Annotated in this window: 44 protein-coding genes and 2 pseudogenes (1 of these 46 running past the window's edge); 24 read left to right on the top strand and 22 right to left on the bottom strand. The window is 73.6% G+C overall.

Annotation, left to right across the window (positions count from 1 at the left end; all coding sequences use genetic code 11):
* Nucleotides 1-319 precede the first annotated feature (319 nt).
* The 3 genes from ACGFZP_RS14785 to ACGFZP_RS14795 form a co-directional block, all read right to left on the bottom strand.
* Entirely contained in the window at nucleotides 320-3,049 is a 2,730-nt protein-coding gene (locus ACGFZP_RS14785; RefSeq protein WP_392932269.1) for a SpoIIE family protein phosphatase, read from the bottom strand.
* A 148-nt stretch (nucleotides 3,050-3,197) separates the two neighbouring features.
* On the bottom strand, nucleotides 3,198-3,920 hold the full coding sequence (locus tag ACGFZP_RS14790) for a rhomboid-like protein (protein WP_392932271.1): 723 nt from the start codon (nucleotides 3,918-3,920) through the stop codon (nucleotides 3,198-3,200).
* 84 nt (nucleotides 3,921-4,004) lie between these two features.
* Nucleotides 4,005-4,706, bottom strand: a complete 702-nt coding sequence (locus tag ACGFZP_RS14795; protein ID WP_392932273.1) for a DUF998 domain-containing protein — start codon at nucleotides 4,704-4,706, stop codon at nucleotides 4,005-4,007.
* A gap of 293 nt (nucleotides 4,707-4,999) precedes the next feature.
* Here ACGFZP_RS14795 and ACGFZP_RS14800 point away from each other — a divergent pair.
* The 5 genes and pseudogenes from ACGFZP_RS14800 to ACGFZP_RS14820 all read left to right on the top strand — a co-directional run.
* A pseudogene (locus ACGFZP_RS14800) lies at nucleotides 5,000-5,506 on the top strand (glutaminase); the annotation flags it as partial.
* A 53-nt stretch (nucleotides 5,507-5,559) separates the two neighbouring features.
* Nucleotides 5,560-5,748 (top strand): hypothetical protein, encoded by a 189-nt coding sequence (locus ACGFZP_RS14805; protein ID WP_392932275.1) that lies wholly within the window; start codon nucleotides 5,560-5,562, stop codon nucleotides 5,746-5,748.
* A gap of 240 nt (nucleotides 5,749-5,988) precedes the next feature.
* Nucleotides 5,989-8,655 (top strand): GH92 family glycosyl hydrolase, encoded by a 2,667-nt coding sequence (locus ACGFZP_RS14810; RefSeq protein WP_392933448.1) that lies wholly within the window; start codon nucleotides 5,989-5,991, stop codon nucleotides 8,653-8,655.
* A gap of 363 nt (nucleotides 8,656-9,018) precedes the next feature.
* Nucleotides 9,019-11,103 carry a SpoIIE family protein phosphatase gene (locus ACGFZP_RS14815; protein ID WP_392932277.1) on the top strand — a complete coding sequence of 695 codons (2,085 nt, stop codon included), beginning with the start codon at nucleotides 9,019-9,021 and terminating at the stop codon, nucleotides 11,101-11,103.
* A 159-nt stretch (nucleotides 11,104-11,262) separates the two neighbouring features.
* Nucleotides 11,263-12,120, top strand: a complete 858-nt coding sequence (locus ACGFZP_RS14820) for an S-methyl-5'-thioadenosine phosphorylase (RefSeq protein ID WP_392932279.1) — start codon at nucleotides 11,263-11,265, stop codon at nucleotides 12,118-12,120.
* On the opposite strand, the gene ACGFZP_RS14825 is transcribed toward ACGFZP_RS14820, so the two are convergent.
* Nucleotides 12,086-12,520, bottom strand: a complete 435-nt coding sequence (locus ACGFZP_RS14825; RefSeq protein ID WP_392932281.1) for a hypothetical protein — start codon at nucleotides 12,518-12,520, stop codon at nucleotides 12,086-12,088. The genes ACGFZP_RS14820 and ACGFZP_RS14825 overlap by 35 nt on opposite strands.
* A complete protein-coding gene (locus ACGFZP_RS14830; RefSeq protein WP_392933451.1) occupies nucleotides 12,517-13,653 on the bottom strand; it encodes a molybdopterin-dependent oxidoreductase in 1,137 nt (378 codons plus the stop codon). The genes ACGFZP_RS14825 and ACGFZP_RS14830 overlap by 4 nt, the downstream gene beginning before the upstream one ends.
* A gap of 174 nt (nucleotides 13,654-13,827) precedes the next feature.
* On the opposite strand from ACGFZP_RS14830, the gene ACGFZP_RS14835 reads away from it, so the two are divergent.
* From ACGFZP_RS14835 to ACGFZP_RS14845, 3 genes are all read left to right on the top strand, one after another.
* On the top strand, nucleotides 13,828-15,177 hold the full coding sequence (locus ACGFZP_RS14835; protein ID WP_392932283.1) for a glycosyltransferase 87 family protein: 1,350 nt from the start codon (nucleotides 13,828-13,830) through the stop codon (nucleotides 15,175-15,177).
* Nucleotides 15,178-15,241: 64 nt separating this feature from the next.
* On the top strand, nucleotides 15,242-15,979 hold the full coding sequence (locus ACGFZP_RS14840; RefSeq protein WP_392932285.1) for a molybdopterin-dependent oxidoreductase: 738 nt from the start codon (nucleotides 15,242-15,244) through the stop codon (nucleotides 15,977-15,979).
* On the top strand, nucleotides 15,963-16,583 hold the full coding sequence (locus tag ACGFZP_RS14845) for a cytochrome b/b6 domain-containing protein (RefSeq protein ID WP_392932287.1): 621 nt from the start codon (nucleotides 15,963-15,965) through the stop codon (nucleotides 16,581-16,583). Before ACGFZP_RS14840 ends, ACGFZP_RS14845 begins: the two co-directional genes overlap by 17 nt.
* A 27-nt stretch (nucleotides 16,584-16,610) precedes the next feature.
* Here the strand turns inward: ACGFZP_RS14845 and ACGFZP_RS14850 are convergent, their stop codons facing one another.
* The 3 genes and pseudogenes from ACGFZP_RS14850 to ACGFZP_RS14860 all read right to left on the bottom strand — a co-directional run.
* Nucleotides 16,611-17,279, bottom strand: a complete 669-nt coding sequence (locus ACGFZP_RS14850) for an SAM-dependent methyltransferase (protein ID WP_392932289.1) — start codon at nucleotides 17,277-17,279, stop codon at nucleotides 16,611-16,613.
* Entirely contained in the window at nucleotides 17,276-17,926 is a 651-nt protein-coding gene (locus ACGFZP_RS14855) for a DUF2064 domain-containing protein (protein WP_392933454.1), read from the bottom strand. Before ACGFZP_RS14855 ends, ACGFZP_RS14850 begins: the two co-directional genes overlap by 4 nt.
* Nucleotides 17,900-18,625: pseudogene (locus ACGFZP_RS14860) on the bottom strand (glycosyltransferase family 2 protein); the annotation flags it as partial. The gene ACGFZP_RS14855 and the pseudogene ACGFZP_RS14860, both read right to left, overlap by 27 nt.
* 219 nt (nucleotides 18,626-18,844) lie before the next feature.
* Here ACGFZP_RS14860 and ACGFZP_RS14865 point away from each other — a divergent pair.
* Complete coding sequence (locus ACGFZP_RS14865; protein WP_392932291.1) at nucleotides 18,845-19,600, top strand: response regulator transcription factor; 756 nt, start codon at nucleotides 18,845-18,847, stop codon at nucleotides 19,598-19,600.
* Nucleotides 19,597-20,733 (top strand): sensor histidine kinase, encoded by a 1,137-nt coding sequence (locus ACGFZP_RS14870; RefSeq protein ID WP_392932293.1) that lies wholly within the window; start codon nucleotides 19,597-19,599, stop codon nucleotides 20,731-20,733. The genes ACGFZP_RS14865 and ACGFZP_RS14870 overlap by 4 nt, the downstream gene beginning before the upstream one ends.
* Nucleotides 20,734-20,750: 17 nt before the next feature.
* On the opposite strand, the gene ACGFZP_RS14875 is transcribed toward ACGFZP_RS14870, so the two are convergent.
* Together ACGFZP_RS14875 and ACGFZP_RS14880 are read right to left on the bottom strand one after the other, a co-directional pair.
* Entirely contained in the window at nucleotides 20,751-21,806 is a 1,056-nt protein-coding gene (locus ACGFZP_RS14875; RefSeq protein ID WP_392932295.1) for an NAD-dependent epimerase/dehydratase family protein, read from the bottom strand.
* A 151-nt stretch (nucleotides 21,807-21,957) separates the two neighbouring features.
* Nucleotides 21,958-22,497, bottom strand: coding sequence for a carboxymuconolactone decarboxylase family protein (locus ACGFZP_RS14880; protein WP_392932297.1), 540 nt, complete (start codon nucleotides 22,495-22,497; stop codon nucleotides 21,958-21,960).
* Between the two features lie 349 nt (nucleotides 22,498-22,846).
* Here ACGFZP_RS14880 and ACGFZP_RS14885 point away from each other — a divergent pair, with 349 nt between their 5' ends.
* The gene (locus ACGFZP_RS14885; RefSeq protein WP_392932299.1) at nucleotides 22,847-24,730 is read left to right on the top strand and encodes an FAD/NAD(P)-binding protein; all 1,884 of its coding nucleotides are present in this window, start codon (nucleotides 22,847-22,849) and stop codon (nucleotides 24,728-24,730) included.
* Between the two features lie 51 nt (nucleotides 24,731-24,781).
* Nucleotides 24,782-25,948, top strand: a complete 1,167-nt coding sequence (locus ACGFZP_RS14890) for a putative PEP-binding protein (RefSeq protein ID WP_392932301.1) — start codon at nucleotides 24,782-24,784, stop codon at nucleotides 25,946-25,948.
* Between the two features lie 217 nt (nucleotides 25,949-26,165).
* On the opposite strand, the gene ACGFZP_RS14895 is transcribed toward ACGFZP_RS14890, so the two are convergent.
* The 5 genes from ACGFZP_RS14895 to ACGFZP_RS14915 form a co-directional block, all read right to left on the bottom strand.
* Nucleotides 26,166-27,164 carry an enediyne biosynthesis protein gene (locus ACGFZP_RS14895; RefSeq protein WP_392932303.1) on the bottom strand — a complete coding sequence of 333 codons (999 nt, stop codon included), beginning with the start codon at nucleotides 27,162-27,164 and terminating at the stop codon, nucleotides 26,166-26,168.
* Nucleotides 27,161-29,086: an ASPIC/UnbV domain-containing protein gene (locus tag ACGFZP_RS14900; RefSeq protein WP_392932305.1), complete on the bottom strand. Its 1,926-nt coding sequence runs from the start codon at nucleotides 29,084-29,086 to the stop codon at nucleotides 27,161-27,163. The genes ACGFZP_RS14895 and ACGFZP_RS14900 overlap by 4 nt, the downstream gene beginning before the upstream one ends.
* 191 nt (nucleotides 29,087-29,277) lie before the next feature.
* The gene (locus ACGFZP_RS14905) at nucleotides 29,278-30,285 is read right to left on the bottom strand and encodes a carboxymuconolactone decarboxylase family protein (protein WP_392932307.1); all 1,008 of its coding nucleotides are present in this window, start codon (nucleotides 30,283-30,285) and stop codon (nucleotides 29,278-29,280) included.
* A gap of 48 nt (nucleotides 30,286-30,333) precedes the next feature.
* Nucleotides 30,334-31,989 (bottom strand): GMC family oxidoreductase N-terminal domain-containing protein, encoded by a 1,656-nt coding sequence (locus tag ACGFZP_RS14910; RefSeq protein ID WP_392932309.1) that lies wholly within the window; start codon nucleotides 31,987-31,989, stop codon nucleotides 30,334-30,336.
* On the bottom strand, nucleotides 31,986-32,555 hold the full coding sequence (locus ACGFZP_RS14915; RefSeq protein WP_392932311.1) for a DUF5987 family protein: 570 nt from the start codon (nucleotides 32,553-32,555) through the stop codon (nucleotides 31,986-31,988). The genes ACGFZP_RS14910 and ACGFZP_RS14915 overlap by 4 nt, the downstream gene beginning before the upstream one ends.
* 469 nt (nucleotides 32,556-33,024) lie before the next feature.
* Between ACGFZP_RS14915 and ACGFZP_RS14920 the strand changes: the two genes are divergently transcribed.
* Nucleotides 33,025-33,825, top strand: a complete 801-nt coding sequence (locus ACGFZP_RS14920) for a helix-turn-helix domain-containing protein (RefSeq protein WP_392932313.1) — start codon at nucleotides 33,025-33,027, stop codon at nucleotides 33,823-33,825.
* Nucleotides 33,826-33,930: 105 nt separating this feature from the next.
* Here ACGFZP_RS14920 and ACGFZP_RS14925 read toward each other — a convergent pair whose 3' ends face one another.
* Genes ACGFZP_RS14925 through ACGFZP_RS14935 form a run of 3 tightly spaced genes read right to left on the bottom strand, consistent with a single transcriptional unit; the run spans nucleotide 33,931 to nucleotide 37,290 of the window.
* On the bottom strand, nucleotides 33,931-35,295 hold the full coding sequence (locus tag ACGFZP_RS14925; protein WP_392932315.1) for a cytochrome P450: 1,365 nt from the start codon (nucleotides 35,293-35,295) through the stop codon (nucleotides 33,931-33,933).
* On the bottom strand, nucleotides 35,292-36,275 hold the full coding sequence (locus ACGFZP_RS14930) for a DUF1702 family protein (RefSeq protein ID WP_392932317.1): 984 nt from the start codon (nucleotides 36,273-36,275) through the stop codon (nucleotides 35,292-35,294). The genes ACGFZP_RS14925 and ACGFZP_RS14930 overlap by 4 nt, the downstream gene beginning before the upstream one ends.
* A gap of 43 nt (nucleotides 36,276-36,318) precedes the next feature.
* Nucleotides 36,319-37,290, bottom strand: a complete 972-nt coding sequence (locus ACGFZP_RS14935; RefSeq protein WP_392932319.1) for a DUF1702 family protein — start codon at nucleotides 37,288-37,290, stop codon at nucleotides 36,319-36,321.
* Between the two features lie 286 nt (nucleotides 37,291-37,576).
* Between ACGFZP_RS14935 and ACGFZP_RS14940 the strand changes: the two genes are divergently transcribed.
* From ACGFZP_RS14940 to ACGFZP_RS14960, 5 genes are read left to right on the top strand one after another with little or no spacing between them, the layout of a single operon-like run.
* On the top strand, nucleotides 37,577-43,381 hold the full coding sequence (locus ACGFZP_RS14940) for an SDR family NAD(P)-dependent oxidoreductase (RefSeq protein WP_392932321.1): 5,805 nt from the start codon (nucleotides 37,577-37,579) through the stop codon (nucleotides 43,379-43,381).
* Complete coding sequence (locus ACGFZP_RS14945; protein ID WP_392932323.1) at nucleotides 43,381-43,833, top strand: acyl-CoA thioesterase; 453 nt, start codon at nucleotides 43,381-43,383, stop codon at nucleotides 43,831-43,833. The genes ACGFZP_RS14940 and ACGFZP_RS14945 overlap by 1 nt, the downstream gene beginning before the upstream one ends.
* Nucleotides 43,830-44,417, top strand: a complete 588-nt coding sequence (locus ACGFZP_RS14950) for a flavin reductase family protein (protein WP_392932325.1) — start codon at nucleotides 43,830-43,832, stop codon at nucleotides 44,415-44,417. Before ACGFZP_RS14945 ends, ACGFZP_RS14950 begins: the two co-directional genes overlap by 4 nt.
* Entirely contained in the window at nucleotides 44,414-44,593 is a 180-nt protein-coding gene (locus ACGFZP_RS14955; protein ID WP_392932326.1) for a hypothetical protein, read from the top strand. Before ACGFZP_RS14950 ends, ACGFZP_RS14955 begins: the two co-directional genes overlap by 4 nt.
* Nucleotides 44,578-45,621, top strand: a complete 1,044-nt coding sequence (locus ACGFZP_RS14960; protein ID WP_392932328.1) for an NAD-dependent epimerase/dehydratase family protein — start codon at nucleotides 44,578-44,580, stop codon at nucleotides 45,619-45,621. The genes ACGFZP_RS14955 and ACGFZP_RS14960 overlap by 16 nt, the downstream gene beginning before the upstream one ends.
* Nucleotides 45,622-45,636: 15 nt before the next feature.
* Here ACGFZP_RS14960 and ACGFZP_RS14965 read toward each other — a convergent pair whose 3' ends face one another.
* Entirely contained in the window at nucleotides 45,637-46,254 is a 618-nt protein-coding gene (locus ACGFZP_RS14965) for a TetR/AcrR family transcriptional regulator (protein ID WP_392932330.1), read from the bottom strand.
* 505 nt (nucleotides 46,255-46,759) lie between these two features.
* Here ACGFZP_RS14965 and ACGFZP_RS14970 point away from each other — a divergent pair.
* Nucleotides 46,760-47,551: a TIGR03084 family metal-binding protein gene (locus ACGFZP_RS14970; RefSeq protein WP_392932332.1), complete on the top strand. Its 792-nt coding sequence runs from the start codon at nucleotides 46,760-46,762 to the stop codon at nucleotides 47,549-47,551.
* A gap of 104 nt (nucleotides 47,552-47,655) precedes the next feature.
* Here ACGFZP_RS14970 and ACGFZP_RS14975 read toward each other — a convergent pair whose 3' ends face one another.
* Nucleotides 47,656-49,041 (bottom strand): FAD-binding oxidoreductase, encoded by a 1,386-nt coding sequence (locus ACGFZP_RS14975; RefSeq protein ID WP_392932334.1) that lies wholly within the window; start codon nucleotides 49,039-49,041, stop codon nucleotides 47,656-47,658.
* A 97-nt stretch (nucleotides 49,042-49,138) separates the two neighbouring features.
* A complete protein-coding gene (locus ACGFZP_RS14980; protein ID WP_392932336.1) occupies nucleotides 49,139-50,380 on the bottom strand; it encodes an acyl-CoA dehydrogenase family protein in 1,242 nt (413 codons plus the stop codon).
* A 171-nt stretch (nucleotides 50,381-50,551) separates the two neighbouring features.
* Here ACGFZP_RS14980 and ACGFZP_RS14985 point away from each other — a divergent pair, with 171 nt between their 5' ends.
* On the top strand, nucleotides 50,552-51,943 hold the full coding sequence (locus ACGFZP_RS14985) for a condensation domain-containing protein (protein WP_392932338.1): 1,392 nt from the start codon (nucleotides 50,552-50,554) through the stop codon (nucleotides 51,941-51,943).
* 112 nt (nucleotides 51,944-52,055) lie between these two features.
* Here the strand turns inward: ACGFZP_RS14985 and ACGFZP_RS14990 are convergent, their stop codons facing one another.
* Nucleotides 52,056-53,393: an extracellular solute-binding protein gene (locus tag ACGFZP_RS14990; RefSeq protein ID WP_392932340.1), complete on the bottom strand. Its 1,338-nt coding sequence runs from the start codon at nucleotides 53,391-53,393 to the stop codon at nucleotides 52,056-52,058.
* Between the two features lie 194 nt (nucleotides 53,394-53,587).
* Between ACGFZP_RS14990 and ACGFZP_RS14995 the strand changes: the two genes are divergently transcribed.
* The 4 genes from ACGFZP_RS14995 to hppD form a co-directional block, all read left to right on the top strand.
* The gene (locus tag ACGFZP_RS14995; RefSeq protein ID WP_392932342.1) at nucleotides 53,588-55,162 is read left to right on the top strand and encodes a 4-hydroxyphenylacetate 3-hydroxylase family protein; all 1,575 of its coding nucleotides are present in this window, start codon (nucleotides 53,588-53,590) and stop codon (nucleotides 55,160-55,162) included.
* Between the two features lie 104 nt (nucleotides 55,163-55,266).
* The gene (locus ACGFZP_RS15000) at nucleotides 55,267-57,027 is read left to right on the top strand and encodes a non-ribosomal peptide synthetase (RefSeq protein ID WP_392932344.1); all 1,761 of its coding nucleotides are present in this window, start codon (nucleotides 55,267-55,269) and stop codon (nucleotides 57,025-57,027) included.
* Complete coding sequence (locus tag ACGFZP_RS15005) at nucleotides 57,024-57,245, top strand: MbtH family protein (protein ID WP_392932346.1); 222 nt, start codon at nucleotides 57,024-57,026, stop codon at nucleotides 57,243-57,245. Before ACGFZP_RS15000 ends, ACGFZP_RS15005 begins: the two co-directional genes overlap by 4 nt.
* Before the next feature lie 26 nt (nucleotides 57,246-57,271).
* Nucleotides 57,272-57,671 carry the 5' end (the start) of a 4-hydroxyphenylpyruvate dioxygenase gene (gene hppD, locus ACGFZP_RS15010; protein ID WP_392932348.1) on the top strand. It continues 671 nt past the right edge of the window, so only the first 400 of its 1,071 coding nucleotides appear in the window; the start codon lies at nucleotides 57,272-57,274; its stop codon lies off the right edge, out of view.

Genomic DNA, 57,671 nt, shown 5'->3' on the forward strand with positions numbered 1-57,671 from the left:
AGGTTTAGGCACGTCAGGGTGCTGTTACCGGTGGTATGGATCAAGTAAATGGCATGATTTGAAGCCAAATGTCCGCTTTTTCAAGATCGAACCGGCTGGGAAAGTGGCCCGGGCCACAGCGGGAGTGCTGTGAGGCCGCGCACATCGTCGACAGCGCGTGACGGCCCCCCTGCCGCGCGTGCCGCAGCCGCCTCACGGCCACCCGCTCCCGGGTGGCCCGCACCACAACCCCCACCCACCGCCTCCATGTCGGCACTCTCCGTGACCTCCAGCGCCCGTGGAGGCCCCCCGGAACGGGCGGTGCGGGGAAGGGAGGGGCTCAGTCGGGAGAGCCGGTGGCTCCGTGGTCGGACCCCTGGTCGGCGGGGAGCGGCTGTTCCGCCCAGATGACCTTGCCCTGGCCGGTATACCGGGTGCCCCAGCGTTCGGTCAGCTGCGCCACCAGGAACAGTCCGCGGCCGCCCTCGTCGGTCGTCGCCGCGTACTTCAGGTGCGGGGAGGTGCTGCTGCCGTCGGCCACCTCGCAGATCAGGCTGCGGTCGCGCAGCAGCCGCACCCGCACCGGCGGGGAGCCGTAGCGGATGGCGTTGGTGACCAGTTCGCTGATCACCAGTTCCGTGCCGAAGGACAGATCCGACAGGCCCCACCCGTCCAGCGTCGCCTGGCTCCACTCGCGCACCTCGGCCACACAGGCCGGATCGGGCTGGACGGTGCGTTCGGCGACGTGCTCGGCACCGAGCACCCGGGTCTTGGCGATCAGCAGCGCCACGTCGTCCTGGGGACGGGCCGGCAGCAGGGCGTCGAGCACGGCCCGGCAGTGCTCCTCGGGCTGCCGCTCGCGGCGCGCGAGCACCTCCCGCAGGAGTTCCATGCCGACGTCGAAGTCCCGGGTGCGCTCCTCGACCAGTCCGTCGGTGTAGAGGACGATCTGGGTCCCCTCGGCGAGCTGCACCTGCGCCGTCTCGTACGGCATCCCGCCCGTTCCCAGCGGCGGGCCGATCGGCAGTTCGGGGAACGCGACGGTGCCGTCGGGTCCGACCAGGGCGGGCGGGGGGTGTCCCGCCCGTGCGATGGTGCAGAGCCGGGAGACCGGGTCGTAGATCGCGTAGAGGCAGGTGGCTCCGGTGACCCCGGCGCCGGGGCCGGGGCCGCCGTCGACCTCCTCCAGGTCGATGCGGTTCACCAACTCGTCCAGGTAGCCGAGCAGTTCGTCCGGTGCGAGGTCGAGGGCGGAGAAGTTGTGCACGGCGGTGCGCAGTCGGCCCATGGTGGCGGCGGCGTGCAGCCCGTGGCCGACGACGTCGCCCACGACCAGGGCGACCCGGCTGCCGGACAGCGGGATCACGTCGAACCAGTCGCCGCTCACTCCGGACTGTGCGGGCAGGTAGCGGTACGCGACGGTGAGGGCGCTCTGCTCGGGCAGGGCACGCGGCAGCAGGCTGCGCTGCAGCGTCACGGCGGTGGTGTGCTCGCGGGTGTAGCGGCGGGCGTTGTCGATGCTGACCGCGGCCCGGGCGACCAGCTCCTCGGCCAGCGACCGGTCCTCGTCGTCGAACGGCTCGGGCTTCTGCGACCGCCAGAAGTTGGCGATGCCCAGGATGATGCCGCGCGCCTTCAGGGGCGTGGTGATCAGCGAGTGGACACCGAAATCGACGATCTCCCTGGTCCGCTCCGGGTCCTGGGCCTGCCAGCCGTGGGCGACGGACAGGTCGGGGACCACCTGCGACCGGCCGCTGTCGAAGCCCCGGGCCTGGGGGGTGGAGGGGATGAAGGCGATCAGCCTGCCGCGCGGGTAGAAGGGGTGGTCGTCGCGGATGCCGTGGACGGCCGCGCGGCGAAGGTCGCCGGTGCCGGTGGGCTCGTCGCCCTGGAGGACGGGGTCGGCGAGGTCGACGGTGACGAAGTCCGCGAAGGCGGGGACGGCGATCCGGGCCAGCTCCTCGGCCGTGCGCATGACGTCGAGCGTCGTGCCGATGCCGATGCCGGCCTCGTAGAGCAGTGCGAGGCGGTTGCCGGCCACCTCGGCCCGGCCGGCCAGCGCCTGCAGCTCGGTGGAGTCGCGGATCGTGGCGACCGTTCCCATCGCGCGGCCGTGCCGGTCCGTCGGCCGCTGGTTCACCGCGAGCAGCCGCCCGCCCGACCGGTGCACCTCGTCCGTGGCCGTCCTCCCCGACAGCAGGAGCTCCGCGGTGTCGGGATCGAGGTCCGGCAGTTCGCTCAGGTGCCGGCCGTCCGCGTCGGGCGGCAGCCTCAACAGCTCCTTCGCCTCGTCGTTGGCGAGGAGCAGCCGACCGTCCGGCGCGACGATGACCACGCCCTCCCGCACCGCGTGCAGGACGGCGTCGTGGTGCTCGTACACGCGGGTCATCTCGGTCGGCCCGAGGCCCCGGGTCTGGCGCTTCAGCCGCCGGAAGACCAGGGCCGTCCCGCCGGTGGCCACCGCGAGCGCGGCGGCGCCGGTCCCCAGGATGACGGGCAGCTGGCGGTCGCCGGCGGTGGCGACGTTCTTCACCTTGAGCCCGGCCGACACCAGGCCCACGACCGATCCGTCGGGGGCGGTGACGGGGACGACCGCCTGGACCTCCCGGCCGAGCGGACCGTGCACGCTCTCGGTGAGGATGTGGCCGGCCAGCGAGGGGCCGATCGTCCCGACGAACGGTTGGCCGATCCGGTCCGGCAGGGGGTGGGTGTACCGGATCCCCTGGGTGTTCATGACCACGATGAAGTCGACGCCGGCCTGTTGTCGCGCGTCCTCCGTCAGCGGCTGGAGCACGGCCGTCGGATCGGGCGACTTCAGCACCTCGGGCAGCCCGGGGGCGTGCGCGAACGCCACCGCGGCGGCGACCGACCTGGTCCGGGCCTCGCTCTCGCTGGAGTGGCGCGACTCCAGGACCAGCGCCAGGATCGCGCCGAGGACGAGCAGCACCACGACCGCGACCTGCAACACGAACACCTGGCCGGCAACGCTCCGAGGGCTTCTGGTGAGACGGCTCTTCGCGATCGGCGACGGCTTCGCTACGGTCCGGGATCGGTCGGCGTGTTCGACCATGCGTCCTTTCTAACACCGCCGCGATGGTGACCACGAAGCGTTGCGTCCCCGTGCCGGGGGCGGCGGGCGCGGCCCCGGGAGGCGCGGCGCCGACGCCGTGACCAGGACCGGGGCCGACGCGGGTCCGAGGGCTTGGTCGATGCCGTGATCAGGGCTTGGTCGGCGCGGGGCGGGCGGGCCGGCGGGCCACCGGCGGCAGGCCGAACCGGTGGGCGACGGCGATGGCCAGGCCCGCGACGAAGGCGAGCACATGGCCGACGGCGGACACCTCGCCGTCCCCGATCCCGGACAGCAGATCGGGGGCGGCCACCGCCAGCACCACCAGCCACACCGCCCGCGACCAGACCGGCCGGGCCCGCCCGATCGCCACCGTCAGCGCGGCCACCACGACGTAGGACGGGCCGGTGTCCAGCACGTGCGCCTCGGCGGCCGGTAGCGAGCCGTGCTCGATGCGCCACCACACCAGGGCCTCCGTCAGCGCGGTCGCGGCCACATGCGCCAGGGCCAGCGCCGCCACCCCGCGGCGCGCGCCGAGCACCGACACCACCGCGACCACGGACAGCGCGAAGACCGGCCACACCCACAGGGTGCTCTGCGGCACGAACACGGACACCGTCAGCGCCTCGACCGGGTGACCGGACGGCCAGGGGCGCAGGTTGTCGAGGTTGGTCGACGCCCACTCCCGCAGCGCCAGCACCCGCTCGGGCGGCAGCAGCCGCAGGACCGGCCACATCACGGCGAGCGCGGCCACGTACCAGGTGCCCGGGTTGCGCAGCAGGCGCCGCAGCCGCAGCCGCAGGCGCGACGAGGACGCTGGGGCCACCGGGCCGGACCGGGCCGTCGATGACGAGAGATCAGTACGCTCCGACACCCGCCGATGGTATGCCGCCGCCTCCGCCCCGCCGTCCGCGCCCCACCAGTACCGGAGGCGGGACGGGGACGACAGGGCGGAGGGTCAGAGCTCGACGGCCGGAGCGGGCCCTGGCCCGCGCCTGGGCGTGAGGCCGGCCGCGACGGCCTCGCTCTTCACCAGCCACGCCACACCGAACGCGAACACGGACACCGACTCGCCGACGTACATCAGGGTCAACGGCGAGTCCCAGGTGAGGTGGAGCAGGGCGCCGACCGCGACCACGACGACGCAGGCCACGATGACCCACCCGCAGACCAGGTACGCCCAGTCGGCGGCCGGCCGGTGCCCGTCCGAAGTCCGGGAGTCCGCGAACAGCCGGAGGCAGAAGTACGCGAGGACCCCGAACAGGCCTGCGGCGAAGCAGAGATGGAGAGTCCCGACGACGGTCTGCGCGGTGGTCGGGTGCGCGGTGACCGAGGCCGGGGGCTCGGTGGGGAAGAGCGCCACCAGGATGGCGAGGACGCCGGCCACCGAACTCAGCCGGTCCTCCCGCCGGTCGTGGCGGTAGCAGATCAGGAAGACCCCGATGGCACAGAGGCCCCCCACGAAGACGTTGCGCATGGGGGTGTAGTACGACGCGCTCATCGAGGCGAGCAGCGTGATCCGGGCGGAGGTGAGGCTGTTGCCGACGGGCAGGACGATCGGCAGCAGGAAGCCCATGGCGCCGACGCCCAGGCGCAGGCGCCGTACGGTCGCCCCGTCCTGGGACTGGTAGTTGGTGACGAAGACCGGTTGCTCGGGCATGATCGGCCCCCTCGGAACGTCCTGAGGATGGGCGGGCGCGGCCGGACGGGCCGTGCACCAGGCGCGCTGGTCATCGTCGGTGTACCCGTGCGGCGGGCCCGGGAACCCCGCTCCCGCCTGGGCGTTGGCGCTTCTGACGGCGCGTCGGAGCACCGGCTGCGCGCCGCCCGCGCCGGATCCGCTATAGCTTTGTCCTGAGTCCTGATTCCTGTATTCCTGGTGGCCCGCTCCCGCCGTGTTCCCCGGGCGGCCCCGGCCCGGCTGCCCCGCCCCGCGGACGGAAGGAGACGGCGATGACCGACGCGGTCACCGAGGCCCTGGCCGACATCCACCGGCGGCTGGGCGCCCTGGACGAGGGCGAGCCGGCGGCCTACATCCCCGAGCTCGCCCGGGCCCGGCGCGAGGGCTTCGGGCTGGCGCTGGTCAGCATGGACGGCCACCGCTACCAGGCCGGCGACGCGGGGGAGCCGTTCACCCTGCAGTCGGTGTCCAAGCCCTTCGTCTACGCCCCCGCGCTGGCGGAGCTGGGCCTGGACGAGGTCGGCCGCTGGGTCGGCGCCGAGCCCAGCGGGGAGGCCTTCAACGCGATCAGCCTGGAGGAGGGCACCGGCCGCCCGTCCAACGCGATGATCAACGCCGGTGCGATCGCGACCACCGCCCTGGTGCCGGGGGCGGGCCCGGCGGAGCGGTTCGAGCGGATCCTCGCCGGCCTGAGCGCCTTCGCGGGGCGGCGCCTGGACGTGGACGAGGCCGTGTACGCCTCGGAGGCCGCGACCGACGACCGCAACCGGGCGCTCGCCTCACCGCCGCCGAGCGGGTGCTGTTCGAGCTGGAGACGGCGACCACCGGCCCGGTGCTGCTCGACCTCGGCCGGGTCACCGGGTTGGACGCCGCCGCCCAGGCGATGATCACCGCCACCCTGGCCCGGCTGGCCGCCGGGGGCCGCCGGGTGGCGTTGACGGGCGCGGCCCTCCCCGCACCGCCGGGTGCGCCCTGGGAGCACTTCGGCGCGGACGGCGCCGGTCCCGGCGGGGCCCCCTGAGGCTGCCCCCGCGCCACCCGCCCGTTCCGCCGTCCGCCTCACCCGGCTCGCGTCGTCGGCGCGCCCCTCCGGTCGACCGCGTCCGCGCCGGTACTCTGCGTACGCGCCACGCGCGACCTGCCGCGCGCCACGAGGCCGCCCCCGCGGCCGATGTGACGGACCATCACCTCATGGCGGCCAACCCTGTTCCGCTCAAGAATCGCCTGCGCGGTCGGCGCCGCGCTGCTGGCCGCCGCAGGCCTGGCCGACGCCGCCGGGGGCCCCGCGCACGCGGCCGCCGCCCCGCCCACCCGGTACGTCGACCCGTTCGTCGGCACCGACGACAGCACCGCCCCCGACCCGGTGCCGGGCGGGGCCGGCGGTAGCACCTACCCGGGCGCGGTCGTCCCCTTCGGCGGGGTGCAGTTCAGCCCGGACACCCCCACCGCCTCGCCGTCCGGCTACCGGTGGTCCGACAGCTCGGTGGAGTCCTTCAGCCTGACCCACTTCGACGGCGCCGGCTGCCCCAACAACGAGGACCTCCCGCTGCTCCCGGTGACCGGCGACCTCACCACCTCCCCGGGCATCGCCTGGACGGACTACGCCTCCGGCCACAGCAAGGCCGAGGAGTCCGCCGCCCCCGGCCGGTACCGGACCAGGCTCGACCGGTACGCCACCGACGTCGAACTGACCGCCACCACCCGCACCGGCATGGGCCGGCTCACCTACCCCGCCACGGACACCGCCCGGCTGCTGATCGGCACCGGCCGCAGCGCGACCGGCGACCGGCCCGGCAGCCTGCGGATCGACGGCCCCGAGGTGACCGGCAGCGTCACCGCCGGCGGCTTCTGCGGCTCCTCGAAGACCTACCGGATCTGGTTCGACCTGCGCTTCGACCGCGAGCCGACCGGCTTCGGCACCTGGTCGGGGGCGGCGCTGTCACCCGGTTCGGCGACCGCCTCGGGTACCGGCGCCGGCGGGTACCTCACCTTCGACACGACCGGCGGGCGCAGCGTCCGGTTCAAGGTCGGGCTCAGCTACGTCAGCGCCGAGGGGGCCCGGCGCAACCTCGACGCCGAGAACCCGGGCTGGGACTTCGACGCCGTCGCCAGGGCCGCGGACACCGCCTGGAACGAGGCGCTCGGCCGGGTGGCGGTGGCCGGTGGCGGGGAGAGCGAGCTGCGGAAGTTCTACACGGCGCTCTACCACGTGTTCCAGAGCCCGAACGTGTCCAGTGACGTCGGCGGTGACTACCGGGGCTTCGACGGGGCCGTGCACCACGCCGACCACCCGGTCTACCAGAACTACTCCGGCTGGGACATCTACCGTTCCTGGGCCGCCCTGGTCGCCCTGCTAGCCCCGGCCGAGGCGAGCGACATCGCCCGGTCGATGGTGCTGGACGGGCAGCAGGGCGGACTGCTGCCCAAGTGGTCGCAGCAGACCGCCGAGGACTTCGTGATGAACGGCGACCCCGGCCCGATCGTGGTCGCCGGCCTGTACGCCTTCGGGGCGAGGGACTTCGACACCGCGGCCGCGCTCGCCCTGATGGAGAGGTCCTCGGCCGGGGGCACCAGCCAGGGCGGACCGGTCCGCGGCCGGCAGTCCGCCTACACCCGGCTCGGGTACATCGCCGGGGATCCCTCCGACTCGTTGGAGTACTCCGCCTCCGACTTCGCGGTGGCGTGGTTCGCCCGGGCCCTGGGGGACGAGGCCTCGTACCGCACCCACCTGGCCCGGGCCGGCTGGTGGCGCAACACCTACGGCCGGGACGCCGGCTACGTGGAGCCCCGGGACGAGTCCGGCGTCTGGGCCTGGCCGCTGGACCCGGCGAGCGGCCGGGGCTTCACCGAGGGCAACGCGGCGCAGTACACCTGGACGGTCCCGTACGACTACGCCGGCCTGATCGACGCGATGGGCGGCCGGCACACCGCCGTGCAGCGGTTGGACCACCACTTCGGCGAGCTGAACGCCGGCCAGAGCCGGCCCTACTACTACATCGGCAACGAGCCGGAGCACGGCGTGCCCTGGGCGTACAACTTCGCGCGCCACCCGGCCGGGGCCGCGGACGCCGTCCGCCGGGTGGCGGCCGAGTCCTTCGGCACCGGCCCGGGCGGCCTGCCGGGCAACGACGACCTCGGCGCCACCTCGGCCTGGTACGTCTGGGCGGCGCTCGGGATGTACCCGGTCACGCCGGGCGCCGACACCCTCGCCCTGCACGGACCGCTCTTCCCGGCGGTGTCGATCAGGCGCCCGGGCGGCGACATCGCCATCAGCGCCACCGGCACCGGCCGCTACGTCCAGGGGCTGTCGGTCGACGGCGCGGCCACCACCCACAGCTACCTGCGCTACCCGGACCTCGCGGGCGGGGCGGCGCTGGAGTACACGATGGGCGGCGCACCCGGCGCCCGCTGGGGCACCGGCGCCGACGACGTGCCGCCCTCCTTCCCCGACGGCGCGGCCGCCCCCACCGCGCCCGAGCGGGGCCCGGACCTCGCGCTCGGCGCCGCGGCCACCGGCTCCGCGCCCTGCCCCGACGGCGGCGCCGCCGAGCGCGCCTTCGACGGTGCGCTCGGCAGCGCCGCCGGCTGGTGCTCGGCGGAGCCGGACCCCCGGCTGCGGGCCGACCTCGGCGCCGTCCGGACCGTCTCCGCCTTCGTGCTCGCCCACGCCGGCCTCGGCGGCGAGAGCACCGGCCGCAACACCGCCGCCTACCGGATCGACACCAGCACCGACGGCGTCGAGTGGACCGCGGCCGTCGCCGCCACCGGCTCCCGGGCCAGCCGGACCGAGCACGCCGTCGCGCCCCGCCCGGCCCGGTACGTACGGCTGCGGGTCGACGCGACCGCCGACGCCCCGGCCGGCGGCGCCCCGGAGCCGGCCCGGATCCAGGAGCTGGAGGTGTACGGCGACGGGCCCGCAGCGCGCTGAGGGACGCCCGGCCCGGGCCGGCGTTGCGGAGGCGGGCCCCTCAGAACCGCCAGACCAGCGGCACCACCGTCAGCGTGACGACCAGGAGCCAGCCCAGCACCGGCAGCCCGTACCGCCAGTAGTCCCCGAACCGGTAGCCGCCCGCGCCCATCACCATCATGTTCGCGGGGTCGCCACCAGCGGCCCTCCGTCGCCGGGACGCACCGCCCGCCCGCGCGGTGCGTGCCCGAGGTCCGAAGACCGACCCCGGGGCCCGGGAGGCGGCGGTGCACCAGGGATTCGTACCGGGCGGCCGTCCCCCCGCTCTGCCATGGTGGGGGGAGGGATCACGACGGATCAGGTACGGCTGCCCGGAGGTTCACGGTGCGGGACTCGGAGCGGGACGAAGGGGAGACCGCCCTCCTGGCGGCGCTGTTCGGCGGCGCGCCGCGCTGCTGGTACGTCCTCGACCGCGAGCTGCGGCTGGTGCACCTCAACCGCGCCGCCCGCGCCGTGGGCTGCCTGCCCGGCGAGGAGGCCATCGGCCGGCGGTTCACCGACCTCGTCCCCGGATTCCCCGCCGCCGAGCTGACCGGACTGGCCGGCGAGGTGCTCGCCACCGGCGTCCACCTGACGGGCCGGCTGCTGCACGGCCACCCCGCGGCCGCCCCCGACCGCGCCCAGGTGCTCTCGCTGACCCTCTACCGCCTGGAGGACGGCATCGCCGACGGGTCCCGCGTACCGCTCGGCGTGGCGGTCGCGGTCGAGGACGTCACCGCCCGGGAGGCCGCCGCCGAACGCCTCGCCGTCCTGCACGAGGCCCACCAGCGCATCGGCTCCACCCTGGACATCGCCACCACCGCCCAGGAGCTCGCCGACGTCACCGTGCCGCGCTTCGCGGACGCGACCACCGTCGACGTCCTCGACGAGGCCTGGCGGGCCGGCCCCGCCCACAGGGGCCCGGTCGCCCCCGACCACCCGCTGCGCCGGGCCGCCTACCGCACCCGCCACGGCGGCGAGGTCGCGGTACGGATCGGCGGCCTCAGCACCTTCCCGTTCCCGACCCCGTTCACCCAGAGCCTCGCCGACGTCCGGCCGCGCCTGGTCAGCCGCCTGGACTACGGCGAGCGGTGGCTGGAGGCCGACCCGGCCGTCACCGAACTCTGGCGGACCGCCGGCGTGCACTCGATGATGGCCGTCCCGTTCGCCGTCCACGACACCGTCCTCGGCCTGGCGGCCTACTACCGCTACGAACGGTCCGAGCCCTTCGACGAGGACGACCTGGAACTCGCCCGGGAGCTCACCGCCCGGGCCGCCCTCAGCCTGGACAAGGCCCGCAGCTACGCGCGCGAACGCACCGTCGCCACCGCCCTGCAGCGCTACCTGCTGCCCCGGCGCGCGCCGTCGGTCTCCGCGGTGGACGCCGCGCACCTCTACATGGCGGGAGGCGCGGGCAGCGACTGGTACGACATCATCCAGCTCTCCGGCGCCAGGGTCGCGCTGGTCGTCGGCGACCTCGCCGGACGCGGCGTCGAGGCCGCGGCCACCATGGGCCAGCTGCGCACCGCCGTCCGCACCCTGGCCGCGCTCGACCTGCCGCCCGACGAACTGCTGGAACGCCTGGACACCACCACCGTCCGGCTCGCGCAGGACGGCGCCCTGGTGCCCGGCGGCGGCGACCCGGACTCCGAGCTGATCGCCTCCTGCCTCGTCCTCACCTACGACCCGGTCTCCCACCTGTGCACCGCCGCCCGGGCCGGCCACCCCCCGCCCCTGGTGCTCGACCCGGCCGGCCGGGTCGTCCCCTTCGAGGTGCCCGCCGGGCCCCACCTGGGGGTCGGCGGCGCGGGCTTCGACAGCGCCACCGTGGAACTGGAGGAGGGCAGCGTCATCGCCCTCTACACCAACGGCCTGGTCTCGGACCGGGGCCGCGACAGCGACGCCTCGCTGGCGGACCTGCGCGAGGTCCTCACCCGGCAGCCCGGTCGCAGCCTCCAGGAGCTCTGCGACTCGGCGGTGTACGGCCTGGTGCCGCAGCGGCCCGACGACGACGCCGTGCTGCTGCTCGCCCGCACCCACCACCTGGCCGAGGAGAACGTCGCCGCCTGGACCTTCCCCGACGACCTCGCGGTCGTCTCCCAGGCCCGCAACGCGGCCCAACGCCAGCTCCTCGCCTGGGGGTTGGACGACCTGGTGTACAGCACCCAGGTCATCGTCAGCGAACTCGTCACCAACGCGATCCGCTACGGCAGGGGCGCCGTCCAGCTGCGCCTGATCCGGGACCGCACCCTGATCTGCGAGGTGTCCGACCAGACCCAGACCGCCCCGCACCTGCGGCAGGCCCGCAACACCGACGAGGGCGGCCGCGGCCTGTTCATCGTGATGCAGCTCAGCGCCCAGTGGGGGACCCGTTACCTCCGCGAGGGCAAGACGATCTGGGCCGAGCAACCGCTCCCGGAGCCGACCTGACGGTGCGGGCCCGCTCTCGGATCCGGCCATGGGGGAGGTCTCCCGGCGGGCGGAGGGGGACGGACGTTCGCGATTCGTAAGGCCCGGTGTCCCGGCTTCGGGCGCGGTCCGTTCCTACAGTGACCGGGAGGTTGTTCCCGAGAAGAGAGGCGGACCGCGATGACGGTCGACCAGGACGTCCTGCCGAGCGCCGAGGTGGGCGTGATCGGCGGCTCCGGGCTCTACGAGCTGCTGGACGAGGTGACCGAGGTACGGGTGGACACCCCGTACGGGCCGCCCAGCGACGCGCTGTTCCTGGGGGAGGTGGCCGGACGGCGGGTGGCCTTCCTGCCCCGGCACGGGCGCGGCCACGGCCTGCCGCCGCACCGGATCAACTACCGGGCCAACCTGTGGGCGCTGCACACCCTGGGGGTGCGGCAGGTGCTGGCGCCCTGTGCGGTGGGCGGGCTGCGCCCCGAGTACGGGCCGGGCACGCTGCTCGTCCCCGACCAGTTCGTGGACCGGACCTCCGGGCGCCCGCAGACCTTCTACGACGGCCTGCCACTGCCGGACGGCACGGTGCCGGAGGTGGTGCACGTGTCGATGGCCGACCCGTATTGCCCGGCGGCGCGGCAGGCGGCGATGGGGGCCGCCCGGGAGGCCGCCTGGGAGCCGGTCGACGGCGGCACGCTGGTGGTGATCGAGGGCCCGCGCTTCTCCACCCGGGCCGAATCCCGCTGGTTCACCGCCAACGGCTGGTCGGTGGTCGGCATGACGGGCCACCCGGAGGCCGTCCTCGCCCGTGAACTCGGGCTCTGCTACGCCCCGTTGGCGCTGGTCACCGATCTCGACGCCGGAGTGGAGAGCGGCGGGGGCATCACCCACGGCGAGGTGCTGAAGGAGTTCGCCCGCAACGTCGACCGGCTGCGCACCGTGCTGTTCAAGGCGCTGGAGCAGTTGCCGGCGGTGCGCGAGTGCCCCTGCCCGCACACCCTGGACGGCCTCACGACCGGTCTCCCGGGGGTGCCGGGCGCCTGACGGTCCGGGCCCGGCGCCGCCACCGACCGGCGAGCGCGACCAGCAGCGCGAGGCCGGCGGTGGCGGCCAGCACCAGCAGCCAGTTGCGCAGATAGGGCAGCGGCAGCACCGACGGGTTGCCGTGGTCGTCACCGGCGCGCAGGACGGCCGGCAGCCCGACGGCGGTGACGGCCGCCGCGACGACCAACCAGCCGCGCAGCACCGGCCCGCGCACCAGGAACGCGCCCAGCAGGCACACCAGCGCCACCCACAGCCCGTCGTGGAGCACCAGCCCCCCGACCGCCCAGACCAGGACGTCCAGCGGGTCGGTGACGTACGGGTCGCCGAGCAGCCCGTACAGGCCGTAGCCGACCAGGGCGAGGCCGGCGGCCAGCAGCAGCGCGCGGACCGCGGCGGTCATCCGAGCACCTCGATGTGCTCGACCCACTTGGTCTGCAGGACACCGGGCCGGTTGGGCGCGATGACGCGGGCCGGGAACCCGTGGTCCGCGGCCAGGACCTCGCCGTTGACCCGCAGGGCGAGCAGGCTGAGCGGGTCGTCGACGTACGGCGCGGGCATCTCCGTCACCCGGTACGGTCCCTCGGCCTCCAGGGAGGTGACCCGCACCGCCGATCCGGGCGGGGCACCGGCGCGTCGCACCAGCTCGGCCACCCGGACCCCGGTCCACCGGGCGCCGGCGCTCCAGCCCTCCACACAGGAGATGGGCAACTCCACTTCGTGCTGGGGCAGTTCGCCGAGTTCGGCGAGGGTGAGCTGGTACGGCCGCGGGCCGTCCACCCGGAGCCGCCAGTCGGCCGGCACGGTGACCGTCCCGGCCTGGGCGGCGGTGCGGTTCACCGGCAGGCCCTGGGGGCCGAGGTCGGGGCGGCGCGGGGCCAGCAGGTCCAGGGGGCGCAGCCAGGGGACGGACTGTCCGGCGGTGACGAGGGTGACGGCGCCGGCGGCGGCGGTGGTGGCCAGGAGGAACGCGCGGCGCTGGGCCAGGGCGGGAGCGGCCCGGCGCCACCAGTACGCGGCGACGAGCGGCGCCTTGACGGCCAGGTGCACCAGCAGGGCGCCGGTCGCCAGCCAGCCCAGCCAGAAGTGGGTCTGCCGGAACGGGAACGGCCACGGGTACCACTGCAGGGTGTTCAGCAGGCCGGTGAACAGCTCCAGCAGGACGGCCGCCACGAGCAGGGCGATGGCCAGCCGCTCCAGGGCGTGCAGCACGCTGCGCGCCGGCGGCCACTCGAACAGCCGCGGGTAGACCGCCCACAGCTTCGCGCCGGTCAGCGGGATCGCCGCCAGACCGGCGATCACGTGCAGGCCCTGGGTGAACCGGTAGCCGTTCACCGGGCGTGCGGGCAGGTGCGGGGCGAGCCAGCCGGGCGGGTCCTGGAGCAGATGACTGGTCAGGCCGGTCAGGAAGCAGACCACGACGGCCGCGCCCAGCCAGCGGCCGAGCACGACCACGGTCCGCGGCTCGTGCAGCGGCGAGGTGAACGCACCCTCGCGGAACGGCCCGCGCCGCAGGAAGGCCGGGGGAGCGGGCAGCGGCGGGTCGTAGCGGCGGCGGGCGGTCGGGGTGCCGGAGTCGGCGGGGTCGGATTCCACCCGCCCATCGAAGCGCCCCGGGGCGTCCGAGCGGTGTTCCGGCGTGCTTACGGAATCCGAACGGCGGGCTCGCCGCCGGGGTCGGGGAGGCGGGCCGGTGGGAGGGTGGGCGACGTGACCTCCCGTACCGTCCCGCCCTGTCTGCTCGCCCTGGCCGCCCTGGCCGCCCTGGTCACCGCCCTGGCGCTGACCGTCGCCCGCGACGGCGCCCTCCCGCTGCCCGGCTGGTACCTCCTCGACGTCGCCCTGTTCGCCGTCGCGGTGGCGCTGCTGCGCAGGGTGCCCGGCCGGCAGGCCGTGCCGCTGGTCCTGGCCGGCGGTGTCGCGGTGGCCGCCGTCGGGCTGCTCGCCCCGCCGCGCAGCAGCGACGACGCCTACCGCTACGTCTGGGACGGCCGGGTCCAGGCGGCCGGGATCTCGCCCTACGCCCACACCCCGGACGATCCGGCGCTGGCCCGGCTGCGCGATCCGGGGCTCTTCCCGGTGGGCGACGGCTGCACGGGCTGGGACGAGCGGCGCACCGCGGCCGGCGACTGCACCCGGATCAACCGGCCGGCCGTGCACACCATCTACCCGCCGGTGGCGCAGGCGTGGTACCTCGCGGTGCACCCGTTCGGCGGCGGGGTCCGCGGGGTGCAGGCCGCGGGGGCGCTGCTGGCGGTGGCGACCACAGCCCTCCTGCTCGGGGTGGGACGGCAGCCGTGGCGGGCCGCGCTGTGGGGGTGGTTCCCGGGCGTGACGGTGTGGGCCGTCAACGACGCGCACGTGGACACCCTCGGCGCCCTGTTGACGGTCGCCGGGCTCGGTTGCGCGGCGCGGGGGCGGGCCGTGCGCGGGGGACTCCTCCTGGGCGGCGCGGTGGCGGCCAAGCTGCTGCCGGCGCTCGCCCTGCCCGGTGCGCTGTCGGGCCTGGCGGCCCGGCGCCCGACCCGCGGCGACGTCCTGCTCGTCGGATCCGCGCTGGGCGCCTTCGCGCTGTCCTACCTCCCGTACGTCCTGGGCTCGGGCACCTCGGTGCTGGGCTACCTGCCGGGCTACCTGCGGGAGGAGGGCTACCAGCAGGGGCACATCGACCGGTTCGGGCTGCTGCGGCTGGTGCTGTCCGACCGCCTCGCACCGTGGGCGGCGGGGCTGGTCCTCGCTGCCGTGCTGGTCCGGGTGCTGCGCCGGGGCGACCGGCACCGGCCCTGGGCGGGCGCGCTGCTGGTGACGGGAACGGCGCTGCTGCTGGTCGCGCCCGCCTACCCGTGGTACGGGCTGCTGCTGGTCGCGCTGGTCGCACTCGACGGGCGCTGGGAGTGGCTGGCCGTCCCGGCCGCGGGGCAGGCGCTCTACCTGACGACCGGAGGCCAGGCGGCGCAGCAGCTCGCCTACGGCACGGCCCTGTGCGTGGTCCTCCTCGTCCCGCTGCTGCGGAAGCGCCGCACGGGACGGGTGGTGGTGGCGGTGGGGGCCGAGAAGTGACGGAATTCTGACGGGTCGGCGCAGACCCTGGCCGTGGCGCCGTCCGGCTGGTCGAATCGGCGGCGTGAGTGAACAGACCGAACGGATCGAACAGGTCGAACGGATCGACGAGGGCCGGGGGACACCCGTGGGCCGGCGGGTGGTGCTGGGGCTGCTCGGGCTCGGCGCGGCGGGGGTCGCGGTCGGCCCGTACCTCCAGCGGGCTCAGGACACCCTGGCCGGCAAGGACCCGACGGGCCTCGCCGGCCTGCTGCCGGGCGGCGGCTTCCGCTACTACTCGGTGGCCTCCTCGGTGCCGACCAGGGGCCCGGACGACTACACCCTGACGGTGGACGGGTTGGTGGAACGCCCCGGCACCTTCCGGCTCGCCGACCTCCAGGCGATGCCGCAGCGCCGGATCGTGCGGGACGTCCAGTGCGTGACCGGCTGGCGGGTGCCGGCCACCCCGTTCGAGGGCGTGCCGCTGGCCCACCTGCTCGACGCCGCCGGCGTCACGGCGGGCGCCGCAGCGGTGCGGTTCAGCTGCTTCGACGGCGAGTACACCGAGAGCCTCAGCCTGGAGCAGGCCCGGCGCGAGGACGTGGTGGTCGCGCTCAGGCTCCAGGACGCCCCGATCTCGCACTCGCACGGTGGCCCGGTGCGCCTGTACGTGGCACCGATGTACTTCTACAAGTCGGCCAAATGGCTGTCCGGGATCACCGTCACCGCCACGGTGGAGCCGGGCTACTGGGAGCGGAACGGCTACGACGTCGACGCCTGGGTCGGCCGCTCGAACGGACGTGACGATGCACCGACCGCCTGAGCTGCTGCTCCGCTTCACCCGCGCCGAGCGCTGGGTGCACCGGGCCACCGCCGCCCTGATGCTGACCTGCCTGGCCACCGCCGCCTGCCTCTACCTGGCGCCGCTGGCCGAACTGGTCGGGCGCCGCAGGCTCGTCGTCACCGTGCACGTGTGGTGCGGCCTGGCGCTGCCGGTACCGCTGCTGCTCGGGCTGGCCTTCCGGGCGGTGCGCGCGGACGTGTCGCGGCTGAGCCGGTTCCACCCCGTGGACCGGGCGTGGCTGCGGGCGGCGTGGGCGCGGGCCGCGCACCGCCCGGCGGGGAAGTTCAACGCCGGGCAGAAGCTCTACGCGCAGTGGACGCTCGGCGCGATGCTGGTGATCCTCGGCACCGGCCTGCTGATGTGGCTCACCCACCTCGCGCCGACGGTCTGGCGGACGGGTGCGACCTTCGTCCACGACTGGCTCGCGGTCGCGATCGCCGTGGTGACCGCCGGGCACATCCGGATGGCCGTGCGCGATCCCGAGGCCCGGCGGGGGATGCGGACGGGGCTGGTCGACCGCCGCTGGGCGGCGCGCGAGCACCCGCAGTGGCCGGACGGGAAGCCCGCGGCGGCGGAGGAGTAGCGGGCGGCGGGCCGCCCTCCGGAGGGATCAGCGGGCGGGGGCCGTCCTCCGGAAGGAGAGGAAGTGGCGGCCGTGGGAGGACCAGCGCTCGGTCTCGACGAGCCCGGCGCGCTCGGCCCGTCGGGCGGTGGCCGCCGCGCCGCAGCGGGCCCAGGCGAACGGCGGTCCGAGCCGTCCGTGCCGCCCCTCGACCCGGACGGTGATCCGTTCGTCGACCTCCCGAGGCTCCACCTCGACCAGCAACACGCCGCCCGGAGCGAGGAGTTCGGCACTTCGGCCGAGCAGCAGCCCCGGGTCGCCGCCGATTCCGAGGTTGCCGTCGGCCAGCAGCGCGCCGCCCCAGCGCCCCTCCGCGGGCAGCCGGTCGAACACCGAGCGGCACAGGGCCGGCCCGCCGAGGCCGCGGGTCCGGGCCACCGCCGCCCGGGTGATGTCGACGCCGAGCGCCGGCACGCCCAGGCCCAGCAGGGCCGCGACCAGTCGGCCGGGGCCGCAGCCGAGGTCCACCACCGGCGCGGTCAGCCGGGTGCAGCGCCGCAGCAGCTCGTGATCCGCGCCGGCGGCGGGCGCGCACCAGCGCTCGACGTCGAGCGGGATCCGGCGGCCGTCCTCGCGGCGCAGCCACAGCGGGCCCCGCCCGGCGCGGACGGCCTCGGCGAACGGGTCGTCCACCCAGGCCTCGGTCGCGACGCTCACTCCGCCACCTCCAGGGCGCCCTCGACCGACTGGAGGCAGGCCGCGAACCTGCCGTCCGGAGCCTGGGCGGCGACGTGACGGGCGTCCCGGATGGTGTCCACGTCGGTGGCCACCGGGAGGTGGTGGACGGTCAGGCGCTCCGCCGCCAGCCGGTCGAGCAGGGCCCGCCCGGTGTCCGGCGTGGACATCGGCAGCCCCACGAGCAGCCGCCGGGCCAGCCCCGCATCGGGCCGGGCCAGCCCGAGCGCCCAGAACCCGCCGTCCTCGGCCGGGCCGTACCAGGCGTCGACGCCCGTACGCCGGGCGGGGGACAGCGGCTCCGCGAGGAGGGCGGCGCCCAGCTGCGGAGTGTCCATGCCGACCAGCAGCGCGGGCGCCCGCGGGGCGATCCCGGCCGCGTGCGCGAAGGCGGCCGCCAGCCGTTCGTCCAGGCCGCCGCCGGACTGCGGCACGACCTGCCAGCCCGGCGGGAGCCAGGCGCCGGCCTCGCCCTCCAGGACGAGCAGCCGCCGTCCGGCCGGGACCAGGTCGAGGGTGGCGAGGGTGTCGGCGAGGGCGGCCTCGGCCAGCGCCGCCGCCTGCTCGGGCGTACAGGGCGGGGTGAGGCGGGTCTTCACCCGGCCGGGGACGGGCGACTTGGCGATCACCAGCAGGGTCGGCGCCGGCGCGGCCAGTACGGCCCGCATGTCGCGGACGGCCTGCCGGGTGCCGCGCACCGTGCCGGTGACCTTGGAGCGGCCCGCACGCGGCAGGTAGTCGACGGGCGTCTCGGTGATCCGCATCCCGGCCGCCGACGCGGCGAGCACCATCTCCAGGGGGTAGCCGGAGCGGCGGTCGCCCAGACCCAGCGCCAGCAGCCGCTCGCGGCGCGCGGCCCGCATCGGCCCGAGATCGTGCAGCGGCGCCCCCGTCCTCGCCCGCAGCCGGTAGGCCAGGGCGGTGTTCGCCAGCCGGGCGTGCAGCGGCCAGGCACCGGCGGTCGCGGGGCGGCGGCGGCCGAGCACCAGGTCCGCCGAGCCCGCGGCGACCGGGGCGGCGACGAGCGGCAGCTGGGCGGGATCCAGGGAGCCGTCGCAGTCCATGAAGCAGACCAGCTCGGCGGTGGCGGCGAGCAGCCCGGCGTGGCACGCGGAGCCGAAACCGCGGCGCGGCTCCTCGACGACCGTCGCGCCCAGCGACCGGGCCAGCTCGGCGGAGCCGTCACGGGAGCCGTTGTCGACGACGACCGCGCGCCAGCCCGGGGGGATGCGCCCGAGCACCCAGGGCAGGGCCTCGGCCTCGTCGAGGCAGGGCAGGATCACATCGGCACACGGCCGCGGGGGAGTCGGAGAGATCACGTCGGCCACGCTAGGTGCGGGCGGGCCCGCGGCGGCCGAACCGCGCCCTTACGAAAGTCCTACGCCGGCCCGGGCGCACGTGGGAGCCGAAGCCTGCCGGGTCGCACCTCGTCGAGTGGCCTTCCGCTCGGCCCGGCTCCCGTCGGCGCCGGCCCGCGATCTTACGGAACGCGAACGTCGACCACGGCGCGGCCCCCGAGCACGGCCGCGGCTCGTATCCTCGGCGAGGTGAACGACAGCCCCGCCACCCCCGGACCCCCGGACCCGGCCCGCATCCTGGTGATCGACGACGACCTCACCGTGGGCGAGGTCGTCGCCGGCTACCTCACCCGGGCCGGCCACCACGTCGACCGGGCCTGCGACGGCGACCAGGGCCTCGACCTGGCCCGCGCCCACCGCCCCGACCTCCTGGTCCTGGACCTCATGCTCCCCGGGATCGACGGCCTGGAGATCCTGCGCAGGCTGCGGGCCACCGAGGACGGCGCCGACCTGCCCGTGGTCATGCTCACCGCCAAGGGGGACGAGGCCGACCGCATCCTCGGTCTGGAGCTCGGCGCGGACGACTACGTCACCAAGCCGTTCAGCCCGAGGGAGCTCGTCCTGCGCGTCCAGTCCGTCCTGCGCCGCTCCCGCGCCGCGGCGCCCGCCGTCCCGGCCTCCGTGCCGCTGGAGTCCGGGGACATCACGCTCGACCCGCAGGCCCGCCGAGCCCACCGCGGCGGGCGCGAACTCCTCCTCACGCTAAGGGAGTTCGACCTGCTGACGTTCCTCCTGCGGCACCCCCGGACGGTCTTCGCCCGACAGGAGCTGATGCAGCGGGTCTGGGGCTGGGACTTCGGCGACCTGTCCACCGTCACCGTCCACGTCCGCCGCCTGCGGGAGAAGATCGAGGACGACCCCGCCGCCCCGACACTGATCACCACGGTCTGGGGCGTCGGCTACCGCTACGACCCGGTCACGGACGACAAGGACGGCCCGGCGTGACGGACCTGCTGCTGATCGCCCTGTTCGCAGGGCTCGGTGCCACCGGCGCCGGCCTGCTCGGCTGGGTGGCCGTGCGCCTGCTGCGCCGCCGCTCGATGGCGCTCTCCCTGTTCTGCGTCGCCGCCGTCACCGTCCTCGCCGTCACCTCCGGGACGGTCGCCGTCGCCCAGGCGATGTTCCTCTCCGGACACGACCTCGGCGTGGTGATGACCGTGCTCGGGATGGCCTCCGTGGTCTCGCTGCTCACGGCCGCCCTGCTCGGACGCCAGGTGGTGGCCGGCAGCCGCGCCCTGACCGCGGCGGCCCGGACCGTCGGAAGCGACACCGGCTTCACCGCACCGGAGCATCCGCTCGGGCTCGAACTGGCCCAGCTCAGCGCGGAACTCGCCGCCACCAGCGCCCGGCTCGCCGAGTCGCGGGCCCGGGCGCAGGCGCTGGACGCCTCGCGGCGTGAGCTGATCGCCTGGATCTCCCACGACCTGCGCACCCCGCTGGCCGGGCTGCGCGCGATGGCCGAGGCGCTGGAGGACGGCGTGGCCGAGCGGCCGGAGCACTACCTCAGGCGGATCCGGGCCGAGGTCGAGCGCCTCACCGGGATGGTCGACGACCTGTTCGAGCTCTCCCGGATCCAGGCCGGCGCGCTCTCCCTCTCGCTCTCCCGGGTGTCCGTCTACGACCTGGTCGACGACGCACTGGCCGGCGCGCACCCGCTGGCCCGGCAGCGCGGCGTCCGCCTGGAGGGCCGCCAGGTCGCCGCCGAGCCGGTCGAGGTGGACAGCCGTGAGATCACCCGGGTGCTCGGCAACCTGCTGGTCAACGCGATCCGCTCGACGCCCGAGGACGGTGTGGTCGCCGTGTCCGCCCGCCGTGAGGTGGACGAGGTGGTGCTCTCGGTCACCGACGGCTGCGGAGGCATCCCGGAACAGGACCTCTCCCGGGTGTTCGAGACCGGCTGGCGCGGCAGCACCGCCCGTACGCCGCGGCGCGATCCCGGCGAGGGCGGGGACAGCGGCGCCGGGCTCGGGCTGGCCATCGTCCGCGGCATCGTCGAGGCGCATGCCGGACGGGCCCGGGTGCACAACGTCACCGGGGGCTGCTGCTTCGAGATCGCGCTCCCGGCGGCGCCCGCGTAGTCGGACCGTAGGCCGTGTCAGACCCGCAGGGGCGCCGCGGCGAACTCGGCCATCCCCGCCCGGAAGGGCACCCGGGCCCGCCAGCCGAGCTCGGCCCGCAGCCGGGAGGAGTCGGCGGTGATGTGCCGGACGTCCCCGAGCCGGTACTGCCCGGTCACCACCGGCTCCGGCCCGCCGTAGGCGTCGGCCAGCGCCCGGGCCATCTCGCCGACCGTGTGCACCTCGCCGCTGCCGACGTTGTACGCCCGGGCGCCGCCCGGCGGCCGGCCGGCGACGTCCTCCAGTGCGGCGAGGTTGGCCGCCGCGACATCGTCGACGTGGACGAAGTCCCGGCGCTGGCCGCCGTCCTCGAACACCCGGGGGGCCGCGCCGCGGGCGAGCGCGGAGCGGAACAGCGAGGCGACCCCGGCGTACGGGGTGTCGCGCGGCATGCCCGGGCCGTAGACGTTGTGGTAGCGCAGCGCCAGGACGGACCCGCCGCAGGCGCGGGCCCAGACGGCGGACAGGTGCTCCTGGGCGAGCTTGGTCGCGGCGTACACGTTGCGCGGGTCGCCCGGCGCGTCCTCCGTGACCATCCCGGGCCGCAGCGCGGCGCCGCAGATGGGGCACGGCGGTTCGAACCGTCCGGCGCCGAGGTCCTCCGGGCGCCGCGGACCGGGCGCCACGCCCCCGTGCTCGGCACACACGTACCGGCCCTCCCCGTAGACCACCATGGACCCGGCCAGCACCAGGCTCCGCACCCCCGTACGCGCCATCGCGGACAGCAGCACCGCCGTGCCGAGGTCGTTGCAGCCGGCGTACTCGGGCGCGTCGTCGAGGTCGAGACCGAGCCCGACCATCGCCGCCTGGTGGCAGACCGCGTCCACCCCGGCCAGGGCCTGCTGCACCGCCGCCGCGTCCCGCACGTCGCCGTGCCGGAACCGGACCCCGTCCGGCAGCGCGGGAGCAACCCCCGACGGGTGGACCGCGGGCAGCAGTGCGTCCAGTACCAGGACCTCGTGGCCCGCTGCGACCAGGGCGCGTACGACCGCCGAACCGATGAACCCGGCGCCGCCGGTGACCAGAATCCTCATGTCCGGCGACGCTACCGGCCGCCCCGCCCGTTCGACCGCCGTGGCGCGGGGGCGTCAGCGATCCGTAAGACGGTCATGCCGCCTCACCGGTGGCCGGCCGGTCGCGCCCCGGCCACCGGCGGCGTCCTCCGGCCGGCGGAGGCCCGGGTGCTCAGGCCCCGTGGCTGTAGCCGGAGTCGACGATGCGCTTGGCCCCCTCGGAGTAGAAGCGGTGGTCCTCGGGGAGGTCGGTGGCCAGGCCGTCGACGTAGCGGTTGTACATGCAGAACGCGGCGGCGATCAGGACGGTGTCGTGGATCTCGGTGTCACCGGCGCCGGCCGCCCGGGCCGCCGCCACCGCCTCCGCGGAGACCGGCCCGACCTGGCCCTGGACCTCCGCCGCGATGCGCAGCAGGGCCTGCATCCGCTCGGTGAGCGGCGCGGACGCGGGATCGGTCAGGACCGCCTTCACGAGGTCCTCGCCACCCTCCAACTGCGCCGCGGCGAAGGCGCTGTGGGAGTTCGCACAGAAGCGGGTGCCGTTGAGGTCGGAGACGTAGGCGGCGACCAGCTCACGCTCGCCCCGGCTCATCGGGGCCGGGGCGCGCAGCAGCGCGTCGGCGAGCATGGACAGCGGGGCACCGGTGTCCGGACGGAGCGTCAGCAGCCCGGTGATTCCCGGCAGTTTGTTGTCAATGGCAATGTGCGGCACGGTGTGCACTTCCTCGTCTCGGAGGGACGGACGGATGGCAGTCCATGCTCACGGGTGCGACTCCGGGCGGTCAACTCCCAGGTTGCCGGGACATCTTGGGGCGATGTCGACGCCGACCGCCACCGGCCGCCCGGGCGGCGCCCTGTCAACCGTCCGTCAACCGCATTGATCGCGATGTTGCGGGTCGGGCATGCTGGTCGGCGTGAGCTCGGGTGGGGCGGCGACCAGTGCCGCAGCGCCCTTGATCGCTTGTCCCTTCGTCGAAGTGACGATCGGTCAACCCATGTTCGTGCCCGGTGTGGGAAGGCGGCGCCGGGTGCCGTGAATCGCTGAGCGGGGAGGCTTCACCGTGAGTCGAACAGGCATGCGTCCACGTGTGCTCATAGTCGGGGCGGGACTGGCCGGTACCGCCACGGCGATCCGGCTGCTGCGCTTCGCGCGCAGACCGCTTGAGATCGTTCTGCTCGAACGGCGTTCGGACTACCGCTCCGCCGGCATCGCCTACCACCGGGACGGCAACCCCTGGGACCACGTGTTCAACATCCAGGCGGGCCGGATGTCCGTCTTCCGGGAGGACGTCCTCGACTTCATCCGCTGGGCCAACCTGGAGGCCGACCGCACCGGCTGGCCGGCGTTCTGGGTCGACTTCGAGTTCGTCGAGCAGGGCCCGGCGCCCCGGCGGATCTTCCAGGACTACCTGAACGACCGGCTGGCCGAGGCCGCACGGGAGGCCTGTCCGGGGGTGGTGCTCGTCGAGGCGGACGGCGAGGCGGTCGACCTGGAGGTGCTGCCTTCTGGGGTCGGGGTGACGGTCCGGCAGCCGGCCCCGAACGGCGCCCCGGCCGACCGGGGCCCGGAACCGGCGGTGCTCCTCGCCGACCACGTGGTCCTCGCGACCGGCCTCGAACTCAGGGAGCCGCCGTTCGCCTCCGAGGTGCTCGACCACGCGCGCTTCATCCGGGACCCGTACTCCGCAGCCGGGATCCGCAAGCTCGAGTCGCTCCCGGCCGAGGCCGACGTCGCGATCGTGGGATCCGTGCTGAGCGCGTACGACTCGGCCGGCCTGTTGCTGCGGCAGGGGCACTCCGGGAGGATCAACCTGATCTCCAGGACCGGGACGATGTTCCGGACCTACCCGGGTGGCCACGAGCACGAGGTCCTGCAACTCCCCTGCCCGAAGGCGCTGCTGGAGCCGTACCGGAACCGTGGGGAGTTCCTGGCCCGGGTGCGGGCCGAATGGGAGAAGGCCTGCTCGGCGGTCGTCCGGGACCACCCCGGAATCGACCGGACGGTGGTCGCCGAGCGGGTGGCCAAGGCGTGGGAGCCGCATCTCCCCGAGGCCATCGAGCGGATCCCCTCCGGGGAACTGCGGTCGCTGCTGGACGAGTTCGGTACGGCGATCGCCGCGCTGCGGGTGGGCGCGGTGGAGTACACGATGGCGGTCATCGAACGGGCCGCGCACCCGGCGGACGGCTCGGTGCGGCTGGTCGTCGGCAAGGTGGAGGGGATCGCTCCGACGGAGTCCGGGCGGCTGCGCGTGTCGATCGGCGCCCCGGGCGAGAAGTGCGCCGTCGAGGCGGACCTGGTGGTGTCCAACGTGGGCAGGGAGTCGGACTACAGCAGGGTCGGCGGGCCGCTCTGGAGGAACCTGCTCCGCAGGGGGATCGCGGTGCCCCACGAGCGCACCGGGCGGGGGCTGGAGGTCGACGGACACGGGGTGCTGCTGCGCGCCGACGGCGAGCCGGCCGGCCCGGTCTCCACGGTCGGTGTGCTGCGCGAGGGCGACGAGATCGTGCGGAACGGCCGAACCGGTGCGTTCACGTTCAATCTCGCCGCCATCAAGAACCAGTCAATCGCCGTGGCCGCCCGCGTGGTCGAGCAACTGGAACTCCCCGACGGGGGATTGGACCGCGACATCACCCAATTCCATGGCCATGTCAGCAACATGGAGGAAGCAGCCCTGGCCGGATTCGAGGAGGCTGTGGTCTTGGAGGTATGGAGGTTGGCTACGCGCGCCCTGAGTGAACGGGAAGTCCTCGATTCCCGGGTGGACGCCCGTATCCGGTCCCTGAGCGGCCTTCCGGCCCCTCTGCTGGACGCCTCCCGCCGTGACCGCCTGATCAGGGCGGTCGTCGGCCGGGCCGCGGTCGAGCGACTCACCGATGTCTCCGTGACACCGCGGCAACTGCGCCGACAACTGGGCTTGGAGAACGCTGACGCTCTGGAGGATTAGTTGAACGGGCGACGGATTCAGGGATCCCTTTTGACCGGTGGAAGGCAGGGCGTGTTGCGAGGTGTCTGTAACCGCACAAGAAATCCGCTCAACGGATCCATCCTCGTCGCCCCCTCCCTCGAAGCGAGTCTGTACGAAGCGATCGTGGCGGCGCGGGCCATCGTCTGCAGTTCCGGCGGGCTGACCGGCCACATGCAGTCGATCTGCCGCGGCCGGGGAATTCCGGTGCTCCGCGTCGACCGGGCGGAACTCGCCGACCTGGTCGGCGAAGTGACGCTGCACCTGGAGAGCCAGTCGATCGTCCTCGGGTCCGACACCGGCGCCGGCGCCCACGGCCAGGCAGGCGGGAGCTCCTCGCTGGACGACCTCGGCTCGGCCTGTGCGGTCATCGCCGACCTGCAGGACATCCGGACGATCAACTCGTGCGGCCCGAAGGCCGCACAGGTCGACTCCTTCTTCATCCGGGAGGAGTTCCTCTGCCTGGCGGCCGGCCTGCGTCCGCTCGACTGCCTGGAGGGCGGCCCGGCCGCGATCGAGGTCTACGGGCGGGCGCTCGCGGACCGGCTCTGCACCTTCGTCGAGGCGCTGCTGCCCGGCCAGCGGTTGATCCTGCGGCTCCTCGACCTGCGCTCCGACCACGCCGCCGGGGTGACGGAGGTCGCCCCGGTCGCGGTCGAACCCAACCCCGAGCTGGGTCTGCACGGCGCGCGCTGGCTGCTCGGCTCGGCCGCCTACCGGGACGCCTTGCACGTCGTGCTCGGGACCCTGCGGGAGCGGCTCGGCGAGGAGGCGCGCCGCATCCACCTCTCGGTGCCGTTCCTCAACGACGCCGTGGAGTTCGCCCAGCTCAGGGCGCACCTCGACCTGCCGCCCGAGGTGCCGGTGTCCGCGTTCATCGAGACGCCGGCGGCGGTGCACGCCGCCGCCGCCATCTGCGCCGCGGGCGCCACCGAACTGTTCGTCGGGACGAAGGACCTGGTGCAGTTCTATCTCGCCGCGGACCGGAGCAACCACCTGGTGGCCGACTCCTACCAGACCCGGCACCCGGCCGTCCTGGACGGGGTGCGCAGGGTCGTGGAGTCCGCGCGTGCCGCGGGCATCCCGGTCCGGGTGTTCGCGCTCGGCGCGGACCTCACCCACTACCTGGAGGGGCTGCCGACCCCGGACGGGTACATGATGTGCACCGCCGAACTCCAGCAGGTGGTCCTGCAGTCGTAGTCCCGACCGGTCCGACAGGACGGGGCGCAGCCGGTATCCGACCGGCTGCGCCCCGTCTGTCGTGCCGCCCGGAGCCGCCCGGAGCCGCCCGGAGCCCTCCCGGAGTCCGCCCGGAGCCGCCGTCAGCCGCCCACGAGCCGCCCGGCACGGCGAAGGGCCGTACGCGCGCCCTGGCGGGCGCACGTACGGCCTTGGGAGGCGCGGGGGACCGGCGGTGTCAGGCCGCCATCGCCCGCGGGCCCTGGGAGCCGCCGACCTCGGCCGGCGGGGCGGTCGCCGGCGCACCGGCTCCGCTCCGCTCCTTCTGCCGCTGGATCAGATGGGCGGCCCACCAGCCGAGACCGCGCAGGAGGCAGACCAGGCTGGTGGCGAAGAACAGCGTGTAGACGACGTTGAACAGCATCAGGACGCCGTAGGTCATGGCCACCGAAGCACCGAACATGAACTGGTTGCGCGCCTTGAACGGCGTGGTCCCCGGGTCCGTGATCATGTAGTTGGTGAACAGCACGAACGCGACACCGCTCATCGGGCCGAGGGCCGAGAAGATGGCGACGTCCCACACCCAGTGCCTGATCAGCGCCTGGATCACGAACCCGCCGAGCCAGCCGACGATCAGCGCGACCTTCTTGGTGAGCATGGAGTTGATCACGGTGCCGGCGGTCGCGATGATCAGCGGGATGGCGACCCGGAAGAAGGTGTTCGCGTTCTCGGTGAACTGGTACGGCGGGGCGATGCTCGCCCAGGAGCCGAAGCAGAGCAGCGAGGCGGTGATGCCGAAGTTGGACGGGTTCATGAAGTGCCGCATCCGGCCGGCGATGGGCGCCTGGAGCGCGTGCTTGCCGGCCACGCCGACGAACACGCCGAACAGCACCGGGAGCACCTGGTTGTTGGCGTAGAACAGCATGTTCATGGCAATGCCGGTGATGTGCGAGGGCAGCAGGAACTCGTACATGCCGCGCATGCCGTTGCCGAGGAAGCGCGGGGCGCGCCGCTGGGCCCAGGCGCTGATCACCTCGAAGACGATCTCGACGGCGTAGGCGAAGAGCACCGACATGATCGGCCACAGCCAGGGCTGCTCGAAGCCCAGCAGGGTGTAGCCGAAGATGTTGAAGACGGTGATGGACGCCGCGAAGTTCCGCAGGGCCAGGTAGCGCGGGTCGGCGGCCTTGGCCGGTGCCGGTGCCGGGGGTGCGGCGGTCGTCGGGGCTGCGCTCATCGGTTCGGAACCTCCTTGGCGGCACTGGTCAGCATGAACGAGTGGGTGCCGGGGCTGAGCTGCTCGGTCTGCTCGTGGAGGCCGCCGTTGCTGTCCCGCCAGCACAGCTGCACGGTCACCGGGCCCTGCTGGTCGCCGAGTCCGAAGTGCACGTCGAAGCTGCGGAAGCCGCCGTGTCCGCTGCCGCCGTCGAGCTGCGAGACCTGGGTGCCGGACGGCGTGGTGATCCGCACGGAGGCGCCGTAGGCGGGGGAGCCGGTGTTCACCAGCCCCATCCCCGGGTCGGCGTCCGTGGACGGGCGGTACAGCCGCAGGTTCAGGTACTTGCCGGGGGACGGCGCCTTGTTGGCGTAGAAGGCCGGCGGACCCCACTGGCGGGCGATCGCGAAGTCGAGCAGACCGGTGCCGGTGGTGTCACCGGTCGCGATAGCGCGGGTCGGCGTGGGCTCCGCGATGCCGAGCTGCTTGCTGATGTTGACGAACGTGCCGCTGGCGGACCGCGCGTAGAAGGCCATCGCCTCGTCGCCGGAGAGGTCGTCCCCGGGCTGGACGTTGGGCCACATCGCGGGGTTCGACAGCAGGTCGTCGTTGGTCATGGCCATCTCCTGCAGCCACGGCCAGCGGTTGATGTTGCCCTTGACGAACCCGTCGGCCTGGAGCACCTCGAGGTTGCCGGAGTTGCGGAAGTCGGCCATCTTGGTGTCCCAGGACCAGCCCGTCCAGGCCACCCCGTGCTCCTGCGCCTCCTGGGTGAACGGCGCCACGCCCTTGCTCAGTTGGCGTTTCATGTCGGCCTGGTCCTTGGCCTGGTTGATCCAGAGGAAGTTGCTCTCCTCCAGGCCCCAGGCCGTGGTGATGTTGCTGACCATGATGTCGAACGCGCCGTTGCGGTTGATGTCGCCGAAGTCGACGCCCATGCCCTTGAACGAGCCCTTGCCGAGCACGAAGGACTTGGGAGTGGTCGAGGTGCGGCCCCCGGTGGCCTCGGTGAAGCGGATGCGGCCCGGCGTGGACTGGTTGTAGAGCAGGTGGCTGTGCCCGAAGTCGTTGGCGACGTACAGCTCGGGCAGCCCCTCGCCGGTCAGGTCGGCGCCGGCGATGGCGAGCGTCCACCCGGTGGCGGCGTCGAAGGGGATCGCGTCCTTCTCCTCGACGAAGTTGGCCTGCGGCTCGTTGCCCGAGGTCGCGCTGACCCAGCGCAGCACGTGGTCGCCGCCGGCGTTCTTGGCGTTGGACAGCGAGTTGTTCATCAGGACGTTGTTCAGCCCGTGGGGGTCGAGCACGTCCGAGTCGGGGAAGTAGTTCCCGATCACGATCGAGGGGTGCCCGCTGCCGTCCAGGTCGCCCACGTAGTCGGCGTCGGTGTTCCAGCGCGGGCCGTGGTACTTGCCGTCGATGGAGGTCGAGGGGACCAGCTCGCGCGGGACGTAGGACGTCGGCGAGGGCATGGTGGCGTCGGCCTTCGGCAGGAACAGGATCGGGGTGCGTCCCCAGTAGGTCACCAGCAGGCCCATCCGGCCGTCGCCGGTGAAGTCGCCGGGGGTGCAGCCGGTGGGCGCCATGGTGTCGTCGACCGGGAGCGGGGCCGCATCGAGGACGAAGGGGGTGAAGCGGTCCGCCTCGCGGGCGGTCGGCGTATACGTCACCACGACCTGGTTCGTGCGGGTGTCGACGATACACATGCCGTCGGCGATCCCGTGCCCGGTGAGGTCGTTGATGGCGATGCCGGCGCCGACCGAGGAGATCCAGGAGCGGATCTTCTGGTAGGACGGGTTCACGTCGCGGACGGTGCGCATGGGCTGCGCGTCGTATCCGGCCGGCATGGCGATGGGCATTTCCTGGAACGCGTACTGGGCCGCCGTCTCCTCGGCGCCGGCCACCGCGACCGATTCCCGGGTGGCGAAGAACAGTGAGGTCGCCACCACCACCGTTGCCAGGCCGGGAATGATCCTCCGGATTCGTTCTCGATACAACACATTCACCTCTCCGTGTGGAAATTGACGATGTGGTGGATCGTTGCTGGAACGTACCTCTACGAACTTGGCTGACAATTAGCCGATTCCCAGAGTCCCGCAGCGGCCGGGTCGATGCTTCTCCCGTCGTGCTGACGGCGTCAGGAATTCCCGGCCGCGGCGAGCCGGGCGCCCATTTCCCGGGCCGCGGAGAAGGCCGCCCAGAATGTCAGCTCGATCAGGGCCCGGTCGTCGGGACGTTCGTGCCGGAAGTCCGCGACGACCGACTCGTCGACCTGGTAGGACGCGAGGGCGCTGAGCAGCGCCAGCCGGCCCGCCGCGCGTTCGGCGGGCGGCAGGCCCGCCACGGCGGAATCCACCCAGCCGCGGCTCAGGCCTTTCGGCCGGCCGTCCCAGCGGGCGAGTTCGGCGCGGACCAGCCCGCGGACGGGCTCCGGCACCGTGCGCGCGCCGGCCGACTCGGCGGCGGCCGCCGCGCGGGCGAAGGCCCCGGCCACGCTCGGCGTGCCGGCGGCCCAGCCGAAGTCCGCGGGGAGGGCCGCGCCGGGCAGCAGTTCGAGCGAGCTGCCGGGCACCTGGTGCCGGCCGGTGGCCGTCCCGAGGAACCGTCCGAGCAGGGCGGAGGCCCCGCTGCGGACCGCGGGCGGCGCCGCGGTGGGGAACGGGCTGTCCGGCAGGAAGATGTTGACCATGCGGTTGAGGTGGTGGAACGTCACCGCGACCCCGACCAGCTCCGGGGCCTGCGCGGCGGGGAACGGAGCCGGCCGGGCGCCGCCCGAACCGGCCCACTCGGCGACCGGCTCCGAACCGGCCGGCTCCGGGAGGCGGCGCAGCGCCATGCTGTGCACCTCGACGCAGTACGGGCAGGAGTTGGCCGCGGAGACGGCCGTCGCGACCGCCTCCTTGAGGGCCCGGCCGGCGGAGCCGGCGGCGACCAGCGTCTCGCGCAGCATCATCCAGGAGGCCGCGAGGGCCTCCGGTGCCGGGGAGTGCAGGGCCACCGGCGGGGCGAGCATGCCGAACTCCCGCTCCATGTCGTTGTAGACCCGGCCGACGCGCTCCCCGGCGCGGGGCACCCGGACGGGGGATACGTGGCGGACCTGGTCGAGCGACCGCCGCAGTGCCGACCGGAGGACTGCTCCAGCCATCGTCGTCTCCTTCGGTTGACGGTGTCCGGGTGCGCCCGCTGGGCACGGTCAGCCGTGCTGCCGCTTCGCGGCGAGCGGGAGGACGGTCCGGCGCGCGGTGTCGCCCGCGCCCGGGCCGGGGGCCCCGTAGCCGACCTTGACGCCGCGCTGCTGGGCGGCCCGGACGATGCCGGGGATGGCGCGCTCGGCGAGCGCGGAGATGGTCAGTGCCGGGTTGACGGTCAGTGCGCCGGGCACGGCGGAGCCGTCCGTGACGAAGATGCCCGGGTGGCCGCGGAGTTCGTGGCGGTCGTCCAGTGCCGAGGTGGCCGGGTCGTCGCCGATCCGGCAGGAGGCCAGCGGGTGGACGGTGTACGCGCCGACCAGGTCGTTGGTCCACGGCATCACCCGGGCGAGGCCGTCCCGCTCCAGGATCGACTTGACCACGGCGTCGGTCTCGTCCCAGGCGCGCAGCGTGTTGGGCGTCGGGCGGTAGCTGAGCGGGCCGGTGCCCAGCATCTGCTGGGAGATCCGGGTGGCGTTGCCGGTGGGCGGCGGCGGGCCGAAGACCCCCTCGTTGTCGTCCTCGATCATGGTGAAGACGGTCAGCCAGGACTGCCACTGCCGGACCAGGTCCTTCTTCTCCACGCCGAACCACGAGGGGCCGGCCGCATCGGGCACCTGGGCCAGGATGGTGCCGAAACCGGGGGGGAAGTAGAGCTGCTCCAGCGAGTACCGGTGGTACTCGGGCAGGTTGCCGTCCAGGTTGTCCCAGCTGGCGACCACCGGGCCCTTGCCGATCTGGTTCGCCGCGTACGCCCGGCCGTCGCCGCGGTCCAGGCCGAGCAGTTCGGCGGCCTTCTCCTCGTTGATGACGGCGGTGTTGAGTCGTTCCCCGTTGCCGGAGAAGTACCGGCCCACCGCGTACGGCATCGGGCCGAGCTCGGCCTCCGAGCGCTTGAGGATGACGGGTGTGGCGCCCGCCCCGGCGGCCAGCACCACGATCTTGGCCTCGATGACGCCGTGGCCGACCTGCTCCCGGTAGTCGACCTCGTCCACCACGTTGTAGTGCACCCGGTAGCCGCCGTCGTCGGTCCGTTCGAGGCGCTGGACCTCGTGCAGCGGTCGGATCTCGGCGCCGTGCGCGAGCGCGCCGGGCAGGTAGTTGAGCAGCAGGGAGCGCTTGGCGTCGAAGCGGCAGCCCGCCATCATCCAGTTGCAGTTGGTGCACTTGGTGTTGTCGACCGCGACCGGGACGGGATTGGCGGTGCGCCCGGCGTGGTCGCAGGCGGCGGCGAACAGTCCGCCGGCGAAGCTGACGTCCTTCCAGTCCTGCTTGGTGATCGGCAGGGCGTCCGTCACCACGTCGTACCAGGGGTCCAGGGTGTCGCGGTTGATCGCGGCGGGCCACATCCGCCGGCCGATGCCGCCGCGGCGCTCGAAGACGAACCGCGGTGCGCGGGGCATCGCGGCGAAGTAGACGACGCTGCCGCCGCCGACGCAGTTTCCGCCGAGCAGGCTCATGCCGTCGCCGACCACGAAGTCGAAGATCCGGGTGTAGGACGAGCCGAGCAGGAAGTCGTGCTCGAACTCGTCGGCTTTCAGCCAGGGTCCGCGCTCCAGCACGACCACCTTCGCGCCGCCCGCGGCGAGGTGGTAGGCCGCGATGGCGCCGCCGAATCCGCTGCCGACCACCAGGACGTCGGTGCGCTCGCTACTGCTCATGCCGGGCTCCCTGAGGCCGTAGTGTCCGGGTGCGAGTCGGCCAGCTGGCGGCCGTAGGTGAAGTCCGAGAACCGCCAGAGGCCGTCGGCGCCGGGCTTGCTGAAGCCCATCGCGGTGAGCCCCGGGTGGTCGTCCGCCATGGCCTCGGAGGTGTGCCGGTGGGCGCCGGTGTCGTAGGCCATGTTGCAGAACAGCGCCAGGAGCACCCACAACGGCCGCTCGGGGTGCGCGACCGCGGTCAACCGCCGCACCAGCTCGGTGCGGTGGACGAAGGGAAGTGCGACGAAGGCGGGCACGGACGCGTCCAGGTCCAGTGCGTGCTCGGCCGCGTAGGTGTCGGCGTGCGCGTTCAGCGCGACGGCGAAGTTGGGCAGGTCGGGGGCGAGTCCCGTCCCCGGCAGCTCCAACAGGTCGATGGCGCCGGCGACCACCGCGCCACCGCCCTCGGCCGCCCCGGCCACCGCACGGTCGGTGGGGGAACGTTTCTCGCCAGGGACGATGGTGTCCGCGAACGCTTCCAGGGTGATCGTCCTGCCCTGCTCTTCTTCTGAAGTGCCGGATGGCAACGGCTCTCCTCCTGTTCATCGGCGGTGCCGCATTGGGCAATAGGGGAATCGGCCGGTCATTAACCGGGGCCGAAGTTTGAAACCGACTGGAGCCGGAAAGACATTTCTACCGGCACGTACGGTGCGTTGGCCGGTCGTTTCCCGCCCGGTATGGTTTCGCAGCCTCCATCGTGCTGACGAGGCGCTCAGGCTGCATCTTCCGCGTTGCTGCCTGGCTTCGGGAGGATGGCCGGAGTGTAAAGTTACCGGCCAGTATGGCCATTATCGATCGTTGGTCGAGCACAATCGCACTGCTATGGTATTTAATCAACAATCGACCCGAAGCGCCCGCGTCCGGTTGTGTAAGAGGGGACGTTTGTGGTCGATGGCCGATGGGCAGCTCTCGGATTCGCGATGTCCGAGAGGCATCGGTATGGAGTGTTTCCCGGAAAGTTTTCACTTCTCCGGACAGCCCTGTACTGGAGGTTCGATGGACGACCCCAGAACCACCACGAAGTCGGCGATAGAGCAGGCCGTCTTCCGCGCCGTGGAGGCCATGAGCGCGAATATCGGTGAGCCGCTCACGATTGACGACATGGCACGCACCGCGATGTACAGCAAGTTCCATTTCTCGCGGGAGTTCCAGCGGGTCACCGGTGTCTCCCCGCGGCGTTTCCTGTCCGCTCTCCGGTTGCAGGAGGCGAAGCGATTATTGGTCGAGACGGCGATGACCGTGACCGAAATCAGCCACCGTGTGGGCTACACCAGCGTGGGCACTTTCAGCTCCCGCTTCGCCAGCAGCGTGGGAGTCTCCCCCACCGCGTACCGCCAGCTCGGCGGATTCACCACCGAGATCAGGACGCAGAACCAGCCGGTCGTGCGCGAGGGCGGCCGCAGTTCGACGTTGTACGGCGAGGTGCGGGCGCCGCTCACGGGAGATCTCGGACTCATCTTTCTGGGCCTCTTCCCCGGTCGGATCCCGCAGGGCCGCCCGGTGGGCTGCGCGATACAGACCAGGCCGGGCCCGTTCGTGTTCGAGAACGTCCCGCCCGGCAGCTGGTACCTGCTCGGCCATTCCGTCCCCCGGGGAATGGGCGAGAAGATGGTGCCGGACCAGCAGGTCTGGGTGGCCTCGGTCGGTCCGATCGAGGTGCGCCCGGACGTGCCGGTGCTGCCGATCGACTTCCGCTTCCGTGCCAAGCGCACCCTGGACCCGCCGGTCCTGCTGGCGCTGCTCGACGTGCGGCCGGAGGCGATCTGGCGCAGTGAGGTGACCAATAGGGCGGGCTGAGCGCCGGCCCCGCAACACGGAACAGCGGTGCGGCCGAAGATCCGGCCGCACCGCTGTTCCGGTGTGTTGCGAGGGTCGGCGCGCCAGGAGGCCGGCGCGTCAGGGTCAGCGCATCGGGTGCGCCGTCATCGGCAGCCCGCCGCGTACGCGCAGCGAGAGCATCGGCTCGGCCACCACGCGGTAGCCGGGGACGAGGCTCAGCCGCAGCTCGCGGGAGAGCAGCGCCACGGTGAACACCGCCTCCATCAGCCCCAGGCTGTTGCCGACGCAGAACCGCGGTCCGGCGCCGAACGGGATGTAGGCGTACCGCGGCCGCCCGCCCGAGTGCGCCGGGTCGAAGCGGTCCGGTCGGAACTGCTCCGGTGCGTCCCAGAACTCCTGGTGCCGGTGCAGCGTGTACGGGCAGATCAGGACGTCCGCGCCGGCCGGCACCGGGTACCCGCCGATCTCGTCGGCGGCCTGGGCCTGGCGCGGCAGGATCCACACCGGCGGGTACAGCCGCATGACCTCCTCGACCACCTGCATCGTGTAGGTCAGCCGGTGCAGGTCCTGGTACTCCGGCAGCCGGTCGCCGAGCACCTCCACCGCCTCGGCGTGCAGCCGCTCGCGGACCTCGGGGTGCCGGTCCACCAGGTAGAGGGTCCAGCCGAGCGTCGAGGCCGTGGTCTCGTGCCCGGCCAGCAGCAGTGTGGTCAGCTCGTCGCGCATCCGCTGGACGCCGACCCGCGGATCGGGCTCCGCCCGGGTGGACGTCACCAGCCGGGCGAGCGCGTCCTCCTTGCCGGCCAGGTCGCCGGTGCGGGCCACCCGCTCCGCCACCAGGTGGTCGACCGTCTGCTCCAGGGTCTGCCGGGCCCGGCGGAAGCGCAGCTGGTGCGGCAGCGGCACCCACATCGGCACCGAGCTCATGGTGACCATCTCGAACATCGCCTGGTCCTGCACGGCCTCGAAGGCCTCGCCGAGGCCGTGCACGGACCCGAGGTCGGCGTCCAGGAGGGTGCGTCCGAGGACCCCGAGGGTGAGGGCGGTGAACTCGTCGACCACGTCGACCGGTCCGCCGCCCTCGAAGGTCCGCAGCCGGGCGACGAGCTTGGCCGCCTCCTCGGCCACGATCCCGGCCTGTTGTCCGATCCGCTTGGCCTGGAAGGCCGGCTGGACCACCTTGCGCTGCTTCTGCCAGAGCGCGCCCTCGCTGGTCAGCAGGCCGTCGCCGAGGGCGCGCCTGGCCTGCTGGAGGCCGATGCCCTTGTGGTAGTTGGCGGCGTGGTCGGCGAGCACCCGCTTGGCGTGGTCCGGGTGGTTGAAGAAGTACAGGGTCTTCGGGCCGACCCTCATCCGGACGGCGTCGCCGTACCGGCGCGCCGCCGAGGTCATCAGGGCGAGCCGGTCCCCGGCCAGCTGCCGCAGCAGGCCGGGCATCTCCCGGCGGGCGGGGCCGGGCATCGGCCCGGCGGTACGGGGCGTCGTCATGGCCGGTCGACACCCCCCGGCGCGGCGAACTCCGCGGCGATCGCCTGCCGCCAGACCTCGTAGGCGGGCTTCCCGGCCGTCGCGACGGCGGCCTGCCGGGCGTCGTGGGTGATCTGGGCGGCCTCGGCCGGCGCCTGGCCGCAGAGGATCCCGGTGGCGACCGCGGTGTGCGGCACCAGCAGTCCGGCCCGGATCCTCGCCTCGGCCGCGAAGGCGCTGCCCTGGGCGACCATCGGCTGGTGCACCCCGGCGCGCTCCCGCAGCACCAGCAGTTCGTCCTGCTCGGCGCCGCCCGCGTAGCTGGCCGCCAGTCCGGCGCCGCTGTAGAGGTCGCCGCGGCGGTGCTGCGGGAACTTCTCGATCATGGTCGCGACCAGGTCGGCCTCGGTGCCGCCGATGAACCACAGGGCCCGGCCGATGCCCTGGTCGATCGCGTTGGGGACGTAGCCGGGGTGGTCGTGCGCCGGCCAGGGCAGCCCGACGTCCTGGTACTGGCCGTGGACGTAGCGGTCGGTGCGGAAGTACGCCTGGTGGAACCCGTAGCCGTCCAGGACCAGCCAGCGCAGCAGCGGGTCGATCCGGTCGATGTCGGGCCAGCGGAACCGGGGCAGCCGGGCCATCGCCCAGCCGATCCCGACGTACACCATGTAGTTGTGGCGGTCGCCGCGTCCGGCCAGGAACCGGTCGACCGAGCCCCGGCCGCCGAACGGGAGGCCGTCGAGCATCGCGAAGCCCATGCCGGCGCCCTCGTAGGCGAATCCGCGGAACTGGGTCGGGATGCGTTCCAGCCGCTCCTCGGCCTCGGCCGTGGTGCGGGCCTCCATCGCGTGGCCGTAGCCCTCCAGGAACGTCCGGCCGACGGTTTCCAGGAGGTCCTGCGCAGCTCGGTTCTTCTTGTGGAAACCGCGGGTGTCGAGCAGGGTTTCCCGGGTGTTCGGGGTCAGTATCCGGCGCCTCAGCGTGCGCCAGGAGTTCGGCACGGAGTGCTCCTTCCATGGTTTTCGGGCGGGGTCGGGAATTCCGTCATCCGAGATCGGAGAACTCGTTGCGGACCCGGCTCCGCCACAGCTCGTAGGCGGGGTGCGAACCGTCGCCGGAATGCGCGGTGCCGTCGTCCGCGATCTTCACCGCCTGCTCGACCGAGCGGCCGGTCAGCACCTCGATGGCGGCCGCCGAGTGCGGCGGCACGTAGCCGGAGTACTCCCGGGCGCGGATCGCGAAGACGGCGCCCTGGGCCAGCTCGGCCCGGCGCCCGCCGGCCGCCGAACGCAGCGCGGCCAGGCCCTCGTTCGGGCAGCCGCCGGCGAAGGTCGCGGCCAGCCCGACCCCGCTCCACAGGTCCGGCTGCCGGTGCCCGGGGAACCGCCCGACCGCGGCCGCCACCTGCTCCGGGTGCCCGCCGTGGATGAACCAGAGGGCCCGTCCGATCCCCTGGTCCACCGCCCGCGGGAAGTACTCCTTGGAGCCCTGCCAGGGGTAGGGCGCCGGCACGTACTGCCGGTCCACCCAGCGCCCGGTGTCGAAGTAGGCGCGGTCGAAGGCGTAGCCGTCCACCGCGAGCCAGCTCATCACCGGGTGGTAGGGCGTCCCGGACAGGTCCGGCAGCACCTTCTTCCAGAGCGGCCGCGGCAGCCGGGCCATCGCGAAGCCGATGCCGATGTAGGCCAGGAAGACGTGCGGCTGGCCCGGGCCGAGCAGGAGGTCCCTGGTCCGGGTGCCGCCCGCGGTGGCGTCCAGGACGGTGAAGGCCATCACCGCGCCCTCGTAGGCGAACCCGCGCTGCTCCGGCTCGACCAGGCTCAGCCGGCGCTCGATCTCCCACTGGTCGCGGACGTCCATGCCCCACTCGAAGCCGCAGACCACCGCCTGCGGCACCGCCTCCAGGTGCCGGGTGGCCTCGGTCGGGGCGACCGGGAAGCCGCGCCGGGCGAATGTCACCTCTGCCAGCTGCGGTGCCAGTACCAGCCGTCGCATTGATCCGAGCAGTGTCGGCACTATCGTCTCCTGCCCTAGCCATGAGGGGTGGGGGAGTCTCCATGCTGGGTGTCCCGTCGGCCGGCGCGCTTCTCCCGTCTTGCGCTGGTCGCGGGCGGGCCGGGCCGCCGCGGCGGGAAAATTACGGCGTTATGCGATAACCCTGTGATAATCCTGTTATGTAAAAACAGTTCGATACATAACGATGGAAAGCATGCTGGAAGAAGACCGCCGCGGTGCGCAGCGGGCATGCTCGATCCGATCGCTCCAGGTCATTCGACTGGCGAAGTTCGGAGGCGATAAACAAATGGACAACAGCCGGATAGCAATCATCGGAATCGGGCTGCGTTACCCGGGAGCGGCCGGGCCCGAGGAACTCTGGGAGGACATCCTCGGCGGCCGCCGGGCCTTTCGGCAGCTCCCCGACGAGCGGATGAACAAGGCCGACTACTGGTCCCCCGACCCGGCCGCGCCCGACCGCTTCTACGCCGCCAAGGCGGCGGTCCTGCGCGACTACGAGTTCGACCGCATCGCGTACAAGGTGGCGGGCAGCACCTACCGCTCCACCGACCTGACCCACTGGCTCGCGCTGGACACCGCCGCCCGCGCACTGGCCGACGCGGGATTCGCCGAGGGCGCCGGGCTGCCCAACCGGACCACCGGCGTGGTCATCGGAAACAGCCTCACCGGGGAATTCTCCCGCGCCAACCTCATGCGGCTGCGCTGGCCGTACGTCCGCCGCACGGTGGCCGCCGCGCTCCAGGCCAAGGGCTGGGACGAGGAGGAGACCGGGAGTTTCCTGCGCGAACTCGAAGGCCGCTACAAGGCGCCCTTTCCGGAGATCGACGAGGACACCCTGGCCGGCGGTCTCGCCAACACCATCGCGGGGCGGATCTGCAACTACTTCGACCTCGGCGGTGGCGGCTACACCGTCGACGGCGCCTGCTCCTCCTCGCTGCTCTCGGTCGCCACGGCCGCCGGCGCACTCGCCCGCGGCGACCTCGACCTGGCCGTCGCGGGCGGCGTCGACCTCTCCATCGACCCCTTCGAGGTGATCGGCTTCGCCAAGACCGGCGCGCTGGCCACCGGCGAGATGAAGGTCTACGACCGCGGCTCCAACGGCTTCTGGCCCGGCGAGGGCGCCGGCATGCTGGTGCTGATGCGCGAGGCCGACGCCGTCGCCCAGGGCCGCCGGATCTACGCCACCGTCACCGGCTGGGGCGTCTCCTCCGACGGCAAGGGCGGCATCACCCGGCCCGAGGCCGACGGCCACCGGCTCGCGATCGCCCGCGCCTACCAGCGCGCGGGGTACGGCGTGCAGACGGTCTCCTACTTCGAGGGGCACGGCACCGGCACCGCCCTCGGCGACGCCACCGAGATCGCCGCCCTCTCCGCCGCCCGCCGCGCGGCCGACCCCGCCGCCCGCCCGGCCGCGCTCAGCACGGTCAAGGGCAACTTCGGGCACACCAAGGCGGCGGCCGGGGTGGCCGGTCTGATCAAGGCCGCCCTCGCGGTGCACCACCAGGTGATCCCGCCGGCTTCCGGCCACCACGACCCGCACCCCGGCCTGCTCGGCGACGAGGCCGCGCTCTACGTGCCGAGCGAGGCCGGACTGTGGCCGGCCGACCAGCCGGTCCGGGCGGGCGTCTCCGCGATGGGCTTCGGCGGCATCAACACCCACGTCGCCGTCGAACAGGCCCCGGGCGCCGCCCGCCGCGGCGAGCTCGACCCCGGCACCCGCGCGATCGTCGCCGGACGCCAGGACGCCGAGCTGCTGCTGCTGGACGCCGAGGACGCCACCGGGCTGCGCGAACGCGTCGAGCGCCTGAGCGCCACGGCCGCCAAGCTCTCCTACGCCGAACTCGCCGACCTGGCAGCGCAGCTGGCCGGACAACTGGCCGACCGGCCGCTGCGCGCGGCCGTGGTCGCCGGCTCCCCCGAGGAGGCCGGGCGCGGCCTGCGCTCGCTCGCCGGCCTGCTCGACGAGGACTACGACGGGCGGCTGGTCTGCGCCGAGGGCGTCTACCTGGCCCGGCCCGAGACCGCCCCCAGGATCGCCTACCTCTTCCCCGGCCAGGGCTCCGGGCGCGGCACCGTCGGCGCCATGCGGCGCCGCTTCGCCGCGGCCGACGAGGTCTACCGCAGCGCCGGACTGCCCGCAGGCGGCGACCAGGTGGCCACCGAGGTCGCCCAGCCCCGGATCGTCAGCGGCTCGCTGGCCGCGCTGCGGGTGCTGGCCGAGCTGGGCATCGAGGCGGGCACCGCGGTCGGCCACAGCCTGGGCGAACTGACCGCCCTGCACTGGGGCGGCGCGCTCGACGCCGAAGGGGTGCTCCGGCTCGCGGCCGTCCGCGGCCGGGTGATGGCCTCCGCGAGCAAGGGCGGCGGAGCGATGGCCGGCCTGGCCACCGACCCCGACCGGGCCCGGGAGCTCGCCGCGGGCGAGGACACGGTGATCGCGGGATACAACGGCCCCAAGCAGACCGTGATCTCCGGCGCCGCCGACGCGGTCGACCGGGTCTGCCGGGCGGCCGCGGCCGCCGGTGTCACCGCCACCCGGATCAACGTCTCGCACGCCTTCCACTCACCCCTGGTCGAGCCCGCCGCCGGGGCGATGACCGACCGGCTGGCGGAGTTCGACTTCGCGCCGCCGGTGCGCACCGTGGTCTCCACCGTCACCGGGGAGCCCGTCGAACCGGCGGCCGACCTGCGGGCCCTGCTGCGCGACCAGGTGCTCCTCCCGGTGCGGTTCCACGAGGCCGCCGCGAAGGCCGCCGCCGAGGCGGACCTGGTCATCGAGGTCGGTCCGGGCCGGGTGCTCACCGGACTGCTCGCCGAGATCGCCCCCGGGCGGCCGGTGCTGCCGACCGACACCGACAGCGCCTCGCTGACCGCGCTGCTGCGGGTCCTCGGCGCCGCGTACGCCGCGGGCGCACCGGTGCGCACGGCCGCGCTCTTCGCCGACCGGCTGGTCCGCCCGCTGGACCTCGACCGGGAGCCGGTCTTCCTGGCCAGCCCCTGCGAGGCCGCGCCGGCCAGCGACCTCGGCCGCCCGGCCGCGGACGAGGAGGCCCCCGCCCAGGACGCCGGGACCACCGGCGACGGCGAGTCGGTGCTCGAACTGCTGCGCCGCCTGGTGGCCGACCGGGTGGAGCTCCCGCTGGAGGCCGTCACCGCGCACACCCACCCGCTGGACGACCTGCACCTCAGCTCCATCACCGTCGGGCAGATCGTCAACTCGGCGACCAAGGCGCTGAATCTGCCGCTGCTCGCGGCGACCCCCAACTATGCCACCGTCCGGCTCGGCGAACTGGCCGAGATCATCGGCCAGTTGGCCGAGGACGCGGAGGAGGGCGGCAGCCCGGCCGGTGAACTGCCGGGAGTGGCGCCCTGGGTACGGCCGTTCGCGCTCGACTACGTCGAGACCGCGCCGGTCCGGGAGGTGCCTGCCGGTGGTGTGGTGCCCGGGCAGTGGACCGTGCACGCCGCCCCCGGCCACCGGCTGGCCGAGCCGCTGCGGGACGCCCTCGCCGCGGCCGTCGGCGGCGGCGGTGTGCTGCTCTGCCTGCCCGCCGAGGACGGCGCCGACCAGGTCGAACTCCTGCTGACAGCCGCCCGCGAGGTGCTCGCCGCACCCCTGGGGACCAGGTTCGTCCTGGTGCAGGGCGCGCTCGGGGCCGCCGGCCTCGCCCGCACCCTGCACCTGGAGTCCCCGGACACGCCGGTCACCGTGGTCGACCTGGCGGACCCGGACCTGGCCGAGGACCTCGACCGGACCGTGGCCCGGGTGGTCGCGGAGGCGGCCGCGAACCCCGGGTACACCGAGGTCCGCTACCGGGCCGACGGCACCCGGACCGTCCCCGTGCTCACCGCGCGCCCGCTGCGCCCGGCGGAGCCGTCCGCGACCCCGCTGGACGCCTCGGACGTGCTGCTGGTGACCGGCGGCGGAAAGGGCATCACCGCCGAGTGCGCACTGGCCATGGCCGGCGACTCCGGCGCCGCCCTCGCCCTGATCGGCCGCGCCGACCCCGCCGAGGACGCCGAACTCGCGGCCAACCTGGAGCGGTTCGCGGCAGCCGGGGTCCGCCACCGCTACGAGCGCGCGGACGTCGGCTCCGCCGAGCAGCTGTCCGCCGCGGTCGCCCGGATGGCGGACGCACTCGGACCGGTCACCGCCGTGCTGCACGGCGCAGGCCGCAACGAGCCGGCCGCGCTCACCGGTCTGACGCCGGAGCGGTTCCGCGAGACCCTGGCCCCGAAGGTGGCCGGCCTGCGGAACGTGCTGGCCGCCGTGGACCAGGACCGGATCAAGCTGCTGATCACCTTCGGCAGCATCATCGGACGGGCGGGCCTGCGCGGTGAGGCGCACTACGCCACCGCCAACGACCGGATGACCGAACTGACCGTGCGCTTCCGGGACGAGCACCCGCAGTGCCGGGCGCTGGCCCTGGAGTGGTCGGTCTGGTCCGGCGCCGGGATGGGCGAACGGCTGGGCGTCGTCGAGGCGTTGACCCGGGCCGGCATCACCCCGATCTCCACCGAGAACGGGGTCGAGATCCTCCGCCGGGTGCTCGCCGACCCCTCGGCCGGGCCCGTGCTGATGGTCAGCGGCCGGACGGGCGGACCGCCCACGCTCAACCTGCCCGCCGCCGAACTGCCGCTGGGCCGCTTCGTGGAGCGCGTCGCGGTGCACTACCCGGGCGTCGAGCTGGTCACCGAGGCCGAGCTCTCCGAAGGCGCCGACCCGTACCTGGGCGACCACCTGCTGGAGGGCGACCTGCTCTTCCCGGCGGTGCTCGGCATGGAGGCCATGACCCAGGTCGCGGCCGCGGTCGGCGGGCACGACGGGCCGCCCCTGCTGGAGGACGTCGAGTTCCGCCGGCCGATCGTGGTGCGGCCCGGGGGCTCGACCACCATCCGGCTGGCGGCCCTCGTCCGGGACGGCGAGACGGTCGAGGTGGTGCTGCGCAGCGAGGAGACCGGCTACGCCGCCGACCACTTCCGGGCCGTCCTGCGCTTCCCGCGCCCGGAGCCGACCGACGAACGGCCGCCCGTCGAGGAGCGGCTGCCGGTCGTCCCGGTCGACCCGGTGACCGAGCTCTACGGCGGCGTGCTGTTCCAGGGCAAGCGGTTCCAGCGCCTGATGGCCTACCGGCGGGCCGCGGCCCGGCACGCGCTGGCGGAGATCTCCACCAGTACGCCGGCCGCCTGGTTCGCGGGCTTCCTGCCGCAGCCGCAGCGCCTGGCCGACCCCGGCACCCGGGACGCGATGATGCACGCGCTGCAGTGCTGCGTCCCGGACGCCACCCTGCTGCCGGAGAGCATCGGGCGCCTGTGGCTCGCCGACCCGGCCGAGCAGAGCAGTGACTACGTGCTGCTCGACGCCCGCGAGCGGGAGCAGGACGGCGACCGCTACGTCTACGACCTCGACGTGCGGGCCCCCGACGGCCGGCTGGTCGAGCGCTGGGAGGGCCTGGCCCTGCGCGCCGTCCGCCGGCGGGACGGCGCCGGACCGTGGGTGCCCTCGCTGCTCGGCTCCTACCTGGAGCGGTCGCTGGAGCGGGTGCTCGGCGGAAGCCGCGCGGTCGTGGTGGAGCCGGACCCGGAGGGCGGGGCCGACCGGCGCGCCCAGTCCGAACTGGCGGTCGGCCGGGCGCTCGGCAGGCCCGTCGAGCTGCACCACCGGCCCGACGGGAAGCCGGAGGTGGCCGGAGCGGAGGTCTCCGCCTCGCACGCCGCGGGGCTGACCTTCGCGGTGGTCGGGCAGGGACGCCTCGGCTGCGATGTGGAGAGCGTGGTGGAGCGCGGCGCCGACGACTGGGCCGGGCTGCTGCCGGCCGGCCTGCTCGCCGTCCGGGACCTGCTCGCCGCCGAGACGGGTGAGTCCGCCTCGACGGCCGGGACCAGGATGTGGGGGGCGCTGGAGTGCCTGCGCAAGACCGGGGCGACGAGCGAGGCGGTCACCCTGGAGCGGGTCCACCCCGACGGCTGGGTGGAGCTCGGCGCGGGGGACGCCAGGATCGCCACCTGGGTCACCGCGGTCAACGACCGGCCCGAGCCGGTGATGTTCGCCGTCCTGATCGGTACCGCGCTGAACGGAGGTGTGCGCTGATGGCCGACTACTACGAGATCCGGCACGTGGTGGGCTTCGAGGAGACCAACCTCGTCGGCAACGTCTACTACGTGAACTACCTGCGCTGGCAGGGGCGCTGCCGGGAGATGTTCCTCAAGGAGAAGGCGCCGGGGGTGCTGGTCGACCTCCAGGACGACCTCAAGCTCTTCACGCTCAAGGTGGAGTGCGAGTTCTTCGCCGAGATCACCGCCTTCGACGAGGTGTCCGTCCGGATGCGGCTGGACGAACTGACCCAGACGCAGATCCAGTTCAGCTTCGAGTACGTGCACCTGACGGACACCGGCGAGCACCCGGTCGCCCGCGGCCGCCAGCGGATCGCCTGTATGCGGGGGCCGAACACCGCGACCGTCCCGGCCCGGGTGCCGGAGGAGCTGCGGCAGGCGCTGGCGCCGTACGCGACCGGGGTGGCGATGGCGGGGAGGGCGCGGTGAGCGAGGACGCGGTCCGCGGCGCCGCGGTGGCCGAACCGTCCGGCGGCTGGCCGCCGCCGTGGGAGCCGCGGCCGGTCCGCGAACAGGACGGCGCCGGGCGCAGCGCGCTGCGGGATGCCATGGCCCGGTTCGGGACCGGGATCACGGTACTGACCACGGGCGGCGCGACCACCCACGGGATGACCGCCAACGCCTTCAGCTCGGTCTCGCTCGAACCGCCCATGGTGCTGTGCTGCGTGGCCCGGACGGCGGAGATGCACGAGGCGATCGTCTCCTCGCGGTCCTTCGCGGTCAACGTGCTGGGCGGCCGCCAGGAGCGGATCGCCCGCCACTTCGCCGACCGGCGGCGGCCGCGCGGCGTGGCCCAGTTCGAGGGGATCGACTGGTGGCCGGGCAAGCACACCGGCGCGCCGCTGTTCGCAGGCTCGCTCGCCTGGCTGGAGTGCCGGCTGGTCGAGGTGCACGACGGCGGCGACCACTCGATCTTCCTCGGCGAGGTGCTGGAGGCGGAGTGGAGCGCCGAGAGCGAGGCGCTGCTCTTCCTGGGGGGCGGCTTCCACCGGCTCGGCTGGGAGCCCCGGTGACGGCCCGGCGCGAGGGCGGGCGGCGGGCCCGGCGGGCCGAGGGGAGCGCCAAGCCGGCTGGCGGCCAGGCCGCCAGGCCGCCGGAGGCCGCGCTCGGCCGGGCGCTCGCCGCCTGGCCGGTCCTGGGGGAGCGGCTCCTGGAGATGGAGGAGTTGACGCGATGCTGGTCGCTGTGACGGGCGGCACCGGATTCGTCGGTGCGCATTCGGTGGCCGACCTGCTGCGGCGCGGCCACCAGGTGCGGCTGCTGGTCCGGGACCGGTCCGCGGTGGCCCGCGCGCTGGCGCCGCTCGGGATCGATCCGGCGGCGGTCGAGACGGTGGTCGGCGAGGTCACCGACCGGCGCCGGGTGGCCGAGGCGGTCCGCGGTGCGCAGGGCGTCCTGCACGCCGCGTCGGTCTACTCCTTCGACAGCCGGCAGCGGGAGGCGATCGGGCGCACCAACGAGCACGGCACCGAGCTGGTGCTCGCGCAGGCCCTGCGGGCGGGCGCCGAGCGGATCGTCCACGTGTCCAGCGTGGGGGCGCTGTTCCCGACCGGCGGCGCCCCGCTGCGCGAGGAGAGCCCGGTCGGGGCGCCCGCCGAGCCGTACCTGGCGAGCAAGGCCGCGGCGGAGCGGATCGCCCGGCGGCACCAGCAGGACGGTGCCCCCGTGCTGATCAGCTATCCGCCGGCGCTGCTCGGGCCGCACGATCCCCGGCTCGGTGACCAGACGGCCCGGCTGCGCGACGTGCTGCGCGGTCTGATGCCGGTCTGGCCGCTCGGCGGGTTCCCGGTCGGCGACGTCCGGGACACGGCCGCACTGCACGCCGAGCTGATGACCGCACCGCGGACCGGCTCGGACCGCTACTTCGGTCCGAGTGCGTTCCTGCCCACCCGGCAGTACGTGCGGACGCTGCGGGAGGTCACCGGGCGGCGGCTGCCGACCGCCTTCCTCCCGGCCCGGGCGGTGCTGCCGGTCGGCCGGCTGGTCGGGCTGCTCCAGCCGTACTGGCCCTGGCACCTCCCGGCGGAGTACGGGGCGGTGTACACCTGCGTGCACGCCACGCCGGTGGACGCCGCCGCCGGCACCGCCGGGCTGCCCGCCCGGGGCGTCGCCGAGACGATGGCGGACACGGTGCGCTGGCTGCACCGCAGCGGTCGGCTGACCGATCGGCAGGCGGGCCTGCTCGCGGCCGGGAGGGGGCCGGAGCCGACCGGCTGAGGCCGGGCCGGCCGGTCAGTCGGCCGACCGTACGTCTGCGAGGCGCTGTCCGGAGGCCGCCACCGACCTGGTGGCGGCCTCCGGCTCGTCCCCGGCGCCGATCATCAGGCTGACCAGCTGGGCCTCGAAGCAGCGGTCCGCGTCGAGCGGGTCGATCAGGTAGCCGCCGAGCTCCAGGGTGACCAGGCCGTGCACCGCGATCCACATCTGGCTGGCCGTCATCTCCGGCTGGACGGTGGAGAACCGGCCGGCCGCACCGCACCGGACGGCGCACTCGACGGCGTGCAGCAGCGTGTAGCGGCCGGCCTGCCGGTCCTCCTCGCTGAGCGAGAAGCCGGCCAGCGAGGAGCCGCCGAACATCACCGAGTAGAGGTGGGAGTTGGCGAGCGCGTTGCGGCGGTACGCCCGGCCCAGCAGCGCCATGTCGGCGACCGGGTCGTCGGTCGCGCCGACCGCGTTGAGGTGCTGCTCCAGCCGGACGAAGCCCTCCCGGACCATCGCCCGGACCAGTCCGCTCATGCCGCCGAAGTGGGTGTAGAGGGCCATGGTCGAACTGCTGGCCTCGGCGGCGACCCGCCGGGCGGAGAGGGCGCGAGGTCCGTGCTCGGAGAGCAGCCGGGCGGCGACGTCCAATAGTCCCGCACGAATGCTGGGGTCTGACCTTCGCGGGCTCATACCGAACAGTCTTCCACGTCGTATCACCGAATAGATGACATCGTTATGCGAACCCGCGCCGTGCGGCCAACAGTGCAATCTGCAAGAAGAACAGGCCGGTTGGCGCCCCGCTGACCTCCCTCTTTCGGCAGGCTGGAAGGTTTGCCGGCGGTGATTCCCGGACCTTGCGGCCGGGGGGGGGGCAGACCCGTCGCCATGGTCCCGTCGTCCGACCGGCGTCCCACCGGCGGGCGGCCTGCGGAGTGCGACGGCCCGGCGCCGCCGGATCAGCAGGCAGGGAGAAGGGTGGCAGTCCTGCGCGACCGATACTGGAACTGCCGCCACGGTGCCCATGAACACGGTGCCCGTGAGCACGTGCCCGTGAGAACGATGCCCGTCAACACGGTGCCCATCAACACGGTGTCCATGAAGTGGCCGGTGTACGGCGCAAGTTCCAGTCTCATCGAGCGAGAGGAACCGTCGCGTGACCGTATCGAGGGATGTCATCGCCGACCTGGTGGCCGAGGGCGCGGAGGTCGACCGCCTGGTGGCCGATCTGACCGACGCCGAGTGGGAGCTGCCCACCCCGGCGGAGGGGTGGACGGTCGCCCACCAGGTCGCCCACCTGGCCGCCACCTTCCGGATGGCCGCCACCGCGGCCGGCCGTCCCGCCCTGTTCGAGGCCCAACTCGGGCAGATGGGCTCCGACTTCAACGCGGCCATCCAGGCCGTGCTGCTGCCCTACCTGGAGGGCCCGCGGTCCGGCCTGCGGGACAAGTGGCGGGCCGAGCGGGACGGGGCCGAGCAGGCCCTGGCCGCGGTGCCGGCGGGTCAGCTGGTGCCCTGGCTGGTCCGGTCGATCCCCGCACCGGTGCTGGCCGCCGCCGGGATGATGGAGCTGTTCGGCCACGGCCAGGACATCGCCGACACCCTCGGGGTGAAGCGCGAGCACACCGACCGGCTGGAGGCGCTGGTCGAGTTCATCACCCGGGTCTGGGACTTCGGCTACCACGCGCGCGGCCTGGCCGTGCCCGAGGTGCAGTTCCGCTTCGAGATCACCTCGCCGTCGGGTGCGCTGTGGGCCTACGGTCCTGCCGACTCCGAGCAGCGGATCTCCGGTTCGGCCGCCGACCTCTGTCTGCTGGCCACCCGGCGCCGCCACCGCGACGACCTCGGGCTCACCGCGGTGGGCGAGGAGGCCGACCGCTGGCTGGACATCGCCCAGTGCTACCGCGGCCCGGCCGGCCCGGGCCGCCAGCCCGGCCAGTTCGCCTAGGTCCGGTAGGCCTGGTCCGGTCGCCCTGGTCCGGTCCGCGGCACCGCCGAAAGCGCCCTCCGCACCGGTGATCCACCGGTGCGGAGGGCGCTTTCGCCGTTCGGTCAGTAGCGGGTCGAGGCACCCGGCGGGACGTCGTGGCGCAGACGCCCGAACGGGTCGACCCGGCGGCGGATCCGGTCCAGCCGCCCGACCGCCTCGGGTGAGAGGTGCCGCTGCGGCTGGTCGAGTCGTTCGACCAGCGTCGGCGCCGTCCGGCCGGTGTCCCACGGTGCCAGCGCCGAGCGGACCTTGGCGCAGTGGCTCTGGATCGCGGCCGTCGCGACCGGATCCACCGCGATGCCGCCGGCCGTGAAGGCGAAGGCGGCGTCCAGGTGGCTCAGCGCGCCGCCGGCCGGATCGGGTACCGCGATGGCGCCGCCGAGCTGGCGCAGCTCGGCGTTGACCAGCGGCGACCCCGACCCCTCGCCGAGGACCTGGAGGAAGACCTCCGCACCCTGCTCGCCGAGTTCGGAGAGCAGCAGGTGGTCGCCGGCCACCGGTACCGGGTCGACCGGGTCCATGTGGGTCCGGAGCACGGCGGACGGCGCGGTGGTGCACCACGTGTCGAGCACCGGATCGGCGACCGCCCGGAGCGGGCCGAGCAGCTCCGCTGCCTGCGCTTCGGCGCCGGCCAGGTCGTCCGCGGTGGGGCTGAGTACCACCCCGGCCAGGCAGAGGACCGGGCCGCCGGTCAGTTCGGGCGGGATCCCGGGCACGGACGGGAGGTTCATCACCCGCAGGGCGGTGGTGGCGGCCGACGGGGCGTCCCTGGTCCACCGCAGCCAGCGGGAGAGCAGTTCGGGGCCGTGCACCGCGGGCCAGAAGGCCGCACCGGTGATCACCCGGTCGGCCGGGAACAGCCCGATCTCGACCGCGGTGACGACGCCGAAGCCGCCGCCACCACCGCGCAGGGCCCAGAACAGCTCGGGGTCGGCCGTCGCGTCCACCCGGCGCAACTCGAGGTCCGGCGTGACGAGTTCGATCGCCCGGACGCTGTTGACGGCGAGCCCCGTGCGGCGGCCGTAGAAGCTGATCCCGCCGCGCAGCAGATAGCCGACCGCGCCGACGGTCGGCGAGGAGCCGTGCGCGGCGGCCAGGCCGTGCTCGGCGGCCGCCTCGACCACGGCCCCCCACGGGGTGCCCGCCGGGATCCGGGCCGTGCGGGTCCGCGGATCGACCCGGACGGGGGCGGCGGGCTCCGTCCGGATCAGCAGCGAGTCGTCCATCGGGCGGGCCGAGGAGGCGGCGTGCCCGGTGCTGTGCACCCGCACCCAGAGCTGCCGCCGCTGTGCCCGGCGGAGCGCCGTCCGGACCTGTTCGACGGTCCGGACCGTCACCGCGGCCGCCGGGTACACCGGTGCGGCCAGGTTGAACACCGCGGTCGCGGCGGCGAACTCCGGCTCGCCGGGCCGGGCGATCACGGTGTCCGGCCGGTCGGTCCCGTTCATCTGCTGGTCCTCCTTCCGAGGGCGGCCTACTCGGCCGGGGGCGGGCTGCCGGCCGAGGTTGGACTCGGCCGGGGGCGGGCTGCGTGACCGGGGCGGGCTACTTGACGCCGAACCGGACGCGGGCCAACTCCCGGGTGGTCACCGAGGACAGGAAGACCCCGATCCCGGCGTGGCTGTGCAGCGTGGACAGGTCGCGCCAGATCCGCTCGATCCGCTCGCCGTGCCGGACGGCGCTGGAGCCGGCCGTCGGGAACAACTGCCCCTCCACGGCGTGCCAGCACAGCCGGATCACCTCGCGGCAGATGGTCGCGATCCGCAGGTCCTGCTCCCGGCTGAAGGCGCCCGGGCCCTGCGCGCACAGCTCCTGCCACTGCCGGACCGCCTGCAGCACGGCCGCCTCCGCGGTGGCGATCATGCCGGCCGCCTCGCCGTACCAGAACTGGTAGTCCGGGTCCTCGGCCCGGGTGACCATGGGCGGGAAGAGCGTGGTGCGGGAGAGCATCAGCTCCTCGTAGGCGTCCAGCGCGCCCTGGGCCATCCCCACCGCCAGCGAGGCCACCTCCAGCACCATGAAGCTCAGCGGACCGCCGCCGTACTCCGGATTGCCGTGCAGCAGCGAGCCCGGCGTGCCGGCGGCGACGTCGACCTCGCTCATGTGCGTTCCCGGAAGGGCGAAGTGCGCGGGGATGCGGCCGTCGTCGATCACCACGCTGTGCGAGCCGCTGCCCTTGAGGCCGAGGTGGCCGCCCCAGTCGTCGAGCCGGTGGAACTCGCTGCGCGGGGCGATGAAGAGCATCGGCGCCGGCGGCTCGCCCTCCGCGCCGGGCACCGGGATGTGGCCCATGAAGTGCGTCGCGTACGGCGAGCCCGAGCAGTAGTTCCAGGTGCCGTTCAGCAGCCAGCCGCCCTCCGCCACCCGCTCGGCCGACCCGCTCGGCACGATGGTGGCCGGGCAGATGAAGTCCCCGCCGGCGAACAGTTCGGCCTGGGCGGCCTCGCTGAACAGCGAGGCCGCCGGCAGCGCGTGGGTGGCGCCGAGGCAGAACATCCAGCCGGTCGACGGGCAGCCGCGGGCCAGCGCCATCGACACCCGCAGGAAGGTGTCGATGCCGAATTCGTAGCCGCCGTACCGCCGGGGGACGAGAATCCGGTAGAAGCCGGCCCGGGCGAATTCCTCGTGGGTGTCCTGGGCGTAGTAGGTGCGCTGTTCGGTCTCGGCCTGCCGCGCCACCAGGGTCGGTGCGATGGCCTCGGCCCTGGCGATGACCTCGGCCGGCGTCAGACCGGGTTCGGGCGGTAGCGGCGAGCCGGACCCTACGGCATTCGTGGTGACCGTCATTGCGGCGCAGCTCCTCTGCTCGATTCCGTCACGGCTTTACCGGCAAGGGTTGCCCGCCGCCCGGCCGCGGCGCACCTCCTTGATTGCGAGCACGTTCGAAGAACCACGGTGGAGGGCCGATTGCTACGGTTCCCAAGCCAATTCGGCCGGTCCCAGCGAGAGGAATGCCCGATGAGTGCCGATGGGAAGCAGCAGCCCGACGATCCGGCGCACAGGAGCCCGCTCTCCTTCAACCAGGACTTCCTGTGCGGATTCGACCGCGGTGACGACCAGGGCCCGTTCGGCCCGCGGTTCCACATCGTGCACGGCTGGCGCCTGCGCGGGAAGGTCGACACCGGGACTCTGCAGCAGGCGCTGGACGACGTCGTGGTCCGCCACGAGGCGTTGCGGACCATGATCGTCCGGGGTGACGGAGAGCGGTACCAGGAGATCCACCCGCCGTCGCCGGTGCGGCTGGAGCTGCGGGAGGCGGCCGCGGGATCGACGCCGGCCGAGCGTGACCGCGAGGTCGAGGCGCTGATCACCGAGGTCGAGTCGGGCACCGTCAGCGCACGCGAACTCCCCCTGCTGAAAGCCACGTTGCTCCGCTTCGACGAGGACGACGCGATCCTCGTCCTGATCGTGCACCACACCGCGGCCGACGGCTGGTCGGTACGGCTGATCATCCGCGACCTCGCCACCTGCTACGCGGCCCGCCGGGAGCACCGGCCGGTCGAGCTGCCGACCGCCCTGCCGTACCGCGAATTCGCCTCCTGGCAGCGGGAGTCCGCCGGTGACCCGGCGCTGGAGGGCTCGCGCACCTTCTGGCGCGAGCAGCTCGCCGGCGCCCGGATCCTCTCGGTGCCCACCGACCGGCCGAAGTCGACCGGTCTGCCGGAGTCCACCGCCGTCTACCGCTTCACCATCGGGGCCGAACTGACCTCGCGGGCCGTGGAGATCTCCCAGGCCCTGCGCAGCACGCCCTTCATGGTGCTGCTCGGCGCGTTCGCGGTGCTCGTCCAGCGGACCACCGGAAGCACCGACGTGGTGGTGCCGACCTTCTCGCCGGGGCGGGGCGAGGACCGGTTCCACCACACGGTCGGGCCGTTCTTCAACTTCCTGCCGCTGCGCACCGAGCTCTCCGGCTGCCGCAGTTTCGCCGAGGTGGTCGGCCGGGTGCGTGCGACGAGTCTGCTGGCCTTTTCCAACGACCTGCCGTTCGGTCAGATCATTGCAGAGGCACCGGAGTTGATGCTTCCGACGCTGGAGGACGACCGGGCGGCCTGCGTCTTCCAGGTGTTCCCGTTCCCGTTCCTCCTCGACGGGGAGCTGATCGGGGACCTCGAGTACACCGAGGTGCGGCGCCGGCTGACCTCCCAGCCGGTGGGCTCGGACGTGCCCAACGGCGCGCTCTGGACGCTCAACCTCGACCCGGCCGGCGATGTGGTCGCGGGTGTCCAGTACAACAGCAACCTCTACGACGAGCGTTCGGTGGCCGAGCAGGCGGACCGGTTCCGGGCGGTCCTGGGGGAGTTGGTGGACTCGCCGGACGCGCCGCTGGAGTTCCGCCCCGAGCAGTCCTGAATCCGGCCGCGGCCGGGTCCGACAGTTCCCGCCGGGCGCCCGAAGGCGCTCCCTGATCCGGCGCGAACTGTCGGACCCGGCCGCGGTCTTGGGCCGTGTCCGACGGGTGGCCCTAGCCGACCCTGATCGGCCCCCGGGGGCGCTCCCCCCGGGCGGCGGCGTTGTAGTGGTCCAGCAACTCCTGGGCCTGCGCGTTCGCCTGGGCGAAGCGGGCGCGCGGGTCCACGTCGGTGACCAGGACATCGTGCATGGCGCTGGTGATGACGTCCTGGATCCCGGCGAAGTCGCCCAGCAGCGCACCCCGCGCGGCCGGCGAGCCGTCGTTGGCGGCCAACTGGTCCAGCGCGGTGCGGAAGTGCGGGTTGCGGTGGAACCAGCCCTCCTGGTCCAGCAGGTCGATCGTGCCGCCGGTGACCGGGATGAACCCGGTGGCCCGGTGCCGGTCGGCCGCCGTCCGGGGCGTGTTGAGGTACTGCATGAAGGCCAGGGCGCCGTCCTGCGCCTCCGGGCTGAGGCCGGCCGCCAGCCAGAGCGCGTCCCCGCCGATCACGTTGCCCGCGTAGGGCACCTGCTCGTTGTACGGCATCCGGCAGGCCTGCACCTCGAAGCCGCCGTCCCGGCCGGCCTGGGCCATCCGCGCCGCCTCGACCGAGGTGGTGAGGGTGAAGGCGACCTGCTGGTCGGCGAAGGCACGGAAGTTGGCGTCCCAGTCGACCTCCGTGTTCACCCGGCTGGCGTGGAAGCGGTACAGGCCGGTCCGGTGCAGCCGCCGCCACCACCCGACGTAGGCCAGCATCGCGTCCGAGTCGAGGTGCACCGTCTCGGCCCGGCCGGAGCGGCCGTTGTCGTGGTCGGCCAGCAGCGCGCCCTGCTGGGCCACCGACTGCTGGAACAGCCAGCCGTGGTTGGGCCAGGTGATCGCGTGGCCCGGCCCGTCCGGCAGCGCGGTCACCGCTCGGCAGGCGGCCTCGATGCCGGCCCAGGTCTGCGGGACCTCGGTGATCCCGGCCCGCTCCAGCATGGTGGTGTTGGCATAGAGCAGGGTGGTCGAGGTGAGCGGCGGCATGGCCGCCACCTCGCCGTCGTAGGTGTAGTACTGGCGGGCCGCCGGCGCGACGTCGCCGAGGACGACCGGCTCGCCGAGGATCTCGGTACGCCCCGCGATCGCCCGCTCGACCGAGGTGAACAGCGGCGACCCGTCGGGCTTCCGGGCGTCGCGGGCCTCCTGGGCCGAGGTGTAGAAGTACTGCGCGATGGTCGGCACGGAGCCCCGGCGGACCGCGTCGTGGACCACCTGAGGGACGGAGAGCCAGTCCTCGCCGCTGACCCGGATCACGTACTCGGGGTGTCCGGCCATGAACTTCTCGGCCAACTCCCTGGTCTGGTCGAGAAAGAACGGCATGAACGGGTAATGCGGCACCACCACGTCGATGTTGATTCGGCTGCTCATTCTGGCGTCCTCCTGCGGCTGGCCGGGTAATCCAGATGCTCATGATCCGTCCCCGACCCGGGTCGGGCATCTCCGACCTTGCTGACCCGGCCGGTCGGGCGTGCGGGAAGCGCGCAATCTGGGAGAAGCAGACGCTGCCCGGGGCTGCCAGGCTCGGGACCGTCCGGTGAATTGGCAGCAAGGAGAAACGTCTGATGGCCGAAGCCCGGGAAGCCGCCGAGGGTAAAGGGAGCGGGACTCGCCCGCTTAACGGGGCGGAATACATCGAGAGCCTCCGCGACGATCGGGAGATCTATCTCTACGGTGATCGAATCAAGGACGTCACCGCGCATCCGGCCTTCCACAATCCGGTCCGGATGACCGCGCGGCTGTACGACGCCCTGCACGACCCCCGGCACCAGGCGGTCCTGACCGCGCCGGTCGACAGCGGCGGCGAGGGCTTCACCCACCGGTTCTTCACCACCCCGCGCAGTGCCGAGGACCTGGTCGGCGACCAGCAGGCGATCGCCGCGTGGGCGCGGATGAGTTACGGCTGGATGGGCCGCAGCCCCGACTACAAGGCCTCCTTCCTCGGCACGCTCGGTGCCAACGCGGACTTCTACGAGCCGTTCGCGGACAACGCCCGGCGCTGGTACGCGGAGTCGCAGGAGAAGGTCCTCTACTGGAACCACGCGATCGTGCACCCGCCGGTCGACCGCAGCCTGCCGCCGGACAAGGTGGCCGACGTCTTCATCCACGCCGAGAAGGAGACCGACGCCGGTCTGGTGGTGTCCGGTGCGAAGGCGGTCGCCACCGGCTCCGCCCTGACGCACTACAACTTCATCGCGCACCACGGCCTGCCGATCAAGGACCGCACCTTCGCGCTGGTGGCCACGGTGCCGATGAACGCGCCGGGGATGAAGCTGATCTGCCGTCCGTCCTACAGCGCGTCGGCGGCGGCGATGGGGAGTCCCTTCGACTACCCGCTGTCGTCCCGGCTGGACGAGAACGACACGATCCTGGTGCTCGACAAGGTGCTGATCCCCTGGGAGAACGTCTTCATCTACGGCCAGCCCGAGAAGATCAGGATGTTCACCGGCCAGTCGGGCTTCATGGAGCGGTTCACCTTCCACGGCTGCACCCGGCTGGGGGTGAAGCTCGACTTCATCGCCGGCCTGCTGGCCAAGGCCCTGGACATCACCGGCAGCGGCGACTTCCGCGGCGTGCAGAGCCGGCTCGGCGAGGTGCTGGCCTGGCGCAACCTGTTCTGGGGGCTGTCGGACGCCGCCGCCCGCAACCCGATCGCCTGGCGCAACGGCGCCGTCCTGCCCAACTCCCAGTACGGGCTGGCCTACCGCTGGTTCATGCAGGTCGGCTACCCGCGGATCCGGGAGATCGTGCTGCAGGACGTGGCGAGCGGCCTGATCTATGTGAACTCCAGCGCCAAGGACTTCGCCAACCCGGAGATCCGGCCCTATCTGGACCGGTTCATCCGCGGCTCCGGCGGCGTCGACGCGGTCGAGCGGGTCAAGCTGATGAAGCTGCTCTGGGACGCCGTCGGCAGCGAGTTCGGCGGACGCCACGAACTCTACGAGCGGAACTACGCCGGAAACCACGAGAACACCCGGGTCGAGCTGCTCTTCGCCCAACTCGCCAACGGCCAGGTGGACTCCTACAAGGCCCTGGTCGACGAATGCCTGGCCGAATACGACGTGAACGGTTGGACGGTACCCGATCTGTCCTCCTTCGCGGATCTGAGCGATTCCGTGCACCGGCTGCTCGACAGTTGACGAAAGGCCCCTGACGGCAATCCCGGAGATGACAGGTAAGGCGCGCCGGCAGCAGTCTGGAATTCCAGGATGACAGGCCGTCGCGATCGGGCGGATCGGAGGACATGGTGGTTTCCCCTTCTATTCACGGGTATTTCGCGCAAGTGGCGGCCGGGACACCGGATGCCATTGCCGTGTCGTCGGGCGAGGTCAGGCTGAGCTACCGCGAACTGGACGAGCGGTCGAACCGGTTGGCACACCGGCTGGTCGAACTCGGCGTTGGCGCCGAGTCGCCGGTCGCGGTGCTGATGGAACGCTCCGTCGACCTCGTGGTGGCGATCCTGGCGGTGCTCAAGGCGGGCGGCTGCTACCTCCCGCTGCACAGCACGTACCCGCTGCAGCGCAAGCAGTGGATTGTGGAGCACTGCGCGGCGCCGGTCCTGCTGGCCGACGAGGTGATGCGCGGACGCGGGCTGCCCGAGGGCGCCGAGGTGGTCGTGGTCGAGGGCGAGAAGGGGCTGTCCGACTACCCGTCGCACGCCCTGGACGCCGACCCCGACGGCGCCCGGCTCGCCTACGTGATCCACACCTCCGGGTCGACCGGAGTGCCGAAGGGCGTCGCGATCACCCACCGCGACGTGCTGGGCCTGGCGCTGGACTCGATCTGGGCGGACGGCCGGCACCAGCGGGTGCTGATGGTGGCGCCCTACGCCTTCAACGTCTCCACCTACGAACTCTGGGTGCCGCTGCTGCACGGCGGCAGGATCGTGGTGGGCCCGCCCGGGGACCTCGACGTGCACGCCCTGCGCCGGCTCATCGCCGAGGAGCGGATCACCGGCATCCACCTCACCGCCGGGCTCTTCCGGGTGCTGGCGGAGGAGGACCCGGGCGCCCTCGCCGGGGTGCGCGAGGTGCTCACCGGCGGCGACGTGATCGCGCCCGCGGCCGTCGAGCGGGTGCTGGAGCACAACCCCGGCCTGGTGGTGCGGGCGATGTACGGCGCGACCGAGGCGACGCTGTTCAGTACCAGTGCGCCGATGTCCGCCCCCTACCGGGCGGCGGGGCCGGTGGCGGTGGGCCGCCCGATGGACGGTGTCCGGCTGCACGTCCTGGACGCGGAGCTGCGGCCGGTGCGGCCCGGGTCGGTGGGCGAGCTCCACATCGCCGGACGCGGCCTGGCCCGGGGGTACTTCGGCCGGCCGGACCTCACCGCCGAGCGCTTCGTGGCGGACCCGTTCGGTGCGCCGGGCGAGCGGATGTACCGCACCGGGGACCTGGTCCGCACGGCCCCGGACGGCGGACTGGAGTACCTCGGCAGGGCCAACGACCAGCTCAAGGTGATGGGCTTCCGGGTGGAGCCCGCCGAGGTCGAGGCGGCGCTGGCGCAGTACCCGGGCCTCGCCCATGTCGCCGTGGTGGCACGGGAGTCGGAGGCCGGGGAGCGGCGCCTGGTGGCGTACTACGTCCCGGAGGCCGGGGAGGTCGAGGCCGGCGCACTGCGGGCGCACGCCGTGGAGCTGCTGCCCGCCTACATGGTGCCGACGGCCTTCGTGGCCGTCCCGGCGCTGCCGCTGACCCCCAACGGCAAGCTGGACCGGCGGGCGCTGCCCGAACCGGTGGCGGGCTCGGGCACCGCCCGCCGGGCGCCGTTGACCGAGCGGCAGCGGGAGCTCCAGGCGCTCTTCGCCGAGGTGCTGGAGGCGCCCGAGATCGGCATCGACGACAGCTTCTTCGAGGCGGGCGGACAGTCCCTGGCGGCGATGCGGCTGGTCAGCCGGATCCGGGCACAGCTGGACGTCGACCTGACGATCACCCACTTCTTCGACGCCCCGACGGTGGCCGGCCTCGACGGCCTGCTGGGCCGGCTGGAGGGAGAGCAGGGATGACCAACCCCTTCGACGACGCGGACGCGCAGTTCGCGGTCCTGGTCAACGCGGACGGACAGCACTCGCTCTGGCCGGCCGGCGCCGAGGCGCCGGCGGGCTGGACGGCCGTCCACGGCCCGGCCGACCGCGCCGCGTCCCTCGGCTACGTGAACGAGCACTGGACCGACCTGCGGCCGGGCGGCCGCGCCGGGCGCCGGCCGAGGCAACCGGACAACTGACGGTACGTCAAGAGAGGAGAATCGGCATGGGCCAGGAGACCTTCGAAGGCATGCTCGTCGACCACATCGCCTGCTACGTCGCCGATCTGGCGGTCACCACCGCGTGGCTGGTCGACGGCTACGGCCTGGAGGTGTACGCCGGATCGCCGCCGCAGGCGCCGGACCTGCGATCGGTGGCACTGGGCCGCAACGGCATCCGGGTGCTGCTCAGCCAGCCGCTGGTCGGCGACCACCCGGGGGCGGCGTACGTCGAGAAGCACGGCGACGGCGTGGCCGACATCGCACTGCGGGTCCCGGACGCCCGGGCCGCCTTCGCCGCGGCGGTCGGGCGCGGCGCCCGACCGGTCGCGCAGCCGGCCGAACACGGCGAGCTGGTCACCGCGACCGTCATGGGCGTCGGCGACATCGCCCACACCTTCGTCCAGC

The sequence above is a fragment of the Kitasatospora sp. NPDC048239 genome, assembly GCF_043202015.1.
Lineage (GTDB): Bacteria > Actinomycetota > Actinomycetes > Streptomycetales > Streptomycetaceae > Kitasatospora.

Excerpts from the sequence above, each read along its gene's own strand:
- ACGFZP_RS14960 (WP_392932328.1), top strand. The coding sequence starts at position 44,578 with ATGCTGGTCGCTGTGACGGGCGGCACCGGATTCGTCGGTGCGCATTCG.
- ACGFZP_RS14875 (WP_392932295.1), bottom strand. The coding sequence starts at position 21,806 with ATGAGGATTCTGGTCACCGGCGGCGCCGGGTTCATCGGTTCGGCGGTC.
- ACGFZP_RS14985 (WP_392932338.1), top strand. The coding sequence starts at position 50,552 with ATGAGTGCCGATGGGAAGCAGCAGCCCGACGATCCGGCGCACAGGAGC.
- ACGFZP_RS14975 (WP_392932334.1), bottom strand. The coding sequence starts at position 49,041 with ATGAACGGGACCGACCGGCCGGACACCGTGATCGCCCGGCCCGGCGAG.
- ACGFZP_RS14820 (WP_392932279.1), top strand. The coding sequence starts at position 11,263 with ATGACGGTCGACCAGGACGTCCTGCCGAGCGCCGAGGTGGGCGTGATC.
- ACGFZP_RS14910 (WP_392932309.1), bottom strand. The coding sequence starts at position 31,989 with ATGAGCAGTAGCGAGCGCACCGACGTCCTGGTGGTCGGCAGCGGATTC.
- ACGFZP_RS14825 (WP_392932281.1), bottom strand. The coding sequence starts at position 12,520 with ATGACCGCCGCGGTCCGCGCGCTGCTGCTGGCCGCCGGCCTCGCCCTG.
- ACGFZP_RS15005 (WP_392932346.1), top strand. The coding sequence starts at position 57,024 with ATGACCAACCCCTTCGACGACGCGGACGCGCAGTTCGCGGTCCTGGTC.
- ACGFZP_RS14905 (WP_392932307.1), bottom strand. The coding sequence starts at position 30,285 with ATGGCTGGAGCAGTCCTCCGGTCGGCACTGCGGCGGTCGCTCGACCAG.
- ACGFZP_RS14995 (WP_392932342.1), top strand. The coding sequence starts at position 53,588 with ATGGCCGAAGCCCGGGAAGCCGCCGAGGGTAAAGGGAGCGGGACTCGC.
- ACGFZP_RS14845 (WP_392932287.1), top strand. The coding sequence starts at position 15,963 with ATGCACCGACCGCCTGAGCTGCTGCTCCGCTTCACCCGCGCCGAGCGC.
- ACGFZP_RS14945 (WP_392932323.1), top strand. The coding sequence starts at position 43,381 with ATGGCCGACTACTACGAGATCCGGCACGTGGTGGGCTTCGAGGAGACC.
- ACGFZP_RS14920 (WP_392932313.1), top strand. The coding sequence starts at position 33,025 with ATGGACGACCCCAGAACCACCACGAAGTCGGCGATAGAGCAGGCCGTC.
- ACGFZP_RS14980 (WP_392932336.1), bottom strand. The coding sequence starts at position 50,380 with ATGACGGTCACCACGAATGCCGTAGGGTCCGGCTCGCCGCTACCGCCC.
- ACGFZP_RS14785 (WP_392932269.1), bottom strand. The coding sequence starts at position 3,049 with ATGGTCGAACACGCCGACCGATCCCGGACCGTAGCGAAGCCGTCGCCG.
- ACGFZP_RS14940 (WP_392932321.1), top strand. The coding sequence starts at position 37,577 with ATGGACAACAGCCGGATAGCAATCATCGGAATCGGGCTGCGTTACCCG.
- ACGFZP_RS15000 (WP_392932344.1), top strand. The coding sequence starts at position 55,267 with ATGGTGGTTTCCCCTTCTATTCACGGGTATTTCGCGCAAGTGGCGGCC.
- ACGFZP_RS14895 (WP_392932303.1), bottom strand. The coding sequence starts at position 27,164 with ATGAGCGCAGCCCCGACGACCGCCGCACCCCCGGCACCGGCACCGGCC.
- ACGFZP_RS14925 (WP_392932315.1), bottom strand. The coding sequence starts at position 35,295 with ATGACGACGCCCCGTACCGCCGGGCCGATGCCCGGCCCCGCCCGCCGG.
- ACGFZP_RS14795 (WP_392932273.1), bottom strand. The coding sequence starts at position 4,706 with ATGCCCGAGCAACCGGTCTTCGTCACCAACTACCAGTCCCAGGACGGG.
- ACGFZP_RS14990 (WP_392932340.1), bottom strand. The coding sequence starts at position 53,393 with ATGAGCAGCCGAATCAACATCGACGTGGTGGTGCCGCATTACCCGTTC.